This window comes from Paraniabella ginsengisoli (genome assembly GCF_022513635.1).
In the GTDB taxonomy this organism is placed as follows: domain Bacteria; phylum Bacteroidota; class Bacteroidia; order Chitinophagales; family Chitinophagaceae; genus Niabella; species Niabella ginsengisoli.
This window is the reverse complement of record NZ_JAKWBL010000001.1, coordinates 690,149-747,819: the sequence shown is the minus strand read 5'-3', so window position 1 is coordinate 747,819 and position 57,671 is coordinate 690,149. Positions and strand designations below refer to the sequence as shown.

Sequence of the window (57,671 nt, the reverse complement as noted above, 5' to 3'; positions counted from 1 at the left end):
TTGATTGAGCTTTAAGTAATTTTCGAAAAATGAATAGCAATGGGAGTACAATACATATAAAACAATATATAACTGCGAGCCACCACCTAAATTGCAATACATAAAATTGAATAACCAATAACATAATAATTAAAATGGTGAGCCATACTGTTATGTACACTTTTGTTGCATTTACGCCCCAAACAATAGGCATCGTTTTGCATCCAAACTTTTCATCACCCGGCATATCCTCAATGTCTTTTATAGCTTCTCGAATTAACGATATGATGAACGCAAATCCGGCATACAAAATGGCAAACCTGAAGAAGCGCACCTGTCCCGGATCGGTATGTCCAAAAGCATCCATCAACGAATACTTGGATAAGAAAATAATTAAAATGGTCCAGGTGGTAAGCAGGGAAACAATGATATTACCAATCAAGAGATCCTTTTTAAACCGGGCCGAATAAAACCATAAAAGGAAAACACAGATGATGTTGGCCACAACCAAATACCATCTCGAAAAAAATTAACCGCAATGGCTGTGCAAACAATTCCTAGCCCACTTAAAATAAGATGCCAGGCAAGTGCCCAACGCCTGCTGAGTTTTTTGTCAAGTACCATCTTCTCCGGCTTATTAACCAGATCAATATTTATATCGAAATAATCATTTATAATATAGCCCGCTGCGGCAATAACAACCGATGCAATTACCAAAAGTACAAACTGAAATGTATTGTGATCCGGAATATTGTTTGCGTAAATAGCGCGGTAAATGCAAAATTCAAACAGAACCTGCGTAAGTATTATAAAGACCAGATTAGGCCATCGTATCAATTTAAGAAATGGCTTTAGTAATGCCATGTATAATATTTAATTATTATGATCAATATAATATTCCCGCAGATTTTCGGCTAATTTAAAACATCGCAGATTTCGCTGATGCTCTTTCTACAAAATCTGCGCAAAAATATTAACACTTATCTGCGGGACAATTATCTTATTTTGAAGCAACTGATGCTGTATCTTTCCAATCCCCTTTTACTTTAAGCACTTTTTCTATAACATCTCTTACGCATCCTTCTCCGCCATTTTTTATAGAAATATATTTAGCTGCACTTTTTAAATCGCTTACAGCATCCGCCGGGCAGCAACTTAGTCCAACAATATCAAATACCGGCAAATCAGGCATATCATCGCCCATAAACAAAACACGGCTCATGTCAAAAGCATGTTGTTCAGCCAGGTTTTGTACAAATTCCTTTTTATCCTTAATACGAAAATAAATTTCAGAAATACCAAGATAGTTTAACCGCTGCTCTACCGCACTTGGCGAAGACCCGCTAACAATAAAAATGCGATACCCTTTTTTAATAGCCAATTGCAAAGCATAGCCATCTTTAATATTCATGCGGCGCGCCATCTCTCCGTTTTCCAGCACAAGCACGCTCCCATCAGTAAGCACGCCGTCTACATCAAAAACAAAAGTATCAACCTGCTTAAAACTACTTAAAACATTCATGTATAAAACTTTCTGATGCAAATGTATGCCACGAATGAACGAATTGTATTTTTTGTTTTACAAAACGATGCCACGAATGCACGAATGTTATACTTCCAAGGGATAAATTAGTAAACTACGCTTCTTCGTCAGACCTCACCCCAACCCTCTCCAAATGGAGAGGGGAATAAAACCCTGATAGTTTCAAATTCACTCTTTTACGCCTTGAGCAGTATATAAAAAACTAACTACAGTCAATATTCGTTTATTCGTGGCAAACCCAAATTCGTGGCAATAAAAACTTTATTGCAATGACCGCCCCAAAATGCTTTCGGTTAAAAATTCGTACAATTTTAGTAATTGAGGATGTTTATTAAGAAGAGCGATATGCTTGTTGATGGTTTCCATATCTTCTCTCGCGGCGGGGCCCGTTTGTAAAGTAGAAGGCGGAGCTTCGCGTAACCTGTAAAAGGTATTATCAATAAGCGGCAGCAACTCGGCAAAATCAATACCTTCTTTTTTACAGAAATTTTCTGCCAGAGAAAATATATGATTAGAAAAGTTATTTACCAAAACCGCTGCTACATGCAGCTTTGCTCTTTATCATAATCCGCCGTCAAGGATGCCTCTTTATAAATAGATCGCGCTAATTTGTTCAGTACTTTTCTTGTTTCTTCATTTACCCCTTCTGTGTAAATTGGAGTATCCGGAATTTGCTGCTGCTCTTTGCGCAGGCTTTGCAGCGGATAAAAAACCCCGAAATTATCCGTTACCTTTTTCAATACTTCCATTTTAACGGCGCGGCAGTATGCGCTACTATTTTGCCTGGCAGTTTAATATCATTCACAACATTTTCTATAGCGTCATCAGCCACCGCTACAATATATATATCAGCATCTTTATTGATAAGGCTGTTATAATTTGCGGATTCTGTATTCCACTCATAAGCCAGTTCAGATGCAGCGCTCGCATTTCTGCTTAAAATCTGAAATATATCATGTCCGGCTGCTACAAACTTTCTGCCCAACACAGCGGCCACGTTGCCTGAGCCAATAATTACTATATTCATTAGTTTAAAATTTCAGGTTTCAGGTTCCAAGTTTCAGGATACCGCAACTGGCAACCTAAAACCTGCTAACCCCTATCTTCGCAAAACATGAAAATACAAAATTTTATCCTGCTTTTTTCCGTACAAAGATTAAAGTGCTGGCACTTTATTCAAAGAACAAAGCTGGCAATGAAGCATTTAAGATTTTCTGTACTCCTCATTTCAGAATGGTTTATGAAGGTAGCCAAATTGAAAATGCTGAACATATATCGTTAGAATTTCAGGGATTAAATACCATTGGCTATCGGTGGAATAAAGGCGGATCTAAAAAGGCTCTTATTGTTCATGGCTTTAGATCCTCATCCATCAATTTTCAACATTTTGCTACAAAACTCGCTGCAAAAGGCTATGAAGTAATGGCTTTTGACGCACCGGCACACGGATTAAGTGAAGGAAAAATGCTTAATGCGGTGGATTACAAAAATTATATTGCCGCGGTCAACCAACAGTTTGGCCCCTTTGATGCTTATTTATGTCATTCGTTTGGCGGACTTGCAGTAAGTATGAACTTAGCGGAAATGGCCGATAACAAAAAAATCAGGACAGCACTTATTGCTCCCGCCGCTAATTCCAAACAGTTGATTGAATCTTTTTTTAAAGAAATGCACATTGCCAACAAAAAGGTTCAGGAACACTTTTACGCAACTATTAATAAGTTAAGCGGTAAAGACATTGAATGGTTTTCTATAAAAAGATGTGTCGAAGATATACAAGGTGACATATTTTGGATTCATGATACAAATGACCACATTACACCCATTAACGATGCGTTAGAGATTCAAAAAATGAAACAGCCAAACTTTCGTTTTATGTTTACCAATGGCCTCGGCCACAGGCGCATTTATCGCGATAGTGAAGTCATCTCCGCCATTGTTGATTTTTTATAAAAGGCATAACAAAAGTTGTCCTGCTTTATAAATTATCGTGCATTTCTAAAAAATGTACTAATCTTGTTGGCAAAAATGTCGGATATAATTTCGGAATGGGTGAGACAGTTTGCGAAGAATATATAGGCTGATATATATTCTACTGTACAAGCGAGCGTGGCAAAACCGCTGATTTATGTTCACTTGCTGGTCAGCAAAAATATTGGGTACATAATTATAATATAGATAATGGCGAAGAATTTACTGATAGTGGAGAGTCCTGCAAAGGCCAAGACAATTGAGAAATTTCTGGGGAAAGATTTCCAGGTGAAGAGTTGTTTTGGCCATATCCGTGATCTTGAAAAAGCGGGAATGGGTATTGATATTGAGAAAAAATTTGAGCCGCGTTATGTGGTAAGTGAAGGAAAGGAGAAAGTAGTAAGAGAACTTAAAACTTTAGCAGGCAAAAGTGAAGAAGTGTGGCTGGCAACGGATGAGGATCGAGAAGGAGAAGCGATCAGTTGGCATTTATGCGAAGTATTGGGGCTTGATCCTTACAATACAAAACGTATTGTTTTTCATGAAATCACCAAACCCGCCATTAAAGCGGCTGTTGAAGCGCCACGCCTCTTAAATATGAACCTGGTGAATGCGCAACAGGCTCGCCGGGTTTTAGACAGAATTGTAGGCTTTGAACTTAGCCCGGTGCTTTGGCGAAAAATCAGCGTAAAAAATAATTTGAGCGCAGGCCGTGTACAAAGTGTTTCAGTAAGGTTAATTGCTGATAGAGAACGCGAAATAAACGCCTTTGAAGCACAGAGCAGTTTTAAACTTGAAGCTGTTTTTACAGCGACCGACACGACAGGTAAACAAATAAATTTCAAAGCAGAAGGTAAAAATATAACGACAGCAATAGTGCTGAGCAATTTTTACAATCGTGTGTGGGTGCCGGATACTCTGTAAGCGATATACAGGTAAAACCCGGTAAACGCACGCCAGCAGCACCTTTCACCACATCTACCCTTCAGCAGGAAGCCAGCCGCAAACTGGGTTATGGTGTAAGCAAAACCATGCGCGTTGCACAACAGTTGTACGAAAACGGACACATTACCTATATGCGTACCGATAGCGTAAACCTGAGCGACACTGCGTTGGGCGACATTACCAACACGGTTAAAGGTATGTATGGTGAAAACTATCATCAGTTTCGCCGTTATAAAAATAAAAACCAAAGCGCGCAGGAAGCTCACGAAGCCATACGCCCCACATACATGAACAATTCAACTGTGGAAAACCCAGAGTGGAAGCGGCTTTACGAACTTATATGGAAAAGAACAATGGCCAGCCAGATGGCAGATGCACAGTTAGAAAAAACAACAGCTACGATTGATATTTCAACCAATAAGGAACAATTAACCGCATCTGGTGAGGTTATTAAATTTGAAGGATTTTTAAAAGTATATCGTGAAGACAGAGATGAAGAAGATATAACTGAAGATGAAGCAGCCGAAGGCATGTTGCCGCCATTGCAGGTAAAGCAACAACTACCATTGGTTCAGATGACGGCTACAGAAAGATTTACACGTGCTTCGCCAAGATACACAGAAGCATCCTTAGTTAAAAAACTGGAAGAATTGGGCATAGGCCGTCCTTCCACTTATGCGCCAACTATATCGACTATTATTAAAAGAGAATATGTTGAAAAAGAGATAAAGAAGGTGTTCCCAGAAATTTCCGTTTGCTTACTTTAAAAGATGATCAGATTGGTAAAAAAACGTTGAGTGAAACAACAGGTGCAGAAAAATCGAAACTATTTCCTACTGATTTAGGTCTGGTTGTGACTGACTTTTTAAAGCAGCACTTTGATGATATTATGGATTATGGCTTTACAGCCCGTGTTGAGAACGAGTTTGATGATGTTGCCGAAGGTAAGCTGGAGTGGAATAATATGATTGACGGATTTTACAATCCTTTTAAAAAAGACGTTGATAAAACTATAGAAACTGCTGATCGTATTAGTGGAGAACGCGAGCTTGGCAAGGATCCACAATCGGGCAAACCAGTCATTGCACGTATGGGGCGTTTTGGCCCGATGGTGCAGATAGGTAGTGCTGATGACGAGGAAACACCCAAATTCGCATCTTTGCAAAAAGGTCAAAGTATTGAAACCATAACCTTTGAAGAGGCGATGGATCTTTTCAAACTTCCCGCAGTTTTGGGGGAATTTGAAGGCAAAGAAGTATCCGTAAATATTGGCCGCTTTGGACCTTATGTAAAACTGGGAGATGACTTTATTTCTATTCCTAAAGGAGAAGATCCTTTCAGCGTAAATCTTGATCGTGCTATTGAATTGATCAAAGAAAAGCAGCAGGCGGATGCGCCTATTGCGCATTTTGAAGACAAACCGGTAACTAAAGGCAAAGGAAGATTTGGGCCATTTATTAAATGGAACGATATGTTCATCAACGTACCGAGACGCTACAATTTTGAAAATCTTTCTCAGCAAGATATTAATGAGTTGATTGAAGCAAAGGTTGAAAAAGAGGCGAACAGATATATTCAACAATGGCCTGAAGAAAAAATTGCTTTAGAAAATGGCCGATGGGGACCGTTTGTGAGGTTTGGTAAAAAAATGATCAAGCTGGGAAGAAAAGACGATGGTGAAAAATATACAGCGGATGATTTAGCGACAGTATCGCTGGAAGATGTAAAAAAATGATTATTGCAGAAGATCCTAAAGCCTTCGACAAACCGGTTAAAAAGACCGCAGCAAAGAAGAAAGCAGCACCCAAAAAGAAAGCAGCTGCTAAGAAGAAAAAATAACATGTAAGACCTCACCCCTGCCCCTCTCCAAAGGAGAGGGGAGCAGACTCCGAAAATTTATGTTTCTTTATACTTATCTAAGTGCAAAAATTTTAACTGCACCTGGAAACATACGTGTCAATTTTCAGCCTGAAAATAATCGTATTTTTACCTGCCAAATTTTAAAATCCTACTTTTTTATTCTAAACCAAATCAAATATCATGAAAAGCTTTTTATTCATTATCGGACTAACAACACTTTTTAGTTTTACTATTTTTGATCCTATTACTGACAAAGAGAGAGCAGATTTATTATCTTATCGCAATGCATCTAAGGCACTACTCTTAAGTGAAGTAAAAGGATTGAGCGATGAGCAATTAAACTGGAAGCCCAATGACTCTGCATGGAGCATTGCCAATTGTGTAGAACATATTACGCTTACTGAAAAATCTATTTTTGAATGGGCAATGGGAACCTTGAAAGAGTCAGCTGATTCTACAAAAAACAAGAAGTAAAACTAACTGATGAACAGATAAAAGGTATGATCGAAAGCAGGGAACAAAAAGCGAAAGCACCTGAGCAGTTGAAACCTGGCGGACAATTAGGTGATTATAAAAAGACGATTGGCACCTATTCGCAGCAGACAACAGATCTTGAAAAATATATTAAAACTACTAAGGATGATCTACGTAATCATTTTGCAAAAACACCTGTTGGTACTGTAGATGCTTACCAACTTTTAGTTTTTCTTACCGCCCATTCAAAGCGCCACACTGCGCAAATAATTGAACTAAAAGCAATGCCTAATTTTCCAAAATAATTTTTAGCATATACAGAAAAAGGCGCTGTACATTTTGTATAGCGCCTTTTTTATAAACCATTACAGTTCTAGTAATTAATTGTAACCCGGATTTTGTTTGAGTTTAGGGTTTGCTCTAACTGTGTATTAGGAATGGGAAACAACTCTTTGTTAGGGTCGTTTGTTGGCTGATGATCCCACCACGTTGCCGTAGTAAATTTCCCAAAACGAATCAGGTCTTCACGCCTTTTGCCTTCAAAAATAAATTCGCGGCCGCGCTCTTTCAAAAGCTCATCCAAAGTCAATGAAGACGTAGTGTACATAGCCGCAGACCAATCGGCATCGGTAAAAGCTCTTTTCCTACAGTCATTAATCAGTGTAACAGCTTCTGTAGTTGCCGCGCCATTCTTTCTCATTAATGCTTCTGCTTTATTAAAATATATTTCAGTTAAACGATAGATCATATAATGATTTTCCTGGTAGTTAGCATCATCGAGCGTACCTGATTTATATTTATTAAACCTGGCGCCGCTGTTTTCTTCTCCTTTGATCATACTGCCTTCGCTTGTTTTATCGCCTTCACTTTCACGTCTGATTGAGTTCACAAAAACTAATGGTTTTCCATTGTATTCTTCCGTTCCCAAAACAGGTGTGGTTGTTCCATATTTATATTGAGGACCAAATAAGAACCAGTCTTTCTTTCTAAGATCATTTTCAGCAAAGGCATCAAATGCAGTTGGTATAGTTACAAACGCATTCCACCCTCCATAATTCACCTTTAATACTTCCTTCATGTAGTCATAACCAAAGTAAAAGCCACCCCAATCAAAAGCAAACCCACCCTTTCTACTATAAGCAACCTGGAAGAGAGCTTCTGAATTTCTTTGATTTGTATTGCTAAATGCCGCGTTAATATCAGTATTAAGTTGCGGTGTACCGCCATTTGGCAATCCTCCAGCCTCACCTGAAATTATTTTATCGCATGCCACTATACATTCATCCCACATTGGCGTACCGTTCCACTTTTGTGCATTTAGATAAAGTTCTGCTAACATAGCATACCCCGCAGTTTGGGATATTCTACCAATAAGGTTATCGTTATACTTTGGCAATTTAGGAACGTTTTCCTCTAATTGCGATTTCACATATTCAAATACTTCAGTACGAGGAGAAGTGGCTGGAAGATCAACTGAACCTGAAGATGCGATTTCTTCAGAGATAGGAATATTACCCCACATGTCCATCGCCTTTAAGTAATGAAAAGCACGAAGAACTTTTAGTTCTGTTATTACACTATCCATTTCTCCCTGAGTCATTCCTACAGAGGTCGAATCTAATTTTGTAATATCTCCTAATGCGGCATTGGTATATCCCAATCCTGTAAATATTAAACTCCAGGCATCTCTTATACGCGTTTCGTCGGCTGTCCATGTATGATAATGTTGCCGTATATGATCACCTGCATCATACCCGTGCCTTCCCTTTTGAGGCCATGCCTGTTGATCAGCTGAAAGTTCACTATGATAATAATAACCGCTTCCGCCTGTAGGAGCAAGCCATGCCTGCATGTGGGTTAATGGGCGTAGTGCGCTTGCTAACACATCACGTTTGTTTTTGTAGAAATCTTCAAATTGCAAATCTGTATAAGTTACTTCATCTAATTTGGTACACTTTGTAGTGAACAACATTACAAAAAAGCAAATACACATATAAGTAATGTAACCCCTAAATAGTTTATGTTTATTTCTCATATCAAAACTTATGAATATTTATAATTTTTTATGGTTAGAAGCCGATGTTCAATCCTACCGTTAAGGACTTTGTTCTCGGATAAAAACCTCTGTTGTCTATACCAGTAGCAAAACCTACGTCTTGTAATTCTGGGTCTAATCCTGAATATTTAGTGAATGTCAGTAAATTCCTACCAGTAATATATAAGTAGCACCGTTTAACGTAGTCTGAATTGAAGTTGAAATTATAGCCTAATGTAACATTATCCAACTTAACAAAATCACCTTTTTCCAAATAATAATCAGAATACTGAGGATCATCATCCAACTGCGCATGTTTTCCGATTGCAGAAGCTAGAAGGTTGTTAGGTAACCATTTTTTGTTCCCAAAATACATATCCTTTGTATTGAGAATATCGAATTTAAACTTACCACGGAAAAATACTGTGAGATCGAAATTCTTATACGTAAAACGATTGCCTAGAGCTGCCTGATATCTGGGCACACCATTACCAATTATGCTTTTATCTTCTTCTGTCATATCATCTGTACCACCAACGGAACCATCTGCTTTATAGAACTGCCATTTACCGTCATCAGTAAAGCCCGCAAAACGTTTACCGTAAAAGTCACCAATAAAACTTCCTTCAGTAATTCTAATCGCATTTCCTAAATTACCTGGAGAAGGCAATCCGCCATACTCAAGAAAATTCACTTTAAAATTTTCACTTGAGATTTTTGCCAGGCGGTTAAACGATGAACTACCTGTAAATTCTACAGTCCATTTAAAATCTTCCTTGTCAATAGCCCGTCCTGAAACCCATAATTCAACTCCCTTTCCGGATATATTCCCTACGTTTGTAAGTAAACTATTTTGTACATAGTTTGGTTGAGGGACGAAGTAAGCATACAATAAGTTTTTCGTATTTCTATTAAATACATCAAATGAACCTGTAATTCTATTCTTCAATAACCCAAAGTCGATCCCAACATTAAACTCGCCTTTCTTTTCCCATTGTAAATTAGGGTTTGCATTCTGGCTCAAACCAAAGGTCTGATAATATACCCCTTCTTGTGGATAGACCCCTCCCGTACTTAACAAATATAGTGAGCGATAGTTAGGTATGCCTTGATTACCAGTGACACCATATCCAACCCGGAACTTCAAATTATTAATCACAGAAACATCCTCTAAGAAGGCTTCGTTAGAAATAGTCCAGCCTGCAGAAATTGCGGGAAAATTAGCCCATTTATTATTTGCTCCAAATCTTGAAGAACCTTCATGTCTTAAAATGGCCTGTAAATAATATTTATTGTCAAACGTATAATTCACTCTCCCAAAAAAAGCGATCAGGGTGTTCTCTTCTTTTCTACTACCTAATGATGGCCGTGGGAAAGTTGTTATATTAATAGCTGCACCTGCACCTAAATTCCAATCCATGTAAGCATCCGAAGGAAAGCCGCTGTTATTTGCATTGAATCTTTCAAATGTTGTATTCTGATAACTATATCCACCAAGTGCCGCAATAGTGTGTTTACCGTTTATTGTTGTTGTATAATCTATCGTAGGCTCTATTGTTTTTGTCCATTCCAGGTAATTCAGTTTTTGTGCAAACGACATACCCTGATACTCTGTACCAACGCGCTGGTCCCAATCTTTTGAAGAGCGGAAATACCGATCATTATACATATTACGTAAGTATGAACCAAAAACAGATGCATTTAATCCTTTGGCCAACTTCAGTATAAATTTCACATCACCAGAAAAAGTTTGCTGATTTCTTTCATACACTCTGTTTGCTAATCTTGAAAGTGGATTGTAATTATTGAAAGTTTGCAATTGAGTAAACGAGCCATCTGGCTGATATAGCGGAGCTGTAGGATTCCATTGAATTGCCTGTTCAAAATCGGCGCCGGAAGTTATAGCATAGTCACCAGAAGTGGGATCAGTTGATAATGGCCCGCCTCCTAGCATGTTAGCTTTATTCATGTTAACTGCCAGATTCATTTGCATGGTCAATAAATCCTTCAAAGCTTTTTGATTGAAATTAATACGCCCACCAAATTGTTCACGATCGTTTTCTTTAGCAATACCCATGCCTTTATTATAATAAATAGATCCTCTGTAATTGGCTTTGGATGTTCCTCCGGACGCGGCCAAATTATAGTACTGGCTAAGGTTTGATTTATTAATCAGCTCTGAAAACAAATCGGTAGTTGCTCCTAAATCCTGATCTTCATCAATAACACCATCTTTAATCAGGTTTCTAAATTGCTCGGCAGAAAGATTGTCAGGCCTTTTGTCTACATATTCTTTTTGCAAATACGTCGATAATTCTAAAAGCGGTTCGCCTTCTTTACCTTTTTTAGTGGTAACCAGAATTACACCACCATTGGCTCTTGTACCGTAGATAGCAGCTGCGGATCCATCTTTTAAAACACTTATTGATTCAATATCATCCTGTTGAAGCAGATCCAGATTACCTCCTGGAATACCATCCACAACTACTAATGGCGAATTAGTACCACTTATAGAAGTAATACCTCTTAATTGAATAGACGTACTGGAGTTAGGGTTGCTCCCCTGTGTTCTGGTAAGATTCAAACCTGCTACCTTACCCTGAATAAGATCCATTGGGTTTCGCATCCCACCTTTGTTGAAGTCTTCAGCTTTAACGTTCACAATAGCTGAAGTAATTTCTTTCTTTGACTGAGTTCCATAACCCACCACAATTACTTCTTCCAGATTTGTTTGAGCAGCACCTGGGGTTAGTTTAATAGTGTCAAGCGTTGTTCTTCCATTAAGTGGCTCCTCTCTTGAAGCAAAATCAACAGAACTAAATACAAGTGTTGCATTGGCTGAAGAAACATTGATGGAGAAGGCTCCCTTCTCATCAGACACTGCCGCTGTTTGTGTACCTTTTTCCAATACCGTTGCTGCAGGTATTGGCACACCTGTATTACTCGCAACAAAGCCACTAACAGTAATTTTCTGTTGTGCCTGGGTCTGTGCCATTGCTACCGAACAAGCGGATAAAAAAGTAAATGTAAATGCAATCGAAAAAACGATTTTGCAATAGGGCAGGCAAAAAGGTTTCACGGTCGATAACCGGATTTTCTTCCTCATGTTACTTAAAAAGATTTTTAAGGTTTATAATAATGAACAAGGGCTAGCCGAAATATTGAGACGGCAAGCGGATAAAAAATTTAGATTCTTGAACTTAAGCAAAAAGCGTTCCTAAATTTTTAGAGAATCGTTCTAAAAGCAAAAAACAATATATGCAACAATAACGTAATTTTTAAAAGGTTATTGTTGTGAAGGAAGAAAATAAATTCAAATGAATTTAAAATATTAGTTGGAGGATTTGTAAAGATTGATTTGTACTGAGCGGCTTTCCAAAATTTGGTGAGCCATCTTTATTCCAGGTAAACTTTTGCATGCGTGGTGAGCGTTGTCCTCCACAACCCTGTCCTGGGGCGGAGTTAGCATGATATAGTATCCAGTCTTCCTTACCATCGGGTGATTTAAAAAACGAATTATGGCCAGCAGCATATACTCCATTTTCGGGCGCCGCTTTAAAAACAGGTTCGGGATTTTTTTCCAATTAGATACATTTAAAAGGTCCTTATTGGTATCTATCGACAACATTCCTAAAGTATAAAAATCTGTCCAGCAGCCGCTTGCCGAGTACACTATGAAAATTTTATTTTTATATTTTAAAAACTGCGGTCCTTCATTTACATTCACCTGCTCAGGTGTTTCACCTTTCAAATAACCATGTGTTTCCCAATCATACTGTGGGCTGGAGATTTTTATCCGCGGTCCTTCAATCGTCCATGGGTTAGACATACTTGCTATATAAATATCTTGCCTGCCATTGAAGTTGCCTTCCCAGCCCGACCAAACCATATATAGTTTATTATTGTGTTCAAACACATCTCCATCAATCGCCCATTTATCAGTATCATCAGCAACTTTTCCTTTAAATATCCATTCCCCTTCCATTGGATCAGCAGAAGCATTTTCTACAACATACATACGATGGTTTCTATTTTGCCCATTATCAGCAGCAAAATACATATACCACTTACCTCTTAAATACAATATCTCGGGAGCCCATAATTCTTTTGAATAAGCAGTATTTGCAGGCGGCGTCCATATTGTTTTTTTCTGAGCTGTTTTGAGATCAGATAAATTTTTTGTTTTCCACAATACCAATTTATTGCCAGCGGTATGTGTGTAATAGTAATATCCATCTTTATAAAAACTAAACGGATCGGCACCAGAAGGTAATAGCGGGTTAGTAAATGTAACAGGCTGTTCCTGAATTTTTCCGGCAGTACCACAACTTACCAGAAAATTAACTGATACAAATAATAAGAGAATATATACTTTCATTTGTTTTGGCTTAGTAGTCACTTTAGATTTTAGTATTTAGAATTTATCCATTCATTTTGTCTTCTCCAAAAAGCGAAAAGTTTTTGGTAGCGCAATTATTTTGTCAGGCAAACCATTACCCTGCTTTTCAAATCTTAATTCAATGATCGCTGTTTTCCTGGGAGCAACAGATTCCTGAATATTGTGTGTATGAAATACATACCACATTTTTCCTTTTTTATCAATCACAACATCACCATGACCCGTTCCATTAAAATCTAATTTCTGTCTTGATATGATTGGATTGCCTTCAAATTTTTTCCAAGGGCCTAATAACGTTTTGGAGATTGCATACCCAACAGCGTAATCTGGATTTCTGAAATCATTGGCCGAGTAAATCAAATAATAAAGATCTTTATGTTTTAATATTGTCGGGCCTTCAGCAACTTTCCATTCGGCATTCTGTGTATCTTCCCACCCTTCTTTCGCTACGATACATTCCTTCAATGTTTCATTTTTGATGGATGTAAGTTCCTTATTCATTTCAGCTACAAAAATCCGGTTACCCTTTTGTAATCTGACATGATAAAGATAAATTGTACCAGACGGATCAATCCATATAAATGGATCAATCATTCTGGTATTGCTATCAAGCGGTATTTTAGCTTTTTGCGTGAATGGCCCTAAGGGACTATCGGCGATCGACACAGCTATATGCTCACTTGCAGTGTAAGCCATATAATATTTATTACCATGCTTAAATACCTGAGGCGCCCAAAATCCTTTACTACCGTAGTTTTCAGACTTCTTCAAAGCAAAGCCCCTATCCTTCCATTGCTTTTGATCGGTTGATGTAAATACTTTGAAGCCATTATCTTTATTGCCACCGCCGGTGCCATATAAATAGTAAGTACTATTGTCTAAAAAAATAGTTGGATCAGCGACTAAAGGATTTTGCTCTTCTTTAGTTTGTGCGTAAGTCTTTGTAATAAGCAACTGCAACACAATAAAGAGTAACAAACCTGTGCTATACTTCCTGATATTTAGGTTTAAAAGCATGCTTTAAATTATTTGCTATTTGAAAATATGCCATGAATAAACGAATTTGTATTGATGTCACTTTTATCGTCAGACCTCACCCCCAGCCCCTCTCCTTTGGAGAGGGGAGTTAGACCACAACGTATTATGCCTTAATAGTACATCTATATACTCGTGCATTCGTAGCATATATCTCCTGTTTCAGCTTTCTGATAATCCTTAATTTCTGACCATTCACTATTGACTATTTGCCACTCCTGTCATCGTCTTAATAAAGTCTACCTCCTCCTGCTTATAAGGTGTACCATCTTTTCTAAAAATATCATGAAACCAAAGTGGAGGCTCAGAAGTATATTTTTTCGTCCAGCTATCCCAGGGATAAATAGTTTGTGATTTACCATCTACAAATCCCCAATTAATCATAGCTACTTTATTTTCTTTTGCTACAGGTAATGAGCTCTGAAACGTACTACCATTGGGCCTTGCCATATATTCTGTACAAAACATCGGCTTGTTATAACGTTTCAATTGATTGATCTTTTTCGATAAGGTTACCGAATCATCATAACAATGGAAAGAAACAATATCTGATTCTTCTAACTGTAATCTTTCTAACGGTTTTAAAGTGCTATCGCTTTCCCAGTTTCCGGCCCAAACGCCTGAAGTTAGTGGCTGGCTTGGGTTTGCCGATCTCGCCCATTCAAATGTTTTTTAAGTAACGGCAATACAAGAGCAACTTTGTCTGGTGTTTCAACCTTCTCGTAAGAAGCTCCGGTCATGTTATCCGGCTCATTCCACACATCCCACAAAACAATACGATCATCATTAGCAAATTTTCCAACAACGGCTTTTACATACTTTTCCATCATTGGATATTGTGTTGAATCTTTCAAAACAACTTGTCCCGGACTTTGCACCCATCCTGAATTATGAACAAAAGGTTGTGGTTCGCGCTGCTTGCCAGCTTTAGGAAAAGGATCCCAACAAGAATCGAAAATAGTGAACAAAATCTTTATACCGTGCTTATCTGCAATTTCCAAAACCTTATTCATCCGGTCATAAAAGCCCTGTTCATCATTTTGCCAAACGAGGTCATGTAAGTACACACGCATAATATTCATGCCCAAGGATTCTGCTAAAGCAAACTCTTTCTCAATAGTGGCGGTATCAAAAGTTTCGGCTTGCCACATTTCCAACTGGTTAATAGCAGAGCTAGGCAAAAAATTAGCACCTACATACCAAGGTTGATTGCTGTACCAATTATTAGCTTTTTCTGAAGACCAAATAGCTCTGGTTGCAGTGCTATCCGTTGTTTCATTCTTATCAGATTTATTCTCGCCAGTATTACAAGACCAAACCAGGCTAATAAAAGCTATAAGAACGAGCGTGACTTTTTTGTTCAACATAAATTCGTATTTATTTTATTCAGAATGATTTTTAATTTACAACAGGAAAGGAACTAATTCGCAATCGCGCTGCCCCCATTGGAATTAATTCGATAGTTTCTGTTTTTGTATTAACGCTAACCGGGCTTTGCGGCAATGTGTCTGTTAGCCCATACTGATCTACTTTCCATGTTGGAATTACTTTACCTTTTGCGGTTAACACAATTGGCACATTCTCTTGAGTGAATGGAAAATTGTCAACTGGCCATTTTCTTTTTCAATTCTAAAAAATCTTGAAGGATCTTCACCTTTATATTGAAGGCCATAATTCCATGCAGAAGCAGGCAGGATTTCATAAGAAGGCCATTTGCTTGCATCCGCAGTTTCCTGCCATTTAGAATCGCCAATGGCAGACTTCTTACTATCTGCTTTCACATATTGCTCTTTAATTTTTAAAGAATAAGTTAATGGGCCGCGATTCACACTAATACTGTTTTTATTCTCTGTCCAATATTGTACTTCTAATTGCATCGGCAATTCCAATTCAATCTTATCACCATTTTTCCAAAGCCTGTTTATTTTAATGTATGACGATGGATCGAACGCCAGGTTTATTGCTTCGCCATTTATTTTTATTTTAGCATTATTGCACCATGCCGGTACGCGCAAGTAAAACGGAAAAGATTCGTTCTCATTCATTGACAATATAAATGTAGTCTTCTCATCAAAAGGGTAATGTCCTTTTGATTCAATGCTAACTTCATTACCACTTCCCACTTTGGCTTTTACAGTTGCTTCACAATAAAGCAAAGCAGCTAAACCATTATCTGGCGTAGCCATAAAAACATGTTCGGAATAATATGGCCAGCCTTGAGCATGATTATGTTGGCAGCAACGAGAGCTAAATGGATTCATCATTAAAAATGGGCCAGTATTATCGATACCCGGATGATGATTTTTGCTATCGCTGATAGACATGTTAGGACTCGTGATATAGCGCAATGCTTTAAAATCGGGCATAACAGCAGCCGGATAAGTATTAAAAGCTACTTCTTCTGTATGATCGGCCCAGAAAGGATCTCCGGTAATACCAGCTAAAATTTCATTCGAAGCCATTTGTTCAACCATGCCACAGGTTTCAACGCCTTGTCGTGGATCAACATACCCTTTCCGCGCATTTTCATCGGCTCCAAACATACCGCCAGGCACATTACCATAACGTTCGCGTATCAATTGAAACACATTATATGTAGCTGTAAGATCAGCATCATTACCGGATTGCATATAATAAGTAGCCGGTTCTCTAAAACATTGTGCAATGTTTACATTATGCCAATTAGGCAAACTCTTAGGCGTTCTCCAGTTCGCAGTATTTCGATGAAGCTTTTCAGCAAGCTCCAACAACCATTCTTTACCAGTTGTTCTGTTATACAACCAATATACACTTAGCATATTATCACCGCCCCGGCTATTCTCCCAATAATCTTCCAGCAACATACTATCTGGTAAATTATATTGCCAACGAAAATATTTTTCCATGAAAGGCAATACACGTTTATCCTGGCTATATTCGTAATATGATTGCAGGCACCAAAGCATAATCATATTACCCCAAAGATCAGGTTTGCCATTTCTTAAAATCGTCGGACCAAAATAACCGTCTTTGCGCTGGCTATTAAGTGCGGCGTTTAACCATATTTTAGACTCTTCAATAATTTTAGGGTCTTTTAAAATATAACCCAGGTTTGCGTAGCCTTTCAACCAATAAGGCACTTCCTCCCAGCCATGATCGCCACTTCCATCTTTGCTGAGCCAGGCGTTATTTTTTTTAGCAAGCCATGCGCTTATTTCGCCTAAGTGGCCTGTCAGTCCGCTTCTTTGTAGCTCAAGATATTTCATCAACCAGCCTTTCGGTTGAATGGCCCCTACCGGAAGCTTTAGCAAATACAAAGACTGCAATGGTTTTTTGTTAGAAACGTAGAAGCTATTTATCTGATTATTATCCGGGCGGGTTACGTTAGAAACTTCCTTTTCGTGTTGTGCAAGCACGCCATTAGTAGAGCTAATGGCAAATATAAACGCCGAGCAAAATATTATCTTTTTTAAAAAGGAATATAGTATCATCATGTTTAATTAAATCTGAAGTTGTTTAAATTTATTTTTTACCACATAGATTCTGTGTTAAAAACCAAAGATTTTTTAATTAATTTCGAATTTTAGGCGGCTATGCGCCAGCCTGTGTAGGGAGCAATATTTATTTGCTTCCTACTCCTTTTTTCCATCTTCTGTATCATGTTCTCCAGTATTGTTGTTAAAATAGTTTTTATCATATTTTTCTTGCTTTTTATAGAGCGTGTACATTAGTTCTAGCAGCTTTCTTTGTATAGCTACTACAGCTTTCATTTTAATGCCGTGCCTGGCTACTAATCTTGCAAATATGGCTTTAAATCTTTCATCATGGCTTATTGCGCCCAACGCCGGCATGTGCAAAGATTTTCGCAAATACTTGTTGCCTCTTTTTGATATTTTGGGTTTTCCTTTTACCGAAGTACCCGATTGCTTTTCCTTTACATCTAAGCCCGCATAACTAGTCAGTTGTTTTTATTCTTTATCAAATCAAAACCATTCGTTTCTGCCAGCACAGTTGAAGCGGTTAATAACCCCACTCCGGGAATGGAACATAATAAATCAACCGCAACTTTTATTTTTTCATTTGACTTTATCAATACATTGATCTCTTGAACCACTTCTGTTATTTGTTTATCGAAAAACGTGATCTGCTTTTTTAGCCTGCTTACGGTATTTTTAAGTGGTATCGCTTCTGCCTGTTCTGCATGAAGCTGATTCTTGGCTACAGTGCGTGCCTGCACTATCTGATCTCGTTCCCTTACCAACTGCCGCATTTGCTTAAATACAGGATCGGGAGGACTCCAGGGCTCTGATTTTCGCTCTAATCCGAACTGTGTAATAGCTTCGCTGGCTGTTTTGTCCGTAACCGTTTTGACTTCTAATGAGCGGGCATAGTTGCTGATTTTATTGGGTAACACAATGTTCACTTGCTGATTATTCAGATAAAGATGATACGCAAGCTTTTCATGATAAACACCCGTTGCTTCCATAAAAAATAGAACTTCAATAACTTCCTCTGACAACTTTTTTACCCAGCTTAATAAAGAATCGAATCCTTTTACATTGTTCACAAATGTTTTGTGGGCATACACTTGCGAGCTAAAATCATCGTACATACGGCCAAATGCCACTACCAATTCTTTCTGCGCTACATCAATACCGCAAACCTGTTTTACAATTTGTTTCATACCAATACTTTTGAAAATAAAAAAGTAAAGTGAAAAATCCCCCTTCGTTTTGTCTCCTGCTTGGATATTCTGGATACAAAGCTTTGCCCTGTTCCTTACATTCTGTTCAAACTCGAAGAGATAAAAAAGGATGAGGCTATATCTATGTGAGAGCATACTTAACGTTGCTTAGGTACATATTCGCTCTCATCCTTTTTCACTTTATAAACTCAAATCTATTGGTATCTTTAATCAAAATCTCAAAGAACTATTTTTATAAAAACAAACATAGGAGATACATAGGCTTTATGTTAACAGGAAATAAAGACACATATAAGCTTTACTTGCCAGATGCTATGTTCCGCCTTCGGCGGATGCTATATATCCTCAAACGTAATAAAGCTATGAACCTATGTGGTTTATTTAAAAGTCTAAACATGTTCTCTGTATAAAAAATCAGGGAAGCCAAAAATCAAAAGGTTCATCTCTTTTTGCAACTAATGTTCCCTCCTTAAATTCAAGCGCGGCTACTTGTATGGATGATCTCCTTTCTTCAAACGGATATATACCGCTCTCGTTCATTTTTGCATCGAAATGTTTTTTCTACCTGGATGTGTAAAATAGAATACATAAGCTTTTCCGCCGGCTACTAAAGCATCGCCATGCGCACCACTTGGATGATCATCAAAACGTTTTCCATTTTTTCAAATAATATCTTGCCTTGTTTTTCCCAATTTTTCAGATCTTTAGATTTATACACTCTCATTCCAGACCATTCGTCAGTAAGCATCCAATAAAAACCAGCAAACTCAAATACATTGGGACCTTCATGCTTATCACCAGTAATAACTGGCTCATCAAACATTTTCCAATTTTTCAGATCCTTACTGTCCGAAGCATAAGTAAGCGCATCATGTCCTTTAAACCACATACGCCAGCCACCATCTGGCTTTTTCACAATACATCCGTCAATGATATTCTTCATTCCCACATTAACAAATTGTTCAAACTTCCAGTCCCACATATTTTTGCTTGTATAATATGCCAGCCTCGATTCACCTCCCCAATGATTGCGAACACCTTTTATATACGTTACAAATAAGTGATATACTCCATTATCATAAACAATATCAGGTGCCCAAAAGGTATTCAGTCCTGGGTCTATCGCCAGATCAAGGGTTCCTCTGTAAATCCATGTCTTGCCATGATCGTCAGTAGAAGCTATAGCAATAGGATTGCCATAACAAAAAGCCACATCTGGTAATTCCAGATTGGCTCTTCGTTGTGTATATAACATCCACCAACTCTTTTCCTCTTCATTATAAATCATAACAGGATCAGCTGCGCCGTCAGTAATCGGATCCCTGAATAATGGCGCAGGCGCAGGTCTCAAAGCCTTGACGGATTGAGCCTGAGCAGCAGCAGTTACCAGAATGAATAAAAGAAAAGAACAAAAAAATTTCATCCAACTCAATTTTCTATTTTACATTTTCGTTAGCATCATAAAGCGCCTGGTGTAATTTCTTTAATTCAGCTTCCGGCATTTTCATTACTTTTCTATCGTAAGTTAAAATACCATTCGTCTCCACTTCCACATCTGTAGTTTGCGTATATACAGCAGCTGATAAACCTAAAGGGATGAGCTTTTTCAAATCACCCATCATCTTTGAGTATCGTTGCATCAATTCTGTTTTATTTTTAAAACTCTGATACCCCCAATTGTTTTTTTCCTGCCAGGTATGGCCTTCTACAGGCAGGCCCAATCCACCAAATTCTCCCAAAACCAGCGCCTGTCCACTGTTTCCGAAGATCGCAGGATCAGGCATATTGGGATCAGGATAATTATGAATATCCAATATATTTCCAGTGTAAAAGAAATTGCCACCGCTCGCGCTGTTTATCAAACGAGACGGATCATACTTCATTGTCCATTCTGTAATTTCTTTAGTTTTAAATTGACCCCAGGCTTCATTGAAAGGAACCCAAACTACAATTGATGGAAAATTATGAGCCGCATCCATAATGGCTTTCCACTCTTTTCTATAATAAGCTTCAGATTCGGCGCTTCTTTCTTTATCGCGGTTGTAACCAGAAATTTGCCCTGGTCTCATATCCCATCTGTTGCCTCCCAAATCTCCACTTGGCATATCCTGCCAAACCATTATTCCTACGCTATCGCAGTAATAATACCAACGTGCAGGCTCCAGCTTAATATGTTTTCTAATCATATTAAAGCCCATTTCTTTTGTTTTAACAATGTCAAACAAAAGCGCTTCATCAGTTGGTGCTGTAAATAATCCGTCGGGCCACCACCCCTGATCCAACGGACCGTATTGAAATGAAATCTTATTGTTAAGTGCTAAACGATTGATGCCTGCTGCATCCTTTTTCAAAGACGACTTGCGCATAGCGAAATAGCTTTCGGCATAATCAATCTGCTTAGCGCCTCTGTACAAATAGATTTTCAATTGATACAAATGTGGTGTTTCGGGCGACCACAATTTTGGATTCGTTATCGCAATATCACCTTCAACTCCCGAAGGCAATGTAGCTTCTCCAACCTGTTGCGTTCCGTCGAATGCTACAAACTTTACAATATCACCAGTTTTTGCGTCTTGCAGGCTGGCCTGTACTTTTATACTGCTGCCATCAACATCGGGTGTATGTTTAGTTGTTACAATATGCGTTGTCGGCACCACTTCCGTCCAGACAGTTTGCCAGATACCTGTAACCGGTGTGTACCAAATACCTTCAGGGTTTTTAACTTGCTTTCCTCTTGGTTGAGGACCGTCATCGGTAGGATCCCAAACACGCAAAGCGATGTCCTGCTTTTTTCCTTTCTTCAAATATTTAGTGATATTGAATGAGAATGGATCGAATCCGCCTTCATGCCTACCCACTTTTTGTCCATTTACATAGAGATCGCACTGCCAATCAACGGCACCGAAATGTAGTAATACCTGATCGGCCTTGGGCTTGCTGATTGAAGCAGTAGTTTTATACCAAAGCAATTGGTCTTTTCCTATACGTTTTCCAACTCCGGATAAGGCAGATTCCACAGGATAAGGAACTAAAATCTTGCCATCAAAAGCAACCGGAATATTTTGTTGCGAGGAAGCAGTAATTGCATATTCCCACAAGCCATTCAGGTTTTGCCAATCGGCACGTTTTAACTGCGGACGTGGATACTCAGGCAATGGTTGGGCCGGATCAACTTTGTCTGCCCAAGGCGTCATAATTTTACCTTCAACAGGCTTCCACTCTTGAGCTGATAATGATAAACTGCTCATTCCCAAAATTGCCATCAAAGCAAAACTCTTTCTAATACTCATTACTTCTCTTATTGTCTTTTAGTAAAATTTTTTTTAATAGGTTAGTTTTTGTAATGGCGAAAAGATCATGTCATCAGCGCCAGCAATCTTAAGACCAATACGTGCAAATACATAGTTCTGGATGGGAACAATGTCTGGAATAGTCGCAGATAAACTAATGCTATTCATATTTACAATATCACCTGCTGCAAGATCCTTTTTGGCGATATTTTGTGTACCATTTCCAGATACAAATTGTGTTTTATTAATGTAAAGAGAAACCCGTTCAATATTTCTTGCATTTGCATCAGTAATAATTTTTTCTATTGAAAAAGTAGCAGTAACAACTTTTTCGTTGTTACTGATTTGGGCATTGCGAATCATGTAGTAAGGAGTTACCTCAATATCCATAGTTTTATTACCGCTAATATTTACAGCTATAGTATCAACAGCTCCTGCACTATTACGTTTCCAATAAAAAGGACCTTGATTGGCAGCAAAAATCAACTTATAATTACCATCAAAAAGTAACGAAGAAAAGTTACCATCCTGATCTATAGATACATCTATCTGTCCATTTTTACCAAAGCCAGGTTGCCAAAGTTCAAAAGCTACCTGTCCACTTTCTACAGGTATAGGTTCTCCCTGATAAACAATTCTCCCTTCAAACATTGAGGCAGGAGGTTCGTAATTATCCTTTGTACAGGAACAAAAGACTATACTAAATACTAGAATTACTATGCTGTATATAATGAATATTCTCTTCATCTCTAAACTTTTAATTGTTATAATACTCAAATCATTCAGATTATTGATTCGGCTGTCTTACAATTTTTGGATTATTAGATCTTATATCGTTATTGATTAATGAATAATAATTACCCAACCTAAACCTGTGAGCTTGTGATACCCTGCTTGGTTTTACAATCCTAAAAACATATTTATTATGATTGGCATTTCCCGGATTATGATATTTATACGGCCACAAGCCGAACACCATTGTTTGAGCCTTGGTAGCACTTCCAATATTTTGAGCAACAGTAGATGCGTTCATGTTTTCCCCATTCCATGAAAGGTGTGCTATACGCCAACGCTTTTTATCCCACAAAATATGATCTTCAAATGCTAGTTCCACTTTACGTTCGTGTACGATTCTGTCAAAAGTGATTTGTCCGGATGTTAATGGTATCGTGAGTCCGGCTCTTTCACGAACCTGGTTCATATAACCTGCCGCTATTCCCGATTGTCCTAACTCGAAAGCAGCTTCTGCGGCATTTAATAATACTTCAGCATAACGATAGCGAATCCACCATACATCACTTTGCGTTCCAATACGTCCTGATCCAATATTATTATCCATATACTTTCTTACAAAAAAGCCAGTCTGAGTACCAAATTCTAATGCATCAATTGGGCCGTCTTTCCCTACAACCTGTACAGATCCAGTATTTCCTGGCAATACATTGGTTTTAATTTGTCCAAACTGATCACCAGTTACAATGCTGTTATTGGCTAGTAACCATCCCGCCCAAATATCAGTTGTTACACCTTTAAACTGTGTTCCTGGCAACATTATAGTTCCTTCCAACCTTGCATCTCTGCCAGCAAAAATGTCCTTTATATTATCATAATAGATATCATTACCAGCGCCATCCTTTGTTGCAAATGGGGCGAAGGTGTTATTTAATAATTCAAACTCCTGAGCTAGATTTAATGCCGGATTCAATCTACCGCCTTGTTGTTCTTCCGCAGATGTACGTGGCTGATTTTGTAAAGTATAACCATGAATACGATTCGTTTTCAGTAAATAATCCTTCGCAAAAATAACTTCGGGATTGTTAGCCTTATCTGTAAAAAGCGATGCAAAATTATCCCACAATACATCTTTCTTTTGGTAGAGCGAATACCTACCAGAAGTAATAATTGCCTGCGCAGCAGTTAACGCTTTTAGATAATATCCATCAGCCATAGACGCGGGTATTCCAACTTCTCCACCAGTTAGGAAACCTGCGGTGTATTAGTACCATATTTTGCAATAGAGCCTGCATACAAAGCGGCTCTTGCTTCAAGAGCCAAAGCGGCTCCCCATGTTGCACGTGTTTGAGTTCCAGAAGTAGGAAGCTGATCTTTAATCGCCTCCATTTCGCTAATTACAAAATCATATATTTCATGCTCTTTAGCACGTGCATATTGCAAGTAAGTAGGATCGCCACTAAAATCATAAGTCAACTCTTCAAGAATTAATGGAACACCACCCATTTTTTTACCATGTCAAAATACAGAGACGCTCTTACATATCGAGCTTCTGCTATAAACCTTTTTTATCCGCTTCCGCCAATGTCGTTGATGCTGTTCCTGTAGCAATAAACATATTCAAATCTCTTACAAAAGCGTAATCCCATGTAGACCACCAATCGTAAGCCCAGTCGGTGTTTTGAATACGCCAATAATCACCGGCTGCAGAGGGAAAAGCCTCTTCAAAATTAGTATATTCCCACCATCGGTCTATTCTTTGAAAATCCGGATATCGATCATAAAAATCAGCCAGTACGGATAGCACTAGGTTATTGTCGGTCCACAAATCATCTGGGCCAATAACGTCTGTAGGCTTGCGTGTCAGGAACTCTGAATCCTTTATACAACCAATCTGAAGACAGGTTATAATAATAAGAAAGAAATATATAAGACTTTTTTTCATTGTACTAAGTATTAAAATTTTACAAAGAAAGATTGAAACCAATGTTTACAAACTTGTTTTGTGGATATTGCAGGCCATTGTCGTCAGCTATTTCAGGATCTATTTCATATTCCTTCAAATTATCAATGGAGAACAAATTGTATCCATTAATATAAAATCTGGCACTTTGTATTTTAATTTTTTCGACCAATCTTTTTGGAATGTTATAACCCAATTCAATTGTCCGCGCTCTTAAATAGCGAACATTGTGTAACCAATACGTAGAATTTTTATTGTAGTCACTTCTCCAGCTCTCGTAAAGCTAATGGCTGGATACTTTCCTGGGATCCAGGCACTATTAGGATCGAACAGGTCTGCACGATGCCATCTGTCATCATATATAGACTGGCGTAAAGCTCCTGTATTTTGATAAGGCCAGCGCATTTCCCAATTTTGGTTCCAGGAATACAATGCACCACCTGAAAAATCTGCATTAAAATCAAATCCTTTATAGCGTAAACCTATTTGGAAACCATATTGAATATTGGGCTGTCCGGTGGTAGTATAGCCTATTGGCCTTTCATCATAACCGTTAATAATACCATCACCATTTTGGTCTTTATAAATTAAAGAACCTGGCTTTAATGTTCGGTTTCCTTCATTGTCAATATTCACAGGATAATTATTGATTTCTTCGAATGATTGAAACTGCCCGGTAACTTCATATCCCCAAAAAATATCTGAATATCTGTTTTCACCTGACGTACGATATTGATCCCATGAGTTTTCAAATCTTGGTTTGTATGATTGTAAAAATTTAGATCTTGACAAAGAAAAATTGCCACCAACATTATATTCCAGTTCTCCTATTTTATCAGTATATCTAAGCGCAATCTCTCCACCAAATCTGGCATCGCTATTTAAATTTTCCTGAGGAAGCCCATATCCAACTTCACTGGGTATCAAAACATCATATTTTCTATCCGGCAGGCCTGTTCTTTTTCTATAGAAATAATCAACAACGCCATTTAATTTGCTGTTAAACATTTCAAAATCCAAACCAATATCTGTTATACGGCTTTCAAACCACGAAAGGTTATCAATAACAACGCCGCCATCTCTCAATCTTGATGAAGTAACCACAACACCATCCAAAATAGCCTGGCCTTCTCCGTATCGATACCCTAACAAATAGGCATACGGATCAAGCCCAATATCATCATCTCCCAAAACACCATAAGATGCTCTAAGCTTCAGATCATTTAAAACAGAGTTTTCGCCTAACACATTTCTAAAAAATGGTTCTCTGGAAATTCTCCATGCACCAGAAACAGAAGGGAAATAACCTACCCTTTTTGTTGGAGCGAATTTCCAGGATGCATCTCTTCTACCAGCAAAATCTAAGAAATACTTGGAGCCGTAGTTATAGCCAATTTTAAGTACATATCCTAAGCGAGCCTGTTCTGCTTCAATGTCTGCATAATTCTGACCATCCAAATCTGCAAATTGCAATACAGGAAGAAAGTTAATTTTAGGCACGCCGTGCTGAAAGGTGTAAGTTCTTTTGTTTTCAATACGTTCGTTAACAAAAGTTCCTGAAATTGTATGATCACCAAAACTCCGATTATAATCTAACTGAATTTGTGAAACATTATTAAATACCTTTTCTAACCTGCGCTCCCGATATGGATTCGAACTACCTACTTTTTTCTCATAGATATCAGTATCTGGATGATAAGTGTACACATCGTAAGTGTACTCGTGACCATTGATCACATTATCTGCGAGATAATAAGAATATTTACCTTTTAGTGTTAAACCTTTAACTCCGGGTATTTGATATTCTGCATTAAAATTGGCCTGCAAAACTCGCCAGTCAGAACGCCAGTAACCCGTAAGTGCTTTTGTTTGGACAGCCCAGTTTTCCGTATTATGCCCAATATCATTGGGATATAAAGGATTATTATTAGCATAAGCTAACTCCATAGGGCGGTTTCTAAACAAAGCAAATCTAGCTGCCCAATAATCATCACCTCCCGGAACACCCGGTTGGTCGCGTGTTTCAATACGTCCATTGATTTGCAAGCCAACTTTTAAACGTTGCGATATTTTAGCATCGATATTACTTTGAATATTGGTACGTTTAAATAAAAACTCTCTATCCTTACCATAAACCCCTCTTTGATCTAAATGAGTAGCAGATACATAATAGTTCACTTTCTCTGAGCCTCCTGTTACATTCGCATTGAAAGAATATAAAGGTGCGTTTTTGGCAACAATCAAATCCCGCCAGTCCTGACTCATATAGCCATACTCAGTTCCAGCCTTCCATTTTTCAAGTTCTTCAGGAGTAATATCTGTCCGGCCGTAAAATGTCATTTCTGCATCGGCTTTTCCCACCATCCATTCATAGGCATTGGTGGTATGAGGAAAACGTGACCAATTTTGCCAGCCAGTATATCCTCCCAAATTAATAGAACTTCGCTGACCCGTTTTCCCCTTTTTGGTAGTTACCAAAACCACACCATTAGCAGCCCTGCTACCATAAATAGAGGCCGCAGCATCTTTTAGAACAGTAATATTTTCAATATCATCCGGAGAAAGGTTATCAAACTGCCCTTTATCTTGTTGTATATCATCGATGATAAACAAAGGATTGCCCATACCTCGTATTTGAATATTAGCACTGGCACCTGGCCGGCCATCAGCCATTCTAAAAGAAACGCCCGGCATTTTACCTGCTAAAAGAGTACTTACCGTAGAGCCGCCATGCACACGGGCAATATCATCCGCGGATACAGAAGCTACAGAACTGGTAACATCTCCTTTTCTACGAGTTCCATATCCGATCACTACTACTTCGTTCATATCAGAAGCAGCCTGCGCCATATTAACATCGACAACAGGCCTGTTATTGATTAAAACTCTTTCATCTCCATAACCAACTGAAGTAAAAACAAGTGTTCCATTTGTTGGTGCATTAATCGAATACGTTCCGGCATCACTTGTTGAAACAGCATTTTCTGTACCTGCAAGCGTTACAGTCACACCCTCAAGTGGTTCACCCTTGTCGTTTGTAACCTTACCCGTCACATTTGTTTGAGCTATAAGGCTGCTAAAAAGAAAACTGAGACAGACGAGTAAAAATGTTTTCTTTGAAGAAAGTTTGAGCTTTAGTTTGGTAATGGTACAACGCAGTATACCATTCCATGGCAATTGATCCAATTCCATATTACAATCGTTTATTTAATGTAAAAAGAAGTACATAGCTAAATTATCATTAGCCAACATTTTGTTAACAATATTTTGTCTCATTCTTTCTACAAATTGTCTCAATTTTTATATTCGCATTTCTAACATTATTATTTTAATCACTTTAGAGTATCTACTTGCAAAGATTTTTATTGACCATATCACTGCTTATTAGTGCTTGCATAGTAAATGCACAGCAATACCATTTTCGGCATTACCAGGTTGAGGATGGGTTATCGAATAATACATCTATATGTACATTGCAGGATAGTAAAGGTTTTATGTGGTTTGGTACAAAGGATGGCTTAAATCGCTTTGACGGCTATACGTTTAAAATATACAGGAATAATCAGTCAGATAGTTCAAGTATTGGAAACAACTCAATCTGGCGTTTGTATGAAGATGCTAATGGAATTTTATGGGTGGGTACTGAACGTGGATTGTTTGCATATGATCCGAAATCTGAAAAATTCAGTTTGCTACCAGGTTGTCCGCGTAGCGAGATAAGCGGGATCACATCAGATAAAAACGGAAACCTTTGGTTTATTGCGGGATTCAAACTCTATCAATATAACGGCCTGCAAAAAAAACTGATCATTTACAATGATATCGATTATCTGCACTTTTGCACTACTGTAAGTCGTACTTATGATGGCCAGATATGGATAGGTACAATTGATGGAAACATCGTAAAATATAATTCAATACAAAATACATTTTCTGCTTTTTCTGTATTCAGTCATTCAAAACAATCCTCTTCAGCCTGGGTTGAGAAAATCTACGATTCCGGTTTGGGCTTTCTTTTTATAGGTACTTCAAATCAGGGTCTTAAAATATTTTACCTTAATAAGAACAGCTATGAAGACCTGCTACTTTATAACGAAGGCAACACTGACATTTATGTCAGGGATGTTATCAGACGCGATAAACGAGAATATTGGATAGCTACAGAAAATGGTATCTACATATATGATTTAGCAAAAGACGGTTTCATACACCTAGTGAAAAATCCTGTTAATGCGTATGCACTATCTGACAATGCTGTATATGCTTTTACAAAAGATAAGGATGGTGGCATCTGGGCGTGCACCTATTTTGGTGGCGTAAATTATTATCCCCGCCAAAAAATAGAATTCGAAAAATTTTTTTATACACCTAATGAAAACTCGCTAAAAGGTAATGCAGTAAGGGAAATAACACAGGATAATAACGGTAAAATCTGGATCGGAACTGAAGATGCCGGGCTTAGTGTTTATGATCCTCGGAGTGCTGCTTTTACAAATTATAGTCCTGAAGATGGACATAGCAATCTTGCACATACCAATATTCACGGGTTATTGGTAGATGGCGACAAACTCTGGATCGGGACGTTTGAGCATGGCCTGGACGTTATGGATATCAAAACAAGAAAAATTATAAAACATTATTCTTATGGTGATGGGGCCAACGATCTTAAAAGCAACTTCATACACTCTTTGTATAAAACAAAGGCGGGCTTAATATTCGTAGGAACATCAAATGGTTTATATATCTATAACAACGGAAAAGACAATTTCATTCCGCTGAACTTTTTACCTCCTAATAACTTTTTTCTGCAATTACAGAAGATTCAAGTGGTAATGTTTGGGTAGGTACATTTAAAAGCGGAGTTTATTTTTATAATCCTCGTTTAAAAAAATTCGGACATTTAAAAATAAAATATAAACAAAGAGAAAAGTTAAGCGAAAACCGCATAACTAATTTATATATCACAACTAAGCAATCTTTGCTCATATGCACAGAAGATGGTTTGTATGAGATCAACCCTTCAACTTTAAAGGCAAAATTATATTCAACCGCAAGCGGTTTACCAAGTAACCTGATCTACAGCGCCATTGAAGACGATACACATTTTTTATGGATCACTACTTCAAAAGGGTTGGTAAGGTTAGATATCAGAACAGGCGCTACTAATACTTTCACTCAATCCACCGGTTTGCTGAGCGACCAATTCAATTATTCTTCAGCATTCAAAGATTCAAACGGGTTAATGTATTTCGGCAGCGCTAAAGGCTTAATAAGATTTAACCCTTTACAAATTAATAGCAGCATCAAAGCAATACCGGCTTTATATATTACCAATTTGCAGATCAATAATAAAGATGTAGAAATACATCCAACAGGCCCATTAAGATCTTCCGTACTAAATACAAAAGATATTACACTTAGCTACACACAATCCTCTATAAGCCTTGATTTCGCTGCACTTAACTATACATCTCCTAAAACTATACAGTACGCCTACAAGCTTCAGGGCGTTGATCAGGAATGGAATTATATTAAAACAAACAGGAGGGTTTATTTCACTAATCTCTCACCAGGAAGTTATACTTTCTACGTACGATCAACAGACAGCAATGGAGAGTGGGCTGCAAACGAAAAAATACTACACATAAAAATACTACCCCCTGGTGGAGTTCTCACTGGGCCTATTTAGCTTATTTTATGCTAGCAATATTTATCGTTTATGTCGTCATTATGTATTATCATGAAAGGCAACTGGGCAAACAGCAGCGAACAATGGAACTCTTTGAAAGATCAAAAGAAAAGGAAATGTTTAATTCCAAAATTGATTTCTTTACAAACATTGCACATGAGATAAGAACACCGTTAACACTTATAAAAGCGCCTATGGAAAAGCTGATGCGCAACCTGGTGTTGTCTCCACAAAATGAGAAGTATTTATTGGTAATGAATAAAAATACTGAAAGACTAATGGACTTAACGAATCAGCTGCTTGATTTCAGACGGGTTGAAGCAGGGTCGTTTGTATTAACGCTCGAAGAAAAGGATATCAATTCTTTGATCAAAATTATTTGGGGTAATTTTTATCCTTTAGCTGAAAGTAAAAAAATAAAAATGGAAATAACGGAAGAAAAAATCTTTCGTTGTAAAATAGACGAAGAAGCAACTACTAAAATTATAAGCAACTTATTGGACAATGCTATTAAATACTGCCAAAGGCTTGTGGCTCTTTCCATTCTTAAAACCGAAAACGGATTTGTAAGCATCGTAATAAGTAACGATGGCCAATCATACTTGAAGATCTGAAGGAAAAAATATTTCAGCCATTTTTCAGATCCAAGCAGACAGACAAAATAACGGGAACAGGTATGGGCCTGCCTTTAGCACGTTCGCTGGCTGAATTACAAGGCGGCAGCCTATTTGTTTATACAAAAGATAATTTAAACAGTTTTGTGCTTACATTGCCAACAGAAGAAAACTAAACATGGAACTTCATATTGATAAACCTGCCATATTAATCGTTGATGATAACGAAGAAATACTTGAGTTTTTAAAAGACGACCTGGGCGAGCTTTATTCCATAATTACAGCAGCAGATGGTATTGAGGCATTAAATATATTAGCGGATGAAGTTGTTCAGCTTATTATTAGTGATATTATGATGCCAGAAATGGATGGTTTTGAACTTTGCGAAAAAATAAAATCAGACTTTGAACTTAGCCATATACCAGTAATTCTATTAACGGCAAAAAATACACTTCACTCAAAAATCCAAGGCCTGAATTATGGAGCAGATGCCTATATCGAAAAGCCTTTTTCTCCGAACACCTTGCTGCACAGGTTTCCAGCCTGTTGTCCAATCGAAATAAAGTGAAGGAATATTTTGCTAACTCACCACTTGCGCACATCAAAAGCATGGCGCACACAAAAATGGATGAGGAATTTCTGGAGAAGCTCAATGATTGTATTATTGAGAACATTGCAAACGATAAATTAGATGTAGAACATCTTGCATTGGCTATGAATATGAGCAGGCCTACTTTATATCGAAAAGTAAAATCAATATCAAACCTTTCACCAAACGAAATGATCAACATTTCGAGGCTTAAAAAAGCAGTTGAATTAATGAACACAAAAGTAATCGCACTTAGTGAAATAGCTGAACGAGTGGGATATCATTCGCTTACGCAGTTTGGTAGAAATTTTCAGAAGCAGTTTAAAATAACTCCATCTGAATATCAGCAGCAACAAAAATGATAAACAATCTGTATTTAAGCCTAGTCTAAAATTTTCGATTAAAGAATTTGCAGCTTAGCTAAAAAAAACAGTAAAAACTGAACCTTCGTTAACTTTACTTTCAACTTCTATTCTCCCCCCAATGATTCGATTTGTGTTTTGGTAAGATACAATCCTACGCCTTTGCTATCAGTATTCTGATGAAAAACCTGGCTAAGCTTAAATATTCTTTTTCCATACTTTTCCATATCTATGCCAAACCCGTTGTCTTTTACAGATAAAACAATCTGGCTATCCCGGTTTAAGCGCGTATCAATCCAGATTTTTGATGTCACAAGGGGATTGCTATACTTTATGGCGTTGCTGATCAAATTATATATAATGCTCTCCAGGTATGGTTTAGGATAATGAATATCTTTTATACTCAGGCTACGTTTTATTTTTATTTTTTTCTGAGAACATCGCCTGCTAACTGGTCAAGTACGGAATTGATAACCTGGTCAAAATTGCATTCATCAAACGGGATCTCCTTATTCAATCTTATTTCTGCAATATTTAACAAGGTTTCAAGGCTATTGGTCATAGAGTTCCCCACTGTGTCAATCATCGAAGCAAGTTCATCCATACTAAACGAACGCGCCAATGTGTTGGCATCTTCGTTATCTGATGCCTTGCCACACTTAACATTCAGCACCTTTGTCAGCAAATTAATATTTTTTGCAGGACCACGCAGATTATGGCCGATTGCATGGCTCAACTCTTCAAGTTCTTTTACTTTGTTCAACAATTCATCGCGTGCCTGGTTAAGTTCCTGGTTTTTCGTATGCAGTTCATTGGTAAGCGCCTTCCGTGTAGAAATATCTGCAAATTGCGACAGGAAGAACTTTGGCTTGCCTTCAGAATCCTTAACCAATGAGGCCGTAAGTGATATCCATATTGTTTTCTTTTCCTTGGTTATGTATCGCTTTTCCACTTCATAAATATCAATCTCTCCGCGTAGCATTCTTTCCTTTGCTTCAATGTCACGCGCGGCATCCTCAGGATGTGTAATACTTCCAAAGTTCATTTGGGTTAATTCACTTGGAGTGTAACCTATCATCCGGCATAAAGCATCGTTTACTCTTTCCCATTTTCCGGATGGATTGACAATAGCCATTCCAATACCAGATAAGTTAAAATAGGTTGAAAACAATTTTTCGCTTGTACGCAATCCGCTTTCCGCTCTTAACCTTTCCGTAATGTCCTGTGCAAATGCGATTATATACTTTTCACCTTCAGGATTACTAAATAAGTAGTTTTTGTATAACAGGTGCTTAATAGTTCCGTCTTTTGCCAGCATACGCAAAATGCCTTCCGCTCTTGAATTGTTTATGATTGCTGGCAAATATTCATTAATTACATCTTTCCGGAATTTCTCAGGTACAAGATCAGCAATGTTCTTGCTTACCAATTCGTCATAATTGAATTTTAGCAACTCTGTAGCGTATGGGTTAACATTAAGAACGTTTCCATCCAGATCATGTGTACATATCAATGCCACACTGTAATCAAATAATATTTTATAACGTTTTTTATCTTCTATGTTAGCCATGTCATGCAGCTTTCGCTCATGAATATCATTGTGAGTACCAATAAACCTTAACGGTTTGTTGTCTTGGCTATAATTGGTGACCAGGCCTCTACTCAGAATCCATCTATAACTCCCGTCCTTACACAGGTATCTCAATTCTGCAGTGTAGACAGGAGTTCTGCCTTCCAAATGATCCGCCATCATTTTCGTGGCTATTTCCAAATCACCAGGATGAATTTTAGCGCGCCACTGTTCAGTAGTTTGAATTTCATCTTCCGAATAACCAAAAATCTCCCACCATTTGGGAGAAAAGAAAATTCTGTTGGTTTCAAGATTAACATCCCATATACCATCGCCAACAGCATTCAACGCTAAATGCCATTTATCTTCAATTATTTCTTTAGTTAAAATTTTCTCAACTATAACAAGTACAAAATCATTATTGTAAATAGCACGCAATACTTTGATAGGAAATTTCATAGAATGTCCTTCTACCTGAACATTATACTCGAAGAACATCGGTTCAGAATCCGAAAAAACCTTTCTGATCGCCTCAACACACTCTCTTATAACATTGTCGTTATTGATATCCGACGCATTCAAACCAAGATATTTTTCTCTACCCTGGCGTTCATCAACTTCATCTTTAGCCCATACGTTGGTTATGATCTCATTTTTGGAAACTTCAAAAATGCGAAAGGCAAAACTCTTAAAGGTTGCAATAACAATATCCTTGTTAATACTGGCGAGGGCAGCAGTATCCATGCGGTACAGAAATATTTTGAGCTCAACTTAGTAAAAATATGTCAAACCTTTATGATAATCCGGCAAACGTTTTCCTAAAATATAAACGATCCCGCGGCAGTAATCATCTCTAAAGATTGTCTGTCGGCAGCTTCCACCCTTCCAATTACCTGCGCCTGTACTCCAAACCCCTTTGCCACATCTATAATGATTTGGGCATCCGCTTCATTTGTATAAATCTCAAGCCTTGTACCCATATTAAATACCTGGTACATTTCTTTTTCATCAGCTCCACTCGCATCTTTAATAATATCAAAAATAACGGGAGGTGTAAATAGGTTATCCTTTACAATCTTAACATCTTTTGGTACATATTTCATGCATTTCGTCTGGCCGCCGCCGCTGCAATGTATCAAACCGTTAATAGCATCAAAATGCTCTTCCAGCAAGGCTTTCATTATGGGTGCAAAAGTTCGCGTCGGACTCAACACAAGCTTACCAACCGTAGTTTCTTCACCATCCACAGTTATTGTATCCGTCATACGGTGTTTGCCAATATACACTACATCATCGCTAAGTTTAGGCTCAAAGGTTTCCGGAAATTGTTCAGCATAGTATTTATTCAACACATCATGACGCGCGCTGGTAAGTCCATTGCTCGCAAGGCCGCTATTGTATTCGGTTTCGTAATTAGCTTTGCCAAAAGAAGCCAGGCCCACAATCACATTTCCCGGTTTTATTTTTTCGTTGGTAACTACTTTTTCCTTCGGCCATCTTGCTACCATTGTTCCGTTTACAGCAATCGTTCTTACCACATCGCCAACGTCAGCCGTTTCACCACCCATAAAAGTAATATTTACGCCATACTCTTTCATCGTATCAAAAAACTGCTGGCTCCCATTAATTACTTCACTCAAAACTTCAGCAGGAATCAATGTTTTATTTCTATCAATAGTAGATGAAAAAGCCACCTTGTCGTAAATTCCCACGCACAATAAATCATCCAGATTCATTACAATCGCATCCTGTGCAATACCTCGCCACACGCTCGCATCTCCTGTTTCCTTCCAATATAAATAAGCCAGAATGCTTTTCGTTCCAGCACCATCCGCATGCATCACATTCACCCAATCCGCATCACCTACCAAAACATCCGGATAAATTTTACAAAACGCATTCTCATACAAACCTTTATCAAGATTTTTAACTGCTTCGTGAACTTCTTCTTTTTGGCAGAAACGCCTCTTTTCGAGTATAACGACATTGTATATTTTTTATTGAACCAGCTTCCTGCTGCTATCATCGAATTTGCCACGCTCGGTTTATCGTCCCGATCATATCTCAGCCTATATAAACGATTGCCATCAAATTCGCCGCGAAGATAAAACAATCGGAAGAAGTGTGTGCTGTACAAATTATGAATTACGATGTTCTCACCTACTTTTGCATTTTATGCAAATTCATTACGATATCAACAATTTGCCGGTCTTCAAAAATGCCGTAATTACGATAGGCACTTTTGATGGTGTGCACGAAGGACACAAGAAAATAATAGACCAGCTCACAAAAACAGCCCTTGAAGCAGGTGGAGAATCTGTCATCATCACATTTCACCCTCACCCAAGAAAAGTGGTATCCTCTTCCATTTTGGGCATCCGTCTTATCAATACATTAAGCGAGAAAACGGAATTATTAGAACAATTAGGCGTAAATCATTTAATAGTAACGCCTTTCACTGATGTTTTTGCCAATCAGGAACCCGAAGATTATCTCAAAGATTTTTTGATCGACAAATTTCATCCGCACACTATAATTATAGGTTACGATCATCATTTTGGTAAAAATCGCAAAGGAAATTATAAACTCCTGGAGATTTATCAGGAAAAATATAATTATAATTTAAAAGAGATTCCCAAGCATATTTTAGATCATGTGGGTATTAGTTCTACCAAAATCAGGGAAGCTATTTTAAATGGAGACACAACTACAACCAATCATCTTTTAGGTTATCATTTCTTTTTTGAAGGAGAAGTAGTTCATGGCGATAAATTAGGCCGCGAATTAGGATATCCAACTGCCAATTTAAAAATTAATACAGAAGAAAAAATACTTCCGGCAGATGGGATTTACGCAGTTTATGCATCTGTAAAAAACGAAGAAGGAAAATATGGCGCGTTGCTAAAAGGCATGATGAGCATTGGTTTCAGGCCAACGGTTGACGGCACAAAGCGTGTCATTGAAGTGAATTTATTTAACTTTCAAAATGATATTTATGGAAGGACGCTTCGGGTTTATGTAAAACATTTTTTGCGGCGGAAGAAAAATTTGAAACACTCGAAGCTTTAGTTAAAAAAATAGACAACGATAAAGTGGAAAGTTTGAAAGTGTTGTAATAATTACCAGAAAAAATTCCGTTCATTAAAATAGTTTTCAAAATGAAAACTATTTTATACTTTTGCGTAGTGAACATCATTAACAGAAAGACCATTATCTACTATTCGAAGCGCTACCCTAAAGCAAAAAATCAATTTCTTACTTGGTATACAGAAATGCTAAAACTCGATTTTGATAACTTTAATCAGTTAAAAGAAATGTTCAGAAGTGCGAGTATTGTCAATAACCAGCGGGTGGTATTTAATATAAAAGGAAATGAATACCGACTGGTTGTTTTGATGAACTTCGTTAGAAAAGCGTGTTATACTATTTGGTTCGGAACACATGAAGAATATGATAAAATAGATGTTGCAACCGTGCCTTACAATTTAGACTTATAAATTTTATACAATGACCTGGAAAGTTATAAAAACAGAAAAAGAACATCGCCAAGCAATAAAACGTGCAATGGAAATTTTTCATGCGCAACCTGGTTCACCCGAAGATGATGAGTTAGGATTGTTGCTTGTATTGATAAAAGATTACGAAGACAGAACAATAAAAATGCCGCAGATTGATATACTGGAAGTAATTAAAGAAAAAATGCAGGAAAGAGGACTTAGAAATAAAGATATGGAGGAGGTGATAGGCAGCAAGGGGCATGTATCTTCAATCCTGTCTGGAAGAAGAGAATTGACACTCAAAATGGCTCAGCGACTTCGGGATTTCTTCAATTTACCTTCCGAATTATTTTTGCGAACTTAAATTGTGGAGACGAAGTGAAAAAACAGTAATCCGAAACCGTTAAAGCCTATTCACACATTTCAACTAAATTTGATACATGGAAGTTAATGACGCATTAGTAGACAAGCTGGCACATCTGTCGAAACTAACATTTACCGAACAGGAAAAAAAGACATTTCTAAAGATCTCCAAAATATGATCGGATTTGTAGAGAAATTAAACGAATTGGATTTAGGGGAGGTAGAACCGCTGATGCACATGAGCGATGAAATTAATGTGCTTCGTGAAGATGAAATAAAAGGTTCTGCGAGCAGAGAAGATGCGCTAAAAAATGCCCCGGAAACTGACGGGCAGTTTTTCTTAGTTCCTAAAGTGATAAAAAAATAGCATTTAGTTGATGGATAACAGTTGACAGTTTCTGTCATCCGCCATCCGTCAACTGTCAACTAAAATTATACATAATTGCAAGGCATCATCCACATAGAGCAATTACGCAAAAGCTACATCATGGGCCAGCAGGAGCTTAAAGTGCTTAAAGGCGTTTCTTTGGATATTCATAAAAATGAATACGTTTCTCTTATGGGGCCGTCTGGAAGCGGTAAAAGTACTTTGATGAATATATTGGGATGCCTGGACAGTCCAACTGCCGGTTTATATATTTTGAATAATCAGGACGTAAGTAAAATGCATGACAATGCATTGGCTGAAGTGCGCAATCAGGAAATAGGATTTGTGTTTCAGCAGTTCAATTTATTGCCTCGATTAACGGCGCTCGAAAATGTGGCACTTCCTTTAATTTATGCAGGTATTCCCAAAAAATGCGTAATGAAAAAGCAATGGAAGTGCTCGAAAAAGTAAGCCTTACGGACCGTAGTCACCATAAACCTAACGAGCTAAGCGGCGGTCAGTGCCAGCGTGTTGCCATTGCGCGGGCATTGGTAAACGACCCGTCCATTATTCTGGCGGACGAACCAACAGGAAACCTTGATACCAAAACCTCGTACGAAATAATGGACATTTTTGGTAAAATACACAGCAGCGGAAATACCGTTGTTTTGGTTACACACGAAGAAGATATTGCACGCCACTCGCACCGTATTATACGATTAAGAGACGGAGAAGTTGAAACCGATGAAAAAGTGGAGCAGCCAACAGTTGTTCATCTTAATTAGAAATTTTCTACTTTCTAATCTTAAATGTCAAATTTCAAACTCATCATGTCTTTTAAGATTTATACAAAAACAGGAGATAAAGGAACAACTTCCTTAATTGGCGGCACCAAAGTTTCTAAAGCTGATTTGCGTATTGAAAGTTACGGAACGGTTGATGAGCTCAACTCACATATCGGCTTATGTAAAGATTTGCTAAAACATGAAACGACTTTACATGCTTTGCAGGAAATTCAGGATCGGTTATTTACCATTGGCGCAGAGCTGGCTTGCGATCCGGGTAAAAAAATAAAAATGGCCATTCCTGATTTGCACGAAAGCGATTGTGCATTTTTAGAGAAAGAAATAGATCAGATGGAATTGGAGTTAGAACCTATGAAGTCTTTTATTTTACCAGGCGGCGATATCGCTATATCACATTTACACATCGCACGCTGTGTTTGCCGCCGTGCTGAGCGTTGCTGCGTCCGTTTGTCGGATATAGAGCCTGTAGACAATATTCTTATTAAATACCTTAATCGTTTAAGCGATTATTTATTTGTGTTAGCAAGATATACCGGGCATTTATTGAAGGTTGAGGATATTCCATGGAAGCCGAGGATTTGATAGGCATGAAACTTCATTCATTGTAAATTGATTGTTGAGCATTCCTTGTTGACATTTAACACTGCCAACTTGTGAACTTAAAATGCGAATAATATATAGGCTGCCATATATTCTGCAGCACAAGTGAGTGACACAATACCGATGCCATCTGTTCATCAGCTGACCTAATAACATTATCTTAAAGCAAACGATTGCACGTTAGCTGTGCTAATAATAAATAGTTCATTATATTAGCCTTTTAAAACTGTTTGCAATGTCATACCCTTTTCAAATAAAGTCATTAGAACAATATCATGCAGATTATAAGCGAAGCCTGGAAGATCCGGAAGGATTCTGGAGCGAGGTAGCTGATCATTTTGAATGGAAAAAAAGCAACCTTTTAGTAAAAAAGGACTGGAATGGAACTTCAAAGAACCTTCGGTAAAATGGTTTGAAGGTGCAAAACTGAATATAACGGAAAACTGCCTGGACAGGCATTTGGAAGAAATAGGCGACCGGCCGGCTATCATTTGGGAGCCTAATGATCCGAACGAAAAAACAAGAACATTAACCTATAAAATATTGCATAGAAAAGTGTGCGAGTTTGCACAGGTTCTTCGCAATAATGGCGTAAAGAAAGGCGATCGTGTTTGCATTTATATGGGCATGATTCCAGAACTGCCTATTGCGGTTTTGGCGTGTGCAAGAGTGGGCGCCATCCATTCCGTCATCTTCGGCGGCTTTTCGGCACAAAGCATAGCCGACAGGCTTTATGATGCGCAAGCAGAATTCATCATTACATGCGATGGCGCTTTTCGCGGGGCAAAAGATATTCCGCTGAAGTCAATAATTGATGATGCTTTGATTGGAAATAAAACCGTTAAACGCGTAATTGTGCATACAAGAACCAGAACTCCGGCAAGCATGATTAAAGGCCGCGACGTGTGGTGGAGAGATGAAGTAGAAGAAGTGATTGAAAACATGAATGAAGAAGCATTGAAAGCACCGGCAGAAGAAGTCGATGCTGAAGATCCGTTGTTCATTTTGTACACATCCGGAAGCACCGGCAAACCTAAAGGTGTAGTGCACACAACCGCTGGTTATATGCTTTGGACCACCTACTCTTTTGTAAATGTATTTCAATATAATCCGGGTGATGTATTTTTCTGTACAGCAGACATTGGCTGGATCACAGGCCACAGCTATATTGTATATGGCCCATTGCTGGCTGGTGCCACCTGCCTGATGTTTGAAGGCATTCCAACCTGGCCGGATGCTGGTAGGTTTTGGGATATTGTAGATAAGCATAAAGTAAATACTTTATATACTGCACCAACAGCCATTCGATCTTTAATGAGTTATGGACTTGAGCCACTTAAAGGCAAAGATCTTTCGTCTTTAAAAGTGTTAGGAACTGTTGGCGAGCCCATTAACGAGGAAGCATGGCATTGGTACGATGAACATATCGGGAAGAAAAAATGCCCTATTGTAGATACCTGGTGGCAAACAGAAACAGGTGGCATTCTCATTTCTAACCTAGCGGGTATAACGCCTGCAAAACCAAGCTGGGCCACACTTCCATTGCCCGGAGTTAAGCCAGTGTTGGTTGATGAAAAAGGCGACGAAGTAACAGAACTTACGGATACACATTATAGTGGCAACCTTTGCTTAACGATGCCATGGCCGGGAATTTTGCGTACCACCTGGGGCGATCATGAGCGTTGCAGACAAACCTACTTTAGTACTTACGAGAATAAATATTTTACCGGAGATGGCGCCTTTAGAGATGAAGAAGGGAACTTTCGCATTACTGGCCGTGTTGATGATGTATTGAATGTAAGTGGCCATAGACTGGGAACGGCAGAGGTAGAAAATGCTATTAACATGATGGCCGGTGTTGTAGAAAGTGCTGTGGTTGGCTATCCGCACGAATTAAAAGGGCAAGGCATTTACGCTTATGTAGTGATGGACAGCAAGCACCACCGCGAGGAAGACGATCAGCTTAGCAAGCAGGATTTATTAGCAACCGTATCCCGGATTATTGGGCCAATTGCCAAGCCGGATAAAATACAATTTGTTAGCGCTTTGCCTAAGACAAGAAGCGGTAAAATTATGCGTCGCATACTACGCAAAGTTGCTGAAGGCGAATTGGAAAACCTTGGCGACACCTCTACGCTTCTTGACCCTGCGGTTGTGGATGAGATTAAGGAAGGAAAGTTGTAATAAGAATTAATTTGTAAAAATCCCTCAATATTTTTAAAAGTGTTGAGGGATTTTTCTTTATATAATGTAACGTGATAATAGAATCTTCTTACAATTAATTTACCGTTGCTACCGTATCTTCCGGATCGCCCTCCTCTGATACTTCTGGTTCCGGGTTATTCATTTCATCTATTTCCTCTTGAGTATACTGCCTGTAATTTTCAAAGGTTTTAAGTTTGCTGTCGTATAATAAAGCCTCTTTGTAATGTTTAAATTTAATAATCAATCCGTCTAAAGGAGAAGGCTTAAGCATTGTGTCGCCCATAAATATTTTTTCTCCTTTTTTAAACGAATTAATAATAGGAAGTTCACTGCTGTATTTTTTCCAGTATAAAATATCGCCAAGGCTATTTATTATAAACAAAGCGCTACTTTCAAAATCTGCATTTTCCAGTAAAAATGCCATGTCTGGCTTATCTTGTTCTGTGATACCGGTAAAATCTCCAAAAGAAAAAATCTTTTTGCACGATCTTTTATACTTGTCAAATAATAAATATCATCGTCTTTATCCTTATTCCCAAAATATCCATTTTGCATAAAAATATAAACAATGGCACGTCTGTAGTTTTCGGGAATATCGTCATACTCGCTAATGCGAAAAGTTGCGTCTTTCCAGTGTTCATACTCTTCCATAGATGCCAGCCCATGTCCTTTCTCCTCCGGGTTGATGGCATAGGCGATATCATCACCAGCCAAGCTTTCTACTGCACTTTGGCGTCCCTTGCTGTATAAATAAAATCCGAGGAAACATAATAAAACCAATAGTGTTATTATCAAGACCAACTTTTTACCGGTGCTTCCCTTCTTTTTTTCTTCCATAAGCTAATTTAGGTTGCAAAAATAATTCAGCACCAAAATAAAGAAAAATTACTAATACAGGAAAAGCAATCGTATTGCACTTCGAAAACTTCATCAAAGTATTTGCCGCTATCCCCTAATTTGTGCTACAAATTCTTTAAGCGGAAATATTTCCTTCACACCCGGCTCTGTTTCAAACTTACTATTTACATCTACTGCAAAAACATTGTTGGCGGATGTAAATAATTTCACTTGTTCAATATCATTGATGCCAATACCGCCGCTTAAAAAATAAGGTTTGTTTATAGAAATTTTTTCCAACACAGACCAATCAAATTTTTTACCGGTGCCGCCGTATTCTTTAGCTTTGGTATCGAAGAGAAAGTAGTCAACACTATCTTCATAAGGTTGCAGCATATTTACCAAATCTTCATCCCCTGTTACACGAAAGGCTTTTATCACAGTAATTGTATCTTTCAAACTTTCACAAAGCTCGGGCGTCTCGTCACCATGTAATTGAACAGCATCAAGACCATATTCATCAATAGTCCGTATTATTTTTTCTTTAGATTCATTAACAAAAACGCCAACTTTTTTTATGTCAGAAAAATATTTAAGATCGGAAGCAGCAATTTTGTTACCCAAGTGGCGCGGTGATTTTTCATAAAAAATAAAGCCCGCATAATCCACGCCTATCAAAGCCAGTTCCTGCACTTGCTTCAATGAAGTCATACCGCATACTTTTATTTTTACATCATTCATCGCGCTGCATTTAGTTTCTGTACAAAAATCTCAAAGGGCAGGCGTATCTTCTTGTTTCATAAAATATTCACCAATAAGAAAACCTTTAAATCCGTTTTGTTTGAATAATAAAATATCTTCTATTTTATCAATTCCGCTTTCTGCAATTTTAATTTTATCAGCTGGCAAACGCTCTGCCATTCGAAGGCTTCGTTCAATATCTACATTAAATGTTTTTAAATCGCGATTATTGATGCCGACAATTTTTGTAGCATCGCAAATATGTGCCAACTCTTCCTCGGCATGAAGTTCCAATATTGTTTCAAGTCCGAGCGACGCAGCAAATGTAGCAAGGCTTTGTACTTCTTTTGGCGTTAAGCAAGCCGCAATTAATAGTATCACGTCCGCCCCTATCGATTTTGCTTCTATAATCTGATATTCGTCGATAATAAAATCTTTACGAAGAATGGGAATATCATTTTTTCTTGCCTGCATTAAATCTTCATCAGAACCACCAAAAAAATGCTCGTCCGTTAATACAGACAAACATGCCGCACCATGCTTTGTATAAGCAGTTGTAATTTCGCTAACGTTGGCATCTTGCTTTATAAATCCTTTTGATGGAGACTTTCTTTTAAACTCGGCAATAATTCCGGTGCTGTTTTCTTTTAATAAAGAATCAGCGAGAGAACGAACCGGAATAATATATCCCGGACGGGCTTCTAAATCTTTAATAGAAACCGCAGCTTTGCGCGTTGCTACTTCTGTTTTTTTATGTGCGATGATTGTATCTAAAATATTCATAGCGGGAAGTAGACCTTCGAGGTTTTTAAAACCTCGAAGGTCTTTTTTTATTGTAAAGAAATCAATTTTTGTAAACAGCCATTTGCTTTGCCCGATGCTAAACTATCTTTCGCCGCAGCAAATGCATCATCATAATTTTTATACACTTCTGTTATTTGCAAGGCTACAGCAGCGTTCGCTAATACAACAGCTTCCTGTTCTTTAGTGCCTTTTCCTTCTATGATTGCTTTAAAAATAGAAGCCGCTTCTTCAATAGTACTTCCGCCAGAAATAGCTTCAGGCTTCACTTCCAGCCCGGCTAACTGATTTGCGGACAAAACTTTTTCTCCATTTTTGGTAAACAGTTTACTATCGCCCGTCAATGAAATTTCATCGTAACCATCTAACCCATGCACAATAGCAAATTTTCTGGATTGTTGTTGCAGCAAGTAATTATAAAGCCTTGCCATTTCTAAATTATAAACTCCAATGATGCTAAATGACGGTGACGCAGGATTTACTAATGGACCAAGCATATTGAAAAAGTACGCATTCCTAAATTTTTCCGGATAGGCCCAACGTTTTTCAATGCCGGGTGAAAAAGAGGTGCATGTAAAAAACAAATATTCGCTTCTTCCAATTCTCTTTGCAGCGCAGCATTATCGTTCTTAAATTTATATCCCATCGATTCGATAACATTGGAAGATCCACTAATTGCCGATGCTCCGTAATTACCGTGTTTTGCTACTTTATGTCCGGTGCCAGCAACAAAAACATGAAAGCGTCGAAATGTTAAAAGTATTTTTTCCGTCGCCGCCGGTGCCCACAATATCAATGGTTTCCAATCCGTCGAAATCAACAGCAACGCAGAGTTCAAGCAATGCATCCTGAAAACCTTGTAGCTCTTGCAAGGCAATGCTACGCATTAAAAACACGGTCATAAAAGCTGTTATTTCATGCTCGTTGTAAACGCCTTTGCCAATATTAACCAACACTTCCTTTGCCGTAGCACGATCGAGTGTCTTATGTTCAAATAGTAAACTCAGTATTTTTTCATTACAATTATGTTATCAGCTTTTGAATAAATATCATCGTATTTTCCGCCAGCTGGCGGATCGCTTCATCGTTCCGATTATAACTTATCCTACATATTCTTCGTCAGACCTACTCAGCCAACCAATTCCTCAATATCGCTTCTCCTTGCGGCGTTAACACACTTTCCGGATGAAACTGCACACCACGCACATCGTAAGTCTTGTGGTGTAACGCCATAATCATATCATTTTCATCAATTGCTGTTATCTCAAGTTCAGCAGGAAAATCTTCCTTCGACACCACCCACGAATGATAACGGCCCACCTCAATATTCATCGGTAATCCTTTGAATAATTTATCATCATCTTTTATGATTGTACAGTCTGTTGAAACGCCATGATACACTTTTGAAAGATTAGTAAGCTTTCCGCCAAACGCTTCTCCAATAGCCTGTTGCCCCAAACATACGCCCAGTATGGATTTCGTTGGTGCATATTCTTTTATTAAAGGCAATAATAATCCCGCTTCTTCAGGAATACCAGGGCCAGGTGATAAAATTATTTTGTCATACTCATTTACCTGCTCCAGTGTTATCTGATCATTTCGGTACACATCTACTTTTTGATGTAGAATCTTTTCCACCAAATGAACGAGGTTATAAGTAAAAGAATCGTAGTTATCGAAAACGAGAAGTTTCATATTTTCTTAAGTTGACTGATGATGGATGACAGTTGACAGTCAACAAATGCTATCATCTGTCAACTGTCACCTGTCAACTTCTTATTGAATTTCCTGCGCTACAATAATAGCTTTTTTAATGCGCCCAATTTGTTATTTACTTCCTGCAATTCATTTTCCGGAATGCTTGCTGATACTACTCCGGCGCCCGCCTGATAATACAAGGTATTATCCCGGCTTAAAAAAGTACGGATCATGATAGCCTGATTGCAGCTTCCGTTGAAGCCCATAAAACCGACTGCGCCTCCATAATAGCTACGCGATGTAGGTTCATACTCATTTATAAGTTGCATGGCTTTTATTTTTGGCGCGCCGCTAAGCGTGCCTGCCGGAAATGTTTTGGATAAAAGATCAAAAGAATTAGTTGTATCGTTTACCCTTCCGGTTACTTCACTTACCAGGTGAATTACATGCGAGTAATAATACGTTTCTCTAAACTGCGCCACTTCTACATTATGGCAACCGCGGCTCAGATCGTTACGAGCTAAATCCACCAACATTACATGTTCAGCATTTTCTTTAGGATCGTTTTCCAACTTGATAGTTTCTTCAGCATCTAATTTATCATCGCCGGTGCGTTTCACTGTGCCGGCAATGGGATGCATAACAGCTTTGCCATTATCTATAATAAGTTGCGCTTCGGGCGATGAACCCATAATTTTGTAATCGCCATAATCGAAGAAGAATAAGTAGGGCGAAGGATTAATATTGCGCAAAGCGCGATACACATTAAACTCATCACCGTTAAATGGCTGCTGAAACCTTCGGCTTAATACGATCTGAAAAACATCGCCGCGAAAACAATGAGCGATACCCTTTTGTACCATGCTTCTATAATCATCATCCGTCATGTTAGAGCTTTCGTTGCCCGATGTGTTGAATGGATAAACGGGAACATCTCTGCCACGTATTAAGGAAATCAGTGCATCTTTATCGCTGTCAATTCCTTCAATCTCATTCTCACAAATAAATAATTCATCCTTAAAATGATTGATCGCAATTACATATTGATATAACCGATAACGCATTAAAGGGATCGCATTCTCGTCCACCTCAAACACAGCTCCGGGTATGGTTTCAAAAAATCGTATTGCATCGTAAGATGTATAACCATACAATCCCTGGGCAAATGCGGCCACTTTATTTGATGATGGCTGTATGTCGAATTGCTGCATAAAACTGTTCAAAGTCTCAATAATGGATTGATCCTTTGAAAAAGGAAGAACTTCAGCAGTTTGTCCCGGTAACTTTTTCTCAATTTTTTCACCTGAAGAAATTTCTATTCCGGCAATAGCATTAACGCCTATAAATGACCAGCTATTTTCTGCAACATGGTTGTCTGTACTTTCTAACAAAATAGTATCGCGAAAGCGGTCGCGCAAACGCAGATAAATACCTACTGGCGTAAATACGTCAGCGAGCATAGAAGCAACGGTTGTTTTAATTTTTATTTTTTGCATTTTATATCAGCCCGTTTTTTGAAGCAATAAAAAACCCCGGATGTACCGGGGTTTTTTGTATATCATTCATCTTTTAGATGCACAGCATTACAATACCCCTTCAGAGTTCGTATGCCACCACCAAAAAAGAGTTATTTCGTTGTTCATGAACGCAAATATAAAAGTAAATTGATTGCAGACAAATTTTTTTGTAATTATATGCTTCTAAAATACTTCTTCAAAGAAAATTTTCTGACAAAAAATAAAATAAAAAAACCGGCACTCTACACAGCCGGCTTTTATGAAAATCGTTGAATCATTTATCCCATCGAAAAACGACTTGACGGTTTATAGCTTTTATTATATATAAATAAGCAACTTCCGTCTTTGATAGTTTGAATAATGGGGCGTGTTAACGCTACGGGCACAGCTGGGCAACCGTGACTGCGTCCAACATAACCTTGTGCATCAATAAAAGACTGGCTTACATAAGGAGCTCCGTGTATTACGATAGCACGACGCATAGCGTTGCTGTTCAGGCTATTTTCAAGACCATTTAATTTCAAAGAATAGCCTTTACTTCCAGAATAAGTCTTGTCAGTGATATAAAAACCAAGGCTGCTTTTATGCGATTCATTGGTATTACTGAAATATTCTGCCATTTCTCTACCTGTATTTTTGCCATGCGCCACCCAGGTGTTGAACAACATCTTATAATTTTTTACATCAATAATATATAATCGTTTTTGATAGCTGGGCTGATCAAAATCGATGATAGTAAGAATAGAATCATTTTGCAAAATCCCCTCTTCTTCCAACTTGGTAAAACCGCTTATAGCATATTCAAAAGCGTCATGCGAAAGACCCTTAGTATCAAGCGCAAGGCTATCGTAAACAAATTCCATTGCATCTACTGCGCTTTTAGCACTGGTAGCAATTTTTGTTGATTTTGCATCTGCATTATTGCCCGCTTCAATCTTGTTTAATGTCCATGACATAAAGGCTACTGATAATACACAAAGACAAAGTAGCCGCAAATAATTTTTTAATCACATGCTCATATTTATTTTTATTAAAAATTATGGCTATGTTTTTCTATAAGAATGTATAGATTTTTTTGGTAGGCGAGTATATAAAACGCATAACAACTCCCTTTTATTGTGCTGTTCGTCCATAATTAGATTTTTTTAACATTTAAACAGTAGAATTAAAGCGTATGCAATTGATTAACATAATATTTACAAATTTTAAAGAATGATTTGTCAGCAATATTTTTTATGCTTCCTTTGTATTATGTCAATAGAAGTTGGAATTATTATGGGCAGTGATAGCGATCTGAATGTGATGCAGGCTGCGGCAGATATTTTGAAAGAATTAGGTGTAGATTATGAACTAACGGTGGTTTCTGCCCATAGAACTCCGCTACGAATGGTAGAATATGCCCAAAAAGCTAAATCCAGAGGATTAAAAGTAATTATTGCGGGTGCAGGTGGTGCTGCACATCTGCCTGGAATGATAGCTTCTATTACTCCACTTCCGGTGATTGGTGTGCCTGTAAAATCAAGCAATTCGATTGACGGTTGGGATAGCGTTCTTTCTATTTTGCAAATGCCTAATGGTGTGCCTGTTGCAACAGTTGCATTAAACGCGGCTAAAAATGCCGGCATCTTAGCTGCACAGATCATTGGAACAGCTAACGAAACTGTTGGCAATAATGTGGCTGATTATAAATCAAATTTAGAAAAAGAAGTGCTGACAAAAGTGAACAACCTGAAAGAGAAAGGTTTTGAGAACAATTTCGATTAATGTTGTTCAAGCACAATAAAGTCCTGCTCCAAAGTTTTAGAGTTTTGATATAAAGCATCGATAAAATCAGAACCCCAAATTGCCAAGTAGGGAAGAATATTATCAATACGTTCCTGCAAATTATCAAACGGAAAAAGTTGTTGTTTTAGTGTATCAATTTGCCGCATCGCGTCTGAATGGTTTCTTTTCTCCGCTCTTAAAAATTTCTTTCCTAGTTCGACTATTTTTTTCTCTTGCTGCTTTTGCAATGCGTAAATATGACCTTTTAGGGTAATGTCGATTGCTGTCGCCTGCCTGGAAAGATCATCAAATATTGCCTGAATTTCGCCCAATGATTTTACTACAGATACATCATTTTCCGAATGATCAGTTACCCATTTGCTTTTTAAATGCAGACGGTTTTTAAAAAGATCATTTACATCAAATCCCAATTTAGTTGCTTTTTCAAGCTGCTTTTTATTCACTATCAAAAAAGAATTTCGGAGAACAAGAATGGGATATGAAACTTTATAGTGATTGAAGATTTCTTTCAACTCCAACCAGTAAGCTAATTCTCCACCTCCACCGATAAAAGCAATATTCGGTAAAATCATTTCCTGAAAAATACCACGCAAAATTACATTCGGGCTAAATCTTTCGGGATGTGATTCAACTTCAAGCATTATAGCATCTTTATCAAAATTGATATCCGTTTCTAAAACATACCACTTATTTTCCTTCCTTTCAATTCTCAAACGTTGGCCATCATCTTTCAAATAAAATAAATTGATATCACGGCCATGTGCCTGTGCTTTATATCCTGCATCGACCAGGTTTTGAGAAGTCTTTTCAACAATAACTGAAGATCGTTGATGTAGCAGTTCATCTTTAAAAAGATCAGCAGCTACAGATTTCAATACAGCATTATCTGGAATAACTACAATTAATCCATACGCCCCAAAAAGGTAATTGACAAATCCCAAAGTGGCATCTTGTATATTCGTTCCTTTCTTGTAATATTTTTTTAATTCAGATGTTACCTCTTCACCATGAGGGAGAACACCTATTTCAGATTCGATTCTCTTGATCAAGTCCAACAAACTCTCATCTACCTTCATTCTTCCAACAGCGCCGGTTTGAGATGTTTGCCATGTAAGTTTTTCCCCATTCAAAAAATATGTCCAAGCTCATCCAGATCAGCATCTTCACTTCCCATATAATAAACCGGCACAAAATTATTTTGAGGAAAAAGTTCCTTACAATGCGCAGCTAATTTTATCGCATGTAAAATCTTATAAATAAAATATAGCGGTCCGGTAAATATATTAGGTTGATGGGCTGTGGTAATGGTGAACGTTTCTGATTTTTTCAGAAGTTCAATATTGGAAATTACGGCTTCGGTCTTATCCAGAGAATCATATTGCGCCAATAGTGAGTTAGCTAACAACTCTCTGTCCATGTTTTGTTTGGCTTTTTCTTCTATTGCTAATTCAAGCGACTCGGCTTTGGGAAAATGGTTATAAAAAGACTCTAGTGTTTCGCATTCATTCAAATAATCCAATACGAGATTGGAAAAAAAATGAGTTTGCGCATAAGGAATGCCGGTTGCTTTAAAATTCATGTCGCGATATGGCTTGTGAAATGGAGCATAAGAAAATATTCATTTTCATACCTGAAAGCAATGAATACTTTCTTATGCGGAATAATATGTGACCAATAACATTAAACGAAAATGCACACATAAAATGAAAATACTACAACATTTTTATTTAGAAATAGTTTTTTAAACCTGCGCAAATAGGCAAATAAAAAACCACCTGTTAAGGTGGCTTATTTTATTTAAATTACTTTTAACTGCGTCGTCGGGTTGCCATAGCATAAATCCACAGCAAAATAACTGCTCCCCCAACAGCAAACAAAAAGCCTTTAAGACTCCAGTTATCGGTTACAGGTGTTCCAAGTAAAGTGCTTATCCAACCACCTAGCAATGCTCCTACAATGCCGATGATTATAGTAATGATCCAACCTCCGGGATCTTTACCAGGATGTAAAGCTTTGGCAATAGCGCCGGCGATTAAACCAAAAATAATCCAGGATAGAATGCTCATAGTCTTTTAATTTAAAAGTTTGGTAATATTAATTACCAATTTAATATTAAAAAACATGCCAAAGAGAATCAAGGGTCTTTTTTTATGCACATTATAACCTTAACCTGCTAAATAATTCGTGTTATCTTATTTTCAAGCATCATTAAATCAACTAAAACAATTGCCGTAGCTGCTTCAACAATAACCGGAGCTCTTAACGCTACACATAAATCGTGACGGCCTTTCACCGAAAAATCTTCCATATTTCCGGTATCCCAGTTAAGGCTATTTTGCGCTTTTGGCGTTGATGCGGTCGGCTTTACAGCAATACGAAACACTAGTTCATTGCCGTTCGTTATTCCACCAACTATCCCACCCGCATGATTGGTAGTGGTTTTACCGTCCATGTTTTCAATAGCATCATTATGCTGGCTTCCGAACATTTTAGCAGCAGCAAAACCGCTTCCAAACTCCACCCCTTTTACGGCGGGAATGGAAAACATTGCATGAGCAAGCAGCGACTCAACCGAATCAAAATGCGGCTCGCCCAAACCCAGCGGCAATCCATTTACGCGGCATTCAATAATACCACCAACCGAGTCTTTCGCATCAATCCCTTTTTGTAATCCTTTTTCCAGATTAGTTTCTCCGGCAATTTCTATTACTTTAGCTTCTACTGTAATTCCTGCTAACAACTTCTTTGCAATCACACCTGCACCAACTAAGCCAGTTGTCAGCCTGGCACTGAAATGGCCACCGCCTCTGTAATCTTCAAAGCCTCCAAATTTTTTATGCGCCACAAAATCAGCATGGCCCGGACGTGGAAAGCTGCGTTGTTTTTCGTAATCGCCGCTTCTCGTATTCTTGTTTTCAAAAAATATCATAATTGGAAAGCCTGTCGTCTTTCCGTTAAAAATGCCGCTTCTAAAAATAGGAATATCATCTTCTTTACGTGGCGTTGCACCTTTTTGAGTGCCGCCTTTACGGCGTTCCATGTCTGGCAAAAAATCTTCAACCGGAACATCTAATCCGGCCGGACATCCATCAATCACAATACCCACGCCATCTCCGTGAGATTCACCAAAAATTTGTACCCTGAAAATTTTACCAAAAGAATTCATACAAATATTTTATTATAAATCCCCACGATTAAAATCGTGGGCTATGTTCTTCAAATCAATTCCGCCGCTTACCTGCGCGCCTAATGCTTTTATATGATCGTAAAAATCGGGGTAAGATTTATTAACAGCCTGCGCCTCTTCAATAGTTGTATCGCCATCTGCACGCAGCGCAGCAACCGCACAAGCCATTGCAATCCGATGATCATGTCTCGAATGTACCAACGTCCCTTTTAATCCGCTACCACCATGCACTTGCATCATGTCTCCATCCAGGTCAATTTTTAATCCCATTTTGCCAAACTCTTCTTGCAGCGTTACACCTCTGTCGCTTTCTTTATGCGCCAGGCGACTTACACCCTTTATTTTTGTAGTTCCGTTACAGTATGCAGCAAGAGCCACCAGCGGAGGAAATAAATCCGGGCAATCTGTTGCGTCAAATTCAAAGGCCTGCATTGCTGCTTTATGCAATTGAATTCCTTTTGCATCCATTGCTATTCCCGCATTGGCAGACATTAATGCCTCGGTTATTTTCTTATCGGCCTGAGTGCTGCTTAAATTCAAACCCCTAACAGTAATATTTCCGGCAATTGCTCCTGCAACTAACAGGAATGCGCCGCCACTCCAGTCGCCTTCAACTGTGTAAGCCACAGCCCCCCGACCACCGAAGGGGGATCAAAGAAGAGTCGTAAGTGAATATAAACTCTTCATAATTTTTGTTTTCTGGCACATTTAATCCAAATTGCCTCATCACATCTAAAGTCAAATCAATGTAAGGTTTGCTTTTAAGATTAGTAACCTTTATAGAAACCTGTTGCTTTAACAACTCTTCGTAAGCCCCTCCTTTGGAGGGGTTTGGGGAGGCTGCATATGCTAATAAAAGCCCCGTTAAAAACTGCGAACTTAATGAACCGTCAATGGTAATATTTTTGGGTTGCAAAGGTCCTTGAATAACCAATGGAAGTTTGCCTTCGTTAGATTGAATACTCACGCCAACCTGTGGCAATATTTCATCAAAAAAATCCATCGGCCTTGTTACAAGGCTGCCTTCACCATTAATAGTTATTTTGTTGCTTGTTAACGCCGCTAACGGAGTAAACATGCGAATACTTAAACCACTTTCTCCACAATTGATAGCACCACCCTGATCTCCATTCATATGCGAAACAGAAGAAGCTACTGAAAAACCTGAACTATCTACCGTAATTTCTTCATGCTCTTTTTCGATGGTGGCGCCCAAAGCCTCAATAATGCCCATTGCGGCTTTATCATCATTGCTATGGCCGGGATTATAAATAATCGATTTCGTAGAAGCTACCAAAGCTGCAGCACAAGCGCGTTGCATGGAGCTTTTAGATGCCGATGCTAAAACATTTCCTTTTAACTCAGATGGTGAAATGGTTATTTTCATTTTTGATTCGATATTTCTGATTTGGAAAAAGACCTTCCAGGTTTTAAAACCTGGAAGGTCTGTAAAACCTATAATTTATTAATAATCTTTTCCAGTTGTTTTAACGCAATAGGATGAACGACCGCTTTACCCACTTTATCAAGCAATACAAAATTCATCTCTTTTTGCACCCGTTTTTTATCCATTGCTAATACTTCAAATACTTTTTTAGCATCAAACTGAATAGTAGTTGGCAATTGATATTTTTCAATCAGGGACTTAACACGATCCTGTTCTTTAAAGCCTTTTAACTGGTGCGAAATTTCGCTGGCAAACACCATTCCGATAGCAACAGCTTCGCCATGCATTAAATTGTATTGCGTTTCAATAGCATGGCCGATGGTATGGCCAAAGTTGAGCAAACGCCTATCGCCTTTTTCAAACTCATCTTTTTGTACTACTTTGGTTTTGATTAGTGCATTTCTTTTGATCAGTTCTGCTAACAAGGTTTTATCAGCCTTAAAATCTTTCAAAGAATATTGTTCTAATTGCTTAAACATGGCTGCATCTTTAATACATGCATGTTTAATGATTTCTGCAAAACCATTCTGCCATTCTTTTTCAGGCAATGATTGTAACAGCGTAAGATCGTGCAACAGAAAAGAAGGCTGGCGAATAATGCCAACCATATTTTTATACACACCAACGTCGATTCCATTTTTTCCGCCAATCGACGCATCCACCAAACCCAAAATTGTTGTTGGCACAAAACCAAACGGGATGCCACGCATATATACAGATGCTGTATAACCCGTAAGATCTGTAATAACACCACCGCCAACACCTACCAATACTGATTTGCGATCAGCTTTGTTTTGAATCAGTTTCAGAATAATATCATCAACAGTCGATTGTTTCTTTTGCTCTTCTCCTGCTGGAATGACGATTGTATTGAAGCTTTTGAACCTGCTTTCATGGGCATTAAAAATATTTTGATCGGTAATAACAATGGCATTTTGCTTGTCAACAATTTTACCTAACTGTTTTAACGAGCTATCAAAATAAAAATCGGTAGAAGCGTTGGAAAATTTTATGGTCTGCATCAGAATGATGAGATTTATGGATATAGACCTCCGAGGTTTTAAAAACCTTGGAGGTCTATATATTTTTATTGATCATTTATATTCTTCAGTTGAAGAGTGCGACGCAAGACCGCTGATAGTAGCACATCAGCCGGGACAAAAAACATCGTAACTAAAGTTGGAGATTCCTCGACTTCGCTACGTTGCGCTCGGAATGACATACCCTGCTTATGCGTCTAACACTTTCTTTTGATGATTGATGCTTTCTAAATGCACCGCATCTAAATACTTGTTTAGAAAGTCGCGGCTAAGGCCCAGCTTTTCTCCACGCATCGCTACTTTATCAATAATTTCCTGCCAGCGGCCGGGTTGCAAAATGGTGATGTTATTGTCTTTTTTATATTGACCGATCTGATCAGCGATCTTCATACGTTGAGAAAGGATTTGCAACATTTCATCATCAAGATGATTGATTTGCTGGCGCAATTTCTCCAACGCTTTGTGGTATTCGCTGTTATCAACATCTTCTTTTCTCCAGATGATTTCTTCCATCATCTCTTTCAGACGCGCTGGTGTTACCTGTTGTTTGGCATCGCTCCAGGCATTGTCCGGATCAATATGGCTTTCGATCATCAATCCGTCATAATCCAGGTCAATGGCTTTCTGAGCTACTTCCATCAAGGTGTCGCGCTTGCCACAAATGTGAGAAGGATCGTTGAAAATAGGGAGTTCCGGATATTTTAATTTCATCTCGATTGCCAAATGCCACATGGGCGCATTGCGATATTGAGTATTTCCATAAGATGAAAACCCACGATGTATTAAACCCAGATTTTTGATACCTGCGCGTGCAATTCTTTCAACACCACCGCTCCAAAGTTCCAAATCCGGATTAATAGGATTTTTCACCAACACAGGCACATCAACGCCTCTTAGCGCATCGGCAACTTCCTGAACGCTGAAAGGGTTTACTGTAGTGCGCGCGCCAATCCAAAGTACATCAACATCAAAAGTTAAAGCATCCTGAACCTGTTTAGCCGTTGCTACTTCAATAGCGGTTGGCAAACCAGTAATTTGTTTAGCTTTTTGTAACCATGGTAAACCTTTCGCGCCAATACCTTCAAACATACCTGGCTTGGTACGTGGTTTCCATATACCTGCGCGTAACATGTCAACTTTACCTGTTGCTGCTAATTGCTGCGCTGTTTCTATTACTTGTTCTTCAGTTTCTGCGCTACAAGGACCGCTAACAATGATCGGCCTTTTAGCCCATAATTCTTTAATTTTTTCTTTTGATGAAACCTGCTGAGTACTCATGAAATATAATTATTGATGTTGTTTAATAACTGGCCTTGTTTTCTTTTTCTTAAAAAAAGCTACAAGACCTGCAAATTTACTTTTATTTTATGATTCTGTTTATTTTATTGGCATCTGATATTAACGACTGTAAGTTTTCTTTATCGCTATTGGTTATATAGTCTTTAAATTTTGTAAGTTGATCAATATGCTCTGTTAATACATCCAGGATATTTACTTTATTCTGTAAAAAAATGGGCACCCACATTTCAGGATTACTTTTTGCCAAACGCACCGTACTTTCAAAACCTGCTGAAGCAATTTGAAAAATAGCGCTCTCTACTTTTTCCTTTTCCAAAACGGTGTTAGCCAGCGCAAAAGATGTAATGTGAGAAATATGACTAACATACGCTACGTGCAGATCATGCGCTTTTGCTTCCATATCTACGATACGCATACCAATTTTCTGATACATGTTCTCAACCCATTCTACCGCATCAGCGTCGCTATCTTTTCGGTTGCATAGAATTACGGCTTTTCCTTCAAAAGCCCCACGAACAGCGGCTTTCGGGCCACTATATTCTGTACCCCACATAGGGTGCGTAGCCACGTAGCGCCCGCGATTAGGATGATGTTGCACCGCCTCTATTACATCAGATTTGGTAGACCCCATGTCCATAACAATTTGGTTGGTTACCATATCTAAAATCTGCGGCAGCAGATTCACTTGCACATTTACAGGAACAGCCATTACAATAACTTCGGCCTGCGCAACGGCTTCGTTCAATGGTAATATTTCATCTACCAATTCGTATTCCAGCGCCTGCTCGGCGTGCTGGTTACTCGCTTCTACACCAATTAATTTTGACGAAAGCTTTTTTCGTGCAATTGCAGTGCCATGGATCCCCCGATCAGGCCTACGCCAACGATTGCTATTCTCTTACGCGCCCCTCCCGGCCTCCCCGAAGGAGAGGTGTTCTGCGCTACATTTCCATTGTCGTTTTTCGAATTCATATCAAATATTTGATATTAATATTTTTAGAACCGGAAGCTACGCATCCGGCTATTGTTATTCGACTCCTTCGGAGTCAATTAATAACCGAAAGGCATCCGCCTGCTGACTCTTGTCAACCTTTCAACTTGTCAACTTGTAAACCATTCTTCACTCTTTCAATTGCTTCTTGAAATTTCTCTATCGAGCCACAAAGGCTGATTCTTATGTATTGTTCGCCTGCGCCGCCAAAAATGCCGCCGGGTGTTATAAAAACATTTGCTTTATACAATACTTCGTCTGCTATCTGGAAACAATCATTGTAACCGGATGGGATTTTTGCCCAGACAAACATTCCTACCTGATTTTTTGAATAGCTACATTGTAGTAAATCCAATAATTCAAAAACCTTTTCTCTTCTTTCAGCGTAAATCGCGTTCACTTCCTCGTGCCACTCTTTGCCAAGTGTTAATGCTTTTGCTGCAGCCAATTGCAAAGGCAAAAACATGCCGCTATCCATATTACTTTTAAAACGAAGTACTTCATTAATTCTTTCCGCCGCACCGCAGAGCACACCTACACGCCAGCCAGCCATATTGTGCGATTTGCTTAAAGAGTTCAATTCTATCACAACATCTTTAGCTCCTTCAATACTTAGCAAACTAACTGGTTCGTCATTTAGTATAAAGCTATACGGATTATCATGTACAATTAAAATATTATGCTTCTTCGCAAATGCAATTAATTGTTCAAATACTTTTTATCAGGCTGCTGACCCGTTGGCATTTGAGGATAATT

The 57,671-nt window shown here is 38.3% G+C and carries 62 protein-coding genes and 5 pseudogenes (2 of these 67 running past the window's edge); 20 read left to right on the top strand and 47 right to left on the bottom strand.

The features are described from left to right. The 6 genes from MKP09_RS25395 to MKP09_RS04130 all read right to left on the bottom strand — a co-directional run. Positions 1–484, bottom strand: the 5' portion of a protein-coding gene (locus MKP09_RS25395) for a UbiA family prenyltransferase (protein ID WP_317235178.1). It extends 89 nt beyond the left edge of the window; 484 of the gene's 573 nt are visible here — the first part of the coding sequence; the start codon lies at positions 482–484; its stop codon lies beyond the left edge, outside the window. Then, a complete protein-coding gene (locus MKP09_RS25390) occupies positions 418–843 on the bottom strand; it encodes a UbiA family prenyltransferase (RefSeq protein WP_262915109.1) in 426 nt (141 codons plus the stop codon). The genes MKP09_RS25395 and MKP09_RS25390 overlap by 67 nt, the downstream gene beginning before the upstream one ends. A gap of 136 nt (positions 844–979) precedes the next feature. Then, positions 980–1,501 (bottom strand): KdsC family phosphatase, encoded by a 522-nt coding sequence (locus MKP09_RS04145; protein ID WP_240826564.1) that lies wholly within the window; start codon positions 1,499–1,501, stop codon positions 980–982. Between the two features lie 282 nt (positions 1,502–1,783). Next, positions 1,784–2,053, bottom strand: a complete 270-nt coding sequence (locus MKP09_RS04140; protein WP_240826563.1) for a DUF2520 domain-containing protein — start codon at positions 2,051–2,053, stop codon at positions 1,784–1,786. An 8-nt stretch (positions 2,054–2,061) separates the two neighbouring features. After that, the gene (locus MKP09_RS04135; RefSeq protein WP_240826562.1) at positions 2,062–2,262 is read right to left on the bottom strand and encodes a hypothetical protein; all 201 of its coding nucleotides are present in this window, start codon (positions 2,260–2,262) and stop codon (positions 2,062–2,064) included. Continuing rightward, positions 2,259–2,549 (bottom strand): NAD(P)-binding domain-containing protein, encoded by a 291-nt coding sequence (locus MKP09_RS04130; protein WP_240826561.1) that lies wholly within the window; start codon positions 2,547–2,549, stop codon positions 2,259–2,261. The genes MKP09_RS04135 and MKP09_RS04130 overlap by 4 nt, the downstream gene beginning before the upstream one ends. A gap of 134 nt (positions 2,550–2,683) precedes the next feature. Here MKP09_RS04130 and MKP09_RS04125 point away from each other — a divergent pair, with 134 nt between their 5' ends. The 5 genes and pseudogenes from MKP09_RS04125 to MKP09_RS04100 all read left to right on the top strand — a co-directional run bounded on the left by MKP09_RS04125 (position 2,684) and on the right by MKP09_RS04100 (position 7,077). After that, the gene (locus MKP09_RS04125; RefSeq protein ID WP_240826560.1) at positions 2,684–3,475 is read left to right on the top strand and encodes an alpha/beta hydrolase; all 792 of its coding nucleotides are present in this window, start codon (positions 2,684–2,686) and stop codon (positions 3,473–3,475) included. 228 nt (positions 3,476–3,703) lie between these two features. Further along, positions 3,704–5,205: pseudogene (gene topA, locus MKP09_RS27855) on the top strand (type I DNA topoisomerase). Continuing rightward, a complete protein-coding gene (locus MKP09_RS04110) occupies positions 5,193–6,173 on the top strand; it encodes a topoisomerase C-terminal repeat-containing protein (RefSeq protein ID WP_240826557.1) in 981 nt (326 codons plus the stop codon). The pseudogene topA and the gene MKP09_RS04110 overlap by 13 nt, the downstream one beginning before the upstream one ends. Before the next feature lie 305 nt (positions 6,174–6,478). After that, positions 6,479–6,772 (top strand): DinB family protein, encoded by a 294-nt coding sequence (locus tag MKP09_RS04105; RefSeq protein WP_240826556.1) that lies wholly within the window; start codon positions 6,479–6,481, stop codon positions 6,770–6,772. Positions 6,773–6,798: 26 nt separating this feature from the next. Next, positions 6,799–7,077, top strand: coding sequence for a hypothetical protein (locus MKP09_RS04100; RefSeq protein ID WP_240826555.1), 279 nt, complete (start codon positions 6,799–6,801; stop codon positions 7,075–7,077). 68 nt (positions 7,078–7,145) lie between these two features. Here the strand turns inward: MKP09_RS04100 and MKP09_RS04095 are convergent, their stop codons facing one another. From MKP09_RS04095 to MKP09_RS04010, 19 genes and pseudogenes are all read right to left on the bottom strand, one after another. Further along, the gene (locus MKP09_RS04095) at positions 7,146–8,807 is read right to left on the bottom strand and encodes a RagB/SusD family nutrient uptake outer membrane protein (RefSeq protein ID WP_240826554.1); all 1,662 of its coding nucleotides are present in this window, start codon (positions 8,805–8,807) and stop codon (positions 7,146–7,148) included. Between the two features lie 34 nt (positions 8,808–8,841). Continuing rightward, entirely contained in the window at positions 8,842–11,913 is a 3,072-nt protein-coding gene (locus tag MKP09_RS04090; protein ID WP_240826553.1) for a SusC/RagA family TonB-linked outer membrane protein, read from the bottom strand. Positions 11,914–12,130: 217 nt separating this feature from the next. Continuing rightward, positions 12,131–13,185, bottom strand: a pseudogene (locus tag MKP09_RS04085) (glycoside hydrolase family 43 protein). 51 nt (positions 13,186–13,236) lie between these two features. After that, the gene (locus tag MKP09_RS04080) at positions 13,237–14,223 is read right to left on the bottom strand and encodes a glycoside hydrolase family 43 protein (protein ID WP_240826552.1); all 987 of its coding nucleotides are present in this window, start codon (positions 14,221–14,223) and stop codon (positions 13,237–13,239) included. A 216-nt stretch (positions 14,224–14,439) separates the two neighbouring features. After that, positions 14,440–14,730 (bottom strand): hypothetical protein, encoded by a 291-nt coding sequence (locus MKP09_RS04075; protein ID WP_240826551.1) that lies wholly within the window; start codon positions 14,728–14,730, stop codon positions 14,440–14,442. A gap of 137 nt (positions 14,731–14,867) precedes the next feature. Continuing rightward, complete coding sequence (locus MKP09_RS04070; RefSeq protein WP_240826550.1) at positions 14,868–15,608, bottom strand: glycoside hydrolase 5 family protein; 741 nt, start codon at positions 15,606–15,608, stop codon at positions 14,868–14,870. Between the two features lie 31 nt (positions 15,609–15,639). Continuing rightward, positions 15,640–15,810, bottom strand: coding sequence for a hypothetical protein (locus tag MKP09_RS04065; RefSeq protein ID WP_240826549.1), 171 nt, complete (start codon positions 15,808–15,810; stop codon positions 15,640–15,642). Continuing rightward, on the bottom strand, positions 15,804–17,636 hold the full coding sequence (locus MKP09_RS04060) for a beta-L-arabinofuranosidase domain-containing protein (protein WP_240826548.1): 1,833 nt from the start codon (positions 17,634–17,636) through the stop codon (positions 15,804–15,806). The genes MKP09_RS04065 and MKP09_RS04060 overlap by 7 nt, the downstream gene beginning before the upstream one ends. A 216-nt stretch (positions 17,637–17,852) precedes the next feature. Continuing rightward, positions 17,853–18,182: a transposase gene (locus MKP09_RS04055; RefSeq protein WP_240829235.1), complete on the bottom strand. Its 330-nt coding sequence runs from the start codon at positions 18,180–18,182 to the stop codon at positions 17,853–17,855. After that, on the bottom strand, positions 18,179–18,904 hold the full coding sequence (locus tag MKP09_RS04050; protein WP_240826547.1) for an IS110 family transposase: 726 nt from the start codon (positions 18,902–18,904) through the stop codon (positions 18,179–18,181). Before MKP09_RS04050 ends, MKP09_RS04055 begins: the two co-directional genes overlap by 4 nt. Positions 18,905–19,339: 435 nt before the next feature. Continuing rightward, positions 19,340–19,465 carry a hypothetical protein gene (locus MKP09_RS25385; RefSeq protein ID WP_262915108.1) on the bottom strand — a complete coding sequence of 42 codons (126 nt, stop codon included), beginning with the start codon at positions 19,463–19,465 and terminating at the stop codon, positions 19,340–19,342. Positions 19,466–19,532: 67 nt separating this feature from the next. Further along, a complete protein-coding gene (locus MKP09_RS04045; protein WP_240826546.1) occupies positions 19,533–20,348 on the bottom strand; it encodes a glycoside hydrolase family protein in 816 nt (271 codons plus the stop codon). Between the two features lie 13 nt (positions 20,349–20,361). Then, positions 20,362–22,215, bottom strand: a complete 1,854-nt coding sequence (locus MKP09_RS04040; RefSeq protein ID WP_240826545.1) for a glycoside hydrolase family 2 protein — start codon at positions 22,213–22,215, stop codon at positions 20,362–20,364. A gap of 33 nt (positions 22,216–22,248) precedes the next feature. Then, positions 22,249–22,866 carry a DUF3823 domain-containing protein gene (locus tag MKP09_RS04035; protein ID WP_240826544.1) on the bottom strand — a complete coding sequence of 206 codons (618 nt, stop codon included), beginning with the start codon at positions 22,864–22,866 and terminating at the stop codon, positions 22,249–22,251. 136 nt (positions 22,867–23,002) lie between these two features. Beyond that, the gene (locus MKP09_RS04030) at positions 23,003–24,163 is read right to left on the bottom strand and encodes a RagB/SusD family nutrient uptake outer membrane protein (RefSeq protein WP_240826543.1); all 1,161 of its coding nucleotides are present in this window, start codon (positions 24,161–24,163) and stop codon (positions 23,003–23,005) included. Positions 24,164–24,192: 29 nt separating this feature from the next. After that, positions 24,193–24,453, bottom strand: a complete 261-nt coding sequence (locus MKP09_RS04025) for a hypothetical protein (protein WP_240826542.1) — start codon at positions 24,451–24,453, stop codon at positions 24,193–24,195. Positions 24,454–24,502: 49 nt separating this feature from the next. Continuing rightward, entirely contained in the window at positions 24,503–24,892 is a 390-nt protein-coding gene (locus MKP09_RS04020) for a hypothetical protein (RefSeq protein ID WP_240826541.1), read from the bottom strand. Positions 24,893–24,911: 19 nt separating this feature from the next. Continuing rightward, positions 24,912–25,082, bottom strand: coding sequence for a hypothetical protein (locus MKP09_RS04015; protein WP_240826540.1), 171 nt, complete (start codon positions 25,080–25,082; stop codon positions 24,912–24,914). A gap of 41 nt (positions 25,083–25,123) precedes the next feature. Further along, positions 25,124–28,102 carry a SusC/RagA family TonB-linked outer membrane protein gene (locus MKP09_RS04010; protein ID WP_240826539.1) on the bottom strand — a complete coding sequence of 993 codons (2,979 nt, stop codon included), beginning with the start codon at positions 28,100–28,102 and terminating at the stop codon, positions 25,124–25,126. Between the two features lie 158 nt (positions 28,103–28,260). On the opposite strand from MKP09_RS04010, the gene MKP09_RS04005 reads away from it, so the two are divergent. The 6 genes from MKP09_RS04005 to MKP09_RS27245 are packed head-to-tail and all read left to right on the top strand — an operon-like array spanning position 28,261 to position 32,164. After that, complete coding sequence (locus tag MKP09_RS04005) at positions 28,261–29,754, top strand: ligand-binding sensor domain-containing protein (protein WP_240826538.1); 1,494 nt, start codon at positions 28,261–28,263, stop codon at positions 29,752–29,754. Further along, entirely contained in the window at positions 29,721–30,599 is an 879-nt protein-coding gene (locus tag MKP09_RS04000) for a triple tyrosine motif-containing protein (RefSeq protein ID WP_240829228.1), read from the top strand. The genes MKP09_RS04005 and MKP09_RS04000 overlap by 34 nt, the downstream gene beginning before the upstream one ends. A gap of 8 nt (positions 30,600–30,607) precedes the next feature. After that, positions 30,608–31,213: a sensor histidine kinase gene (locus MKP09_RS03995; protein ID WP_240826537.1), complete on the top strand. Its 606-nt coding sequence runs from the start codon at positions 30,608–30,610 to the stop codon at positions 31,211–31,213. Next, on the top strand, positions 31,195–31,389 hold the full coding sequence (locus tag MKP09_RS03990; protein WP_317235242.1) for a sensor histidine kinase: 195 nt from the start codon (positions 31,195–31,197) through the stop codon (positions 31,387–31,389). Before MKP09_RS03995 ends, MKP09_RS03990 begins: the two co-directional genes overlap by 19 nt. Before the next feature lie 2 nt (positions 31,390–31,391). Then, on the top strand, positions 31,392–31,781 hold the full coding sequence (locus tag MKP09_RS27250) for a response regulator (RefSeq protein ID WP_317235177.1): 390 nt from the start codon (positions 31,392–31,394) through the stop codon (positions 31,779–31,781). Beyond that, complete coding sequence (locus MKP09_RS27245; protein WP_317235176.1) at positions 31,778–32,164, top strand: helix-turn-helix domain-containing protein; 387 nt, start codon at positions 31,778–31,780, stop codon at positions 32,162–32,164. Before MKP09_RS27250 ends, MKP09_RS27245 begins: the two co-directional genes overlap by 4 nt. A gap of 107 nt (positions 32,165–32,271) precedes the next feature. Here MKP09_RS27245 and MKP09_RS03980 read toward each other — a convergent pair whose 3' ends face one another. The 3 genes from MKP09_RS03980 to MKP09_RS03970 all read right to left on the bottom strand — a co-directional run bounded on the left by MKP09_RS03980 (position 32,272) and on the right by MKP09_RS03970 (position 35,644). Beyond that, entirely contained in the window at positions 32,272–32,523 is a 252-nt protein-coding gene (locus MKP09_RS03980) for an ATP-binding protein (RefSeq protein WP_394801026.1), read from the bottom strand. 62 nt (positions 32,524–32,585) lie between these two features. Continuing rightward, positions 32,586–34,478: a PAS domain-containing protein gene (locus MKP09_RS03975; RefSeq protein ID WP_240826535.1), complete on the bottom strand. Its 1,893-nt coding sequence runs from the start codon at positions 34,476–34,478 to the stop codon at positions 32,586–32,588. A gap of 74 nt (positions 34,479–34,552) precedes the next feature. Continuing rightward, on the bottom strand, positions 34,553–35,644 hold the full coding sequence (locus MKP09_RS03970; RefSeq protein WP_240826534.1) for an AIR synthase related protein: 1,092 nt from the start codon (positions 35,642–35,644) through the stop codon (positions 34,553–34,555). A 265-nt stretch (positions 35,645–35,909) separates the two neighbouring features. Here MKP09_RS03970 and ribF point away from each other — a divergent pair, with 265 nt between their 5' ends. The 8 genes and pseudogenes from ribF to acs all read left to right on the top strand — a co-directional run bounded on the left by ribF (position 35,910) and on the right by acs (position 41,551). Further along, on the top strand, positions 35,910–36,803 hold the full coding sequence (ribF, locus tag MKP09_RS03965; protein ID WP_240826533.1) for a riboflavin biosynthesis protein RibF: 894 nt from the start codon (positions 35,910–35,912) through the stop codon (positions 36,801–36,803). An 89-nt stretch (positions 36,804–36,892) separates the two neighbouring features. Next, entirely contained in the window at positions 36,893–37,231 is a 339-nt protein-coding gene (locus tag MKP09_RS03960) for a type II toxin-antitoxin system HigB family toxin (RefSeq protein ID WP_240826532.1), read from the top strand. Positions 37,232–37,241: 10 nt separating this feature from the next. Next, positions 37,242–37,595: a helix-turn-helix domain-containing protein gene (locus MKP09_RS03955; protein WP_240826531.1), complete on the top strand. Its 354-nt coding sequence runs from the start codon at positions 37,242–37,244 to the stop codon at positions 37,593–37,595. Between the two features lie 174 nt (positions 37,596–37,769). Next, entirely contained in the window at positions 37,770–37,961 is a 192-nt protein-coding gene (gatC, locus tag MKP09_RS03950; RefSeq protein ID WP_240826530.1) for an Asp-tRNA(Asn)/Glu-tRNA(Gln) amidotransferase subunit GatC, read from the top strand. Between the two features lie 120 nt (positions 37,962–38,081). Then, positions 38,082–38,746 (top strand): annotated as a pseudogene (locus MKP09_RS03945) (ABC transporter ATP-binding protein). A 45-nt stretch (positions 38,747–38,791) separates the two neighbouring features. After that, positions 38,792–39,349, top strand: coding sequence for a cob(I)yrinic acid a,c-diamide adenosyltransferase (locus MKP09_RS03940; protein ID WP_240826529.1), 558 nt, complete (start codon positions 38,792–38,794; stop codon positions 39,347–39,349). 253 nt (positions 39,350–39,602) lie between these two features. Further along, a complete protein-coding gene (locus tag MKP09_RS03935) occupies positions 39,603–39,773 on the top strand; it encodes an acetyl-coenzyme A synthetase N-terminal domain-containing protein (protein WP_240826528.1) in 171 nt (56 codons plus the stop codon). Beyond that, positions 39,710–41,551 (top strand): acetate--CoA ligase, encoded by a 1,842-nt coding sequence (gene acs, locus MKP09_RS03930; RefSeq protein ID WP_240826527.1) that lies wholly within the window; start codon positions 39,710–39,712, stop codon positions 41,549–41,551. The genes MKP09_RS03935 and acs overlap by 64 nt, the downstream gene beginning before the upstream one ends. A 94-nt stretch (positions 41,552–41,645) precedes the next feature. Here acs and MKP09_RS03925 read toward each other — a convergent pair whose 3' ends face one another. The 8 genes and pseudogenes from MKP09_RS03925 to MKP09_RS03890 all read right to left on the bottom strand — a co-directional run bounded on the left by MKP09_RS03925 (position 41,646) and on the right by MKP09_RS03890 (position 48,122). Next, positions 41,646–41,954 (bottom strand): hypothetical protein, encoded by a 309-nt coding sequence (locus MKP09_RS03925; RefSeq protein ID WP_240826526.1) that lies wholly within the window; start codon positions 41,952–41,954, stop codon positions 41,646–41,648. Beyond that, positions 41,945–42,409: a hypothetical protein gene (locus MKP09_RS03920; protein WP_240826525.1), complete on the bottom strand. Its 465-nt coding sequence runs from the start codon at positions 42,407–42,409 to the stop codon at positions 41,945–41,947. The genes MKP09_RS03925 and MKP09_RS03920 overlap by 10 nt, the downstream gene beginning before the upstream one ends. Before the next feature lie 108 nt (positions 42,410–42,517). Next, the gene (locus MKP09_RS03915; RefSeq protein WP_240826524.1) at positions 42,518–43,150 is read right to left on the bottom strand and encodes a phosphoribosylanthranilate isomerase; all 633 of its coding nucleotides are present in this window, start codon (positions 43,148–43,150) and stop codon (positions 42,518–42,520) included. Between the two features lie 30 nt (positions 43,151–43,180). Continuing rightward, positions 43,181–43,933, bottom strand: coding sequence for an indole-3-glycerol phosphate synthase TrpC (gene trpC, locus MKP09_RS03910; protein WP_240826523.1), 753 nt, complete (start codon positions 43,931–43,933; stop codon positions 43,181–43,183). A 47-nt stretch (positions 43,934–43,980) separates the two neighbouring features. Next, a pseudogene (trpD, locus tag MKP09_RS03905) lies at positions 43,981–44,958 on the bottom strand (anthranilate phosphoribosyltransferase). A 118-nt stretch (positions 44,959–45,076) separates the two neighbouring features. Then, positions 45,077–45,646 carry an anthranilate synthase component II gene (locus tag MKP09_RS03900; RefSeq protein ID WP_240826522.1) on the bottom strand — a complete coding sequence of 190 codons (570 nt, stop codon included), beginning with the start codon at positions 45,644–45,646 and terminating at the stop codon, positions 45,077–45,079. Positions 45,647–45,744: 98 nt separating this feature from the next. Continuing rightward, positions 45,745–47,145, bottom strand: a complete 1,401-nt coding sequence (locus tag MKP09_RS03895; RefSeq protein WP_240826521.1) for an anthranilate synthase component I family protein — start codon at positions 47,143–47,145, stop codon at positions 45,745–45,747. A gap of 299 nt (positions 47,146–47,444) precedes the next feature. Further along, positions 47,445–48,122: a murein L,D-transpeptidase catalytic domain family protein gene (locus MKP09_RS03890; RefSeq protein ID WP_240826520.1), complete on the bottom strand. Its 678-nt coding sequence runs from the start codon at positions 48,120–48,122 to the stop codon at positions 47,445–47,447. Positions 48,123–48,417: 295 nt separating this feature from the next. Here MKP09_RS03890 and purE point away from each other — a divergent pair, with 295 nt between their 5' ends. Further along, on the top strand, positions 48,418–48,930 hold the full coding sequence (purE, locus tag MKP09_RS03885; RefSeq protein ID WP_240826519.1) for a 5-(carboxyamino)imidazole ribonucleotide mutase: 513 nt from the start codon (positions 48,418–48,420) through the stop codon (positions 48,928–48,930). Here the strand turns inward: purE and bshC are convergent. The 11 genes and pseudogenes from bshC to MKP09_RS03840 all read right to left on the bottom strand — a co-directional run. Further along, positions 48,927–50,081 carry a bacillithiol biosynthesis cysteine-adding enzyme BshC gene (bshC, locus tag MKP09_RS03880; RefSeq protein ID WP_262915106.1) on the bottom strand — a complete coding sequence of 385 codons (1,155 nt, stop codon included), beginning with the start codon at positions 50,079–50,081 and terminating at the stop codon, positions 48,927–48,929. The two genes, purE and bshC, sit on opposite strands and share 4 nt — an antisense overlap. Continuing rightward, positions 50,078–50,530, bottom strand: a complete 453-nt coding sequence (locus MKP09_RS25380; protein WP_262915105.1) for a bacillithiol biosynthesis cysteine-adding enzyme BshC — start codon at positions 50,528–50,530, stop codon at positions 50,078–50,080. The genes bshC and MKP09_RS25380 overlap by 4 nt, the downstream gene beginning before the upstream one ends. 229 nt (positions 50,531–50,759) lie before the next feature. Then, positions 50,760–51,017 carry a GlsB/YeaQ/YmgE family stress response membrane protein gene (locus tag MKP09_RS03875; protein WP_240826518.1) on the bottom strand — a complete coding sequence of 86 codons (258 nt, stop codon included), beginning with the start codon at positions 51,015–51,017 and terminating at the stop codon, positions 50,760–50,762. Between the two features lie 107 nt (positions 51,018–51,124). Next, positions 51,125–52,117, bottom strand: coding sequence for a chorismate synthase (locus MKP09_RS03870; protein ID WP_240826517.1), 993 nt, complete (start codon positions 52,115–52,117; stop codon positions 51,125–51,127). Between the two features lie 12 nt (positions 52,118–52,129). Further along, a complete protein-coding gene (locus MKP09_RS25375; protein ID WP_317235175.1) occupies positions 52,130–52,765 on the bottom strand; it encodes a 3-phosphoshikimate 1-carboxyvinyltransferase in 636 nt (211 codons plus the stop codon). Then, entirely contained in the window at positions 52,749–53,525 is a 777-nt protein-coding gene (locus tag MKP09_RS25370; RefSeq protein WP_262915104.1) for a 3-phosphoshikimate 1-carboxyvinyltransferase, read from the bottom strand. The genes MKP09_RS25375 and MKP09_RS25370 overlap by 17 nt, the downstream gene beginning before the upstream one ends. 68 nt (positions 53,526–53,593) lie before the next feature. Then, positions 53,594–54,607: a 3-dehydroquinate synthase gene (gene aroB, locus MKP09_RS03860; RefSeq protein WP_240826516.1), complete on the bottom strand. Its 1,014-nt coding sequence runs from the start codon at positions 54,605–54,607 to the stop codon at positions 53,594–53,596. 207 nt (positions 54,608–54,814) lie between these two features. Beyond that, positions 54,815–55,903, bottom strand: coding sequence for a chorismate mutase (locus MKP09_RS03855; RefSeq protein WP_240826515.1), 1,089 nt, complete (start codon positions 55,901–55,903; stop codon positions 54,815–54,817). Between the two features lie 82 nt (positions 55,904–55,985). Further along, positions 55,986–56,741, bottom strand: coding sequence for a prephenate dehydrogenase (locus MKP09_RS03850; protein ID WP_240829212.1), 756 nt, complete (start codon positions 56,739–56,741; stop codon positions 55,986–55,988). Continuing rightward, positions 56,741–56,896, bottom strand: coding sequence for a hypothetical protein (locus MKP09_RS03845; RefSeq protein WP_240826514.1), 156 nt, complete (start codon positions 56,894–56,896; stop codon positions 56,741–56,743). Before MKP09_RS03845 ends, MKP09_RS03850 begins: the two co-directional genes overlap by 1 nt. Before the next feature lie 113 nt (positions 56,897–57,009). After that, a pseudogene (locus MKP09_RS03840) lies at positions 57,010–57,671 on the bottom strand (pyridoxal phosphate-dependent aminotransferase); it runs 547 nt beyond the window's last position.

Bases quoted from the DNA above. Each gene is read 5' to 3' on its own strand.
- acs (WP_240826527.1), top strand. From the start codon at position 39,710: ATGGAAAAAAAGCAACCTTTTAGTAAAAAAGGACTGGAATGGAACTTC.
- MKP09_RS04040 (WP_240826545.1), bottom strand. From the start codon at position 22,215: ATGAGTATTAGAAAGAGTTTTGCTTTGATGGCAATTTTGGGAATGAGC.
- MKP09_RS04100 (WP_240826555.1), top strand. From the start codon at position 6,799: ATGATCGAAAGCAGGGAACAAAAAGCGAAAGCACCTGAGCAGTTGAAA.
- MKP09_RS04145 (WP_240826564.1), bottom strand. From the start codon at position 1,501: ATGAATGTTTTAAGTAGTTTTAAGCAGGTTGATACTTTTGTTTTTGAT.
- MKP09_RS03975 (WP_240826535.1), bottom strand. From the start codon at position 34,478: ATGGATACTGCTGCCCTCGCCAGTATTAACAAGGATATTGTTATTGCA.
- MKP09_RS04025 (WP_240826542.1), bottom strand. From the start codon at position 24,453: ATGGGTGGTGTTCCATTAATTCTTGAAGAGTTGACTTATGATTTTAGT.
- MKP09_RS04050 (WP_240826547.1), bottom strand. From the start codon at position 18,904: ATGAAACAAATTGTAAAACAGGTTTGCGGTATTGATGTAGCGCAGAAA.
- MKP09_RS03845 (WP_240826514.1), bottom strand. From the start codon at position 56,896: ATGAATTCGAAAAACGACAATGGAAATGTAGCGCAGAACACCTCTCCT.
- MKP09_RS03900 (WP_240826522.1), bottom strand. From the start codon at position 45,646: ATGAAACTTCTCGTTTTCGATAACTACGATTCTTTTACTTATAACCTC.
- MKP09_RS03955 (WP_240826531.1), top strand. From the start codon at position 37,242: ATGACCTGGAAAGTTATAAAAACAGAAAAAGAACATCGCCAAGCAATA.
- aroB (WP_240826516.1), bottom strand. From the start codon at position 54,607: ATGCAGACCATAAAATTTTCCAACGCTTCTACCGATTTTTATTTTGAT.
- MKP09_RS03855 (WP_240826515.1), bottom strand. From the start codon at position 55,903: ATGAGTACTCAGCAGGTTTCATCAAAAGAAAAAATTAAAGAATTATGG.
- MKP09_RS25370 (WP_262915104.1), bottom strand. From the start codon at position 53,525: ATGAAAATAACCATTTCACCATCTGAGTTAAAAGGAAATGTTTTAGCA.
- ribF (WP_240826533.1), top strand. From the start codon at position 35,910: ATGCAAATTCATTACGATATCAACAATTTGCCGGTCTTCAAAAATGCC.
- purE (WP_240826519.1), top strand. From the start codon at position 48,418: ATGTCAATAGAAGTTGGAATTATTATGGGCAGTGATAGCGATCTGAAT.
- MKP09_RS04035 (WP_240826544.1), bottom strand. From the start codon at position 22,866: ATGTTTGAAGGGAGAATTGTTTATCAGGGAGAACCTATACCTGTAGAA.
- MKP09_RS03875 (WP_240826518.1), bottom strand. From the start codon at position 51,017: ATGAGCATTCTATCCTGGATTATTTTTGGTTTAATCGCCGGCGCTATT.
- MKP09_RS04045 (WP_240826546.1), bottom strand. From the start codon at position 20,348: ATGAAATTTTTTTGTTCTTTTCTTTTATTCATTCTGGTAACTGCTGCT.
- gatC (WP_240826530.1), top strand. From the start codon at position 37,770: ATGATCGGATTTGTAGAGAAATTAAACGAATTGGATTTAGGGGAGGTA.
- MKP09_RS04105 (WP_240826556.1), top strand. From the start codon at position 6,479: ATGAAAAGCTTTTTATTCATTATCGGACTAACAACACTTTTTAGTTTT.
- MKP09_RS03935 (WP_240826528.1), top strand. From the start codon at position 39,603: ATGTCATACCCTTTTCAAATAAAGTCATTAGAACAATATCATGCAGAT.
- MKP09_RS03895 (WP_240826521.1), bottom strand. From the start codon at position 47,145: ATGCAAAAAATAAAAATTAAAACAACCGTTGCTTCTATGCTCGCTGAC.
- MKP09_RS03940 (WP_240826529.1), top strand. From the start codon at position 38,792: ATGTCTTTTAAGATTTATACAAAAACAGGAGATAAAGGAACAACTTCC.
- MKP09_RS03890 (WP_240826520.1), bottom strand. From the start codon at position 48,122: ATGTCATGGACATTAAACAAGATTGAAGCGGGCAATAATGCAGATGCA.
- MKP09_RS04095 (WP_240826554.1), bottom strand. From the start codon at position 8,807: ATGAGAAATAAACATAAACTATTTAGGGGTTACATTACTTATATGTGT.
- MKP09_RS27250 (WP_317235177.1), top strand. From the start codon at position 31,392: ATGGAACTTCATATTGATAAACCTGCCATATTAATCGTTGATGATAAC.
- MKP09_RS03920 (WP_240826525.1), bottom strand. From the start codon at position 42,409: ATGGAAGAAAAAAAGAAGGGAAGCACCGGTAAAAAGTTGGTCTTGATA.
- MKP09_RS25380 (WP_262915105.1), bottom strand. From the start codon at position 50,530: ATGAATTTTAAAGCAACCGGCATTCCTTATGCGCAAACTCATTTTTTT.
- MKP09_RS03960 (WP_240826532.1), top strand. From the start codon at position 36,893: ATGAAAACTATTTTATACTTTTGCGTAGTGAACATCATTAACAGAAAG.
- MKP09_RS03870 (WP_240826517.1), bottom strand. From the start codon at position 52,117: ATGAATTCTTTTGGTAAAATTTTCAGGGTACAAATTTTTGGTGAATCT.
- MKP09_RS25385 (WP_262915108.1), bottom strand. From the start codon at position 19,465: ATGAACGAGAGCGGTATATATCCGTTTGAAGAAAGGAGATCATCCATA.
- MKP09_RS03915 (WP_240826524.1), bottom strand. From the start codon at position 43,150: ATGAATGATGTAAAAATAAAAGTATGCGGTATGACTTCATTGAAGCAA.
- MKP09_RS04090 (WP_240826553.1), bottom strand. From the start codon at position 11,913: ATGAGGAAGAAAATCCGGTTATCGACCGTGAAACCTTTTTGCCTGCCC.
- MKP09_RS04030 (WP_240826543.1), bottom strand. From the start codon at position 24,163: ATGGCTGATGGATATTATCTAAAAGCGTTAACTGCTGCGCAGGCAATT.
- MKP09_RS04020 (WP_240826541.1), bottom strand. From the start codon at position 24,892: ATGAAAAAAAGTCTTATATATTTCTTTCTTATTATTATAACCTGTCTT.
- MKP09_RS04080 (WP_240826552.1), bottom strand. From the start codon at position 14,223: ATGCTTTTAAACCTAAATATCAGGAAGTATAGCACAGGTTTGTTACTC.
- MKP09_RS04010 (WP_240826539.1), bottom strand. From the start codon at position 28,102: ATGGAATTGGATCAATTGCCATGGAATGGTATACTGCGTTGTACCATT.
- MKP09_RS03995 (WP_240826537.1), top strand. From the start codon at position 30,608: ATGCTAGCAATATTTATCGTTTATGTCGTCATTATGTATTATCATGAA.
- MKP09_RS04070 (WP_240826550.1), bottom strand. From the start codon at position 15,608: ATGTTGAACAAAAAAGTCACGCTCGTTCTTATAGCTTTTATTAGCCTG.
- MKP09_RS04130 (WP_240826561.1), bottom strand. From the start codon at position 2,549: ATGAATATAGTAATTATTGGCTCAGGCAACGTGGCCGCTGTGTTGGGC.
- MKP09_RS25390 (WP_262915109.1), bottom strand. From the start codon at position 843: ATGGCATTACTAAAGCCATTTCTTAAATTGATACGATGGCCTAATCTG.
- trpC (WP_240826523.1), bottom strand. From the start codon at position 43,933: ATGAATATTTTAGATACAATCATCGCACATAAAAAAACAGAAGTAGCA.